Raw genomic sequence first — 57,671 nt, 5'->3', positions numbered from 1 at the left:
ATCCCGAGCGAGTGGCTCAAGCGCATCGAGCGCACGGGCTTCGGCGCCGGCCTGTTCTCCGAGTGGCGGGAGGACCCGTCGTTCGTCCTGAACAACCCGGCGTACGCCGGGGCGTCGATCTTGCTCGCCGGGCCCGACTTCGGCACCGGCTCGTCGCGGGAGCACGCGGTCTGGGCCCTGCAGGACTACGGGTTCCGCGCCGTGCTCTCGCCTCGCTTCGCCGACATCTTCCGGGGCAACGCGCTGGGCAACGGCCTGCTTCCGGTGGTGGTACCGGTCGACGTCGTCGAGGCGCTGACGGCCGCCGTGGAGGCCGATCCGACGACGGAGATCACCGTCGACCTGGTGGCCCGCGAGGTCCGCGGCGCCGGCCAGACGGTCGGCTTCGAGCTCGACGACTTCACCCGGTGGCGGCTCATGGAGGGCCTGGACGACGTCGGGTTGACGCTGCGTCACGAGGAGCGGATCACCGAGTTCGAGGCGGGCCGGCCGGCCTGGCTGCCGACCACGGCCTGAGCCCGAAGCCCTGCACGAGGCCGGTCCGGGTCGTCACAGCCGCCGGGCCGGCCGGGTCCGGGGCTTCAGCGGACGCTCCGACCCGGCCCGGCACAGGGCTTTTCGGGCCATTGGGCGGCCTGTCGGGGCCGCCGAGGGGATGTTGCTTTGATCACATCCACAGCCATCGGGCCACCGCATCGGAGGGCGGTCGCGCCACCTCGGGGGCATCCCCGTTCGAGTGCTCGTTGTGGTGCTGAGTGTGATCTCACATCCGCTTGGGGTAGTGCGCCGGTGCGTTGCGGTAAGCACACCCGTCTCGTTGCGTCTGGGGGCTATCAATTCGTGACGTTCGGCATGAATCGCCGCTGGCAAAAAGTGACTCAAGGTGACGAAACTGCAGGATGCGGCGGCCTCGTCGAACAGTGCACAAGCGGTAGTCACCCGGCGCGAACCCGCTGACGTGCGGGTTTGTGTGACGCGACACGCTCATGGGAATTGCCCTCGACAGTGGAGATGCCTACGGTGCAGCGCAGTGTGATGCCCGATCTGCTCCCCACCCCGTCAAGCGCGGGGGCGTCCGGAGGTTGTTGTGAACAAGTCCCAGTTGGTTGACCGCATCGCTCAGCAGATCGAGGGCGGGCGGTCGAACGCCACCAAGGCAGTCGACGCCGTGTTCGACGCGATCCAGGAGGCCGTGGCCGGCGGCGAGAAGGTCACGATCACCGGTTTCGGTGTGTTCGAGCGGGTGGAGCGCGCCGCCCGCACCGGCCGCAACCCCGCGACCGGTGAGCCCGTGCACGTCGCCGCGTCCGTGGTGCCGAAGTTTCGGCCCGGCTCCGAGTTCAAGGCCAGCGTTTCCGCCAGCAGCGACTGAAGCGCGCGGCGGCCGTGCCGCCGCCCACGGCCGCCTTCCGGCGCGGCCGTGACCGGCGGCCCGGCCGCGGCCGGCCCGGCGATGTGTCCGGCGGCACGGCCGCGGCCGGCTCGGCGATCCGTCCGGCTCGGTGGGGTGCGGTGCCGGAGCGGCGGTGATCCAGCCTCAGCGGCGCCCGCGCTCGACCGCACGAGCCATCAGGTCGTGCTGGTAGTCCGACAGCGCCACGTCGTCGGCACTGGTGGTGTGCCGCTCCCAGCGGCCGTCCGGGGCGAGGACCCAGGCGGAGACCTGGTCGGAGAAGGCATGGTCGAGCATCCCGCGCACGGCGGCCTGGCGTTCGGCGTGTGGAACCCGCACCAGCGCCTCGATCCGGCGGTCGAGGTTGCGGTGCATCATGTCGGCGCTGCCGATCCAGAACTCGCCCGCCGACACGAACTCCAGCACCCTGCTGTGCTCCAGGAACCGCCCGAGGATCGATCGGACGTGCACCGTCTCGGAGAGCCCGGGAACTCCCGGTCGCAGGGCACAGATGCCGCGGACAAGGCACTGGATCGGCACCCCGGCGATCGACGCCCGGTAGAGCGCGTCGATGAGCTGCTCGTCGACCAGGCTGTTGACCTTGATGCGGATGCCGCACTCCCGGCCCTCGCGGGCGGCGGCGATCTCGGCCTCCACACGCTCGATGATTCCGTCCCGCATGTGCTGCGGGGCGACCAGCAGTGAGCGGTACTCGGTCTGCCGGCTGTAGCCCGTCAGCACGTTGAACAGGTCGGTCAGGTCGGCTCCGACGTCCGGGTTCGCGGTGAGCAGGCCGATGTCCTCGTAGAGCCGCGCGGTCTTCGGGTTGTAGTTCCCGGTGCCGACGTGGCAGTAGCGGCGCAGCCCTCCGCGCTCCTGCCGCACGACGAGGCAGATCTTGCAGTGCGTCTTGAGCCCGATCAGGCCGTACACGACATGGCAGCCGGCTCGTTCCAGCTCCCGGGCCCAGCGGATGTTGGCACTCTCGTCGAACCGGGCCTTGATCTCCACCAGGACGACGACCTGCTTGCCCGCCTCCGCCGCGGCGACGAGCGCGTCGACGATCGGGGAGTCGCCGGAGGTCCGGTACAGGGTCTGCTTGATGGCGAGCACGTTCGGGTCCGCGGCGGCCTGCTCCAGGAAGCGCTGCACCGACGTGGTGAACGAGTCGTACGGATGATGAACCAGGACGTCGACCTCGCGGAGCACGCTGAAGAAGTCCGTCGGCTCGCCCTCGTCGTTGAGCAGCCGGGGGTGGGTCACGGGTACCCGCGGCGCGTCCTTCAGCTCGGGGCGGTCGAGGTCGTACAGAGCCCACAGGACGGACATGTCCAGCGGGCCGCGGACCCGGTGCACCTCGCGCTCGGTGATCTCCAGCTCGCGCATCAGCAGGTTCAGCAGGTCGTCGTCGATGTCGGCGTCCACCTCGAGCCGCACCGCGGGGCCGAACCGGCGGCGCGCGAGCTCGCGCTCCAGCGCCTGCAGCAGATCCTCCGCCTCGTCCTCCTCGACCTCGAGGTCCGCGTTGCGGGTGACCCTGAACAGGTGTGAGTCGACGACCTCCATGCCGGGAAAGAGCTGCCCGAGATGAGCCGCGATGACCTCTTCCAGCGGCACGAAGCACGCGGTGGAGTCGTCCCGCGCACCGGCCAGGCCTTCGGTGCTCTCGTCGACATCCACCCTGATCAGTCGGGGGACGTTCGGTGGAACCTTGACCCGGGCGAACCGTTCGGATTCGCCGCCCGGTTCACGCACGGCGACGGCGAGATTGAGCGACAGCCCGCTGATGTAGGGAAACGGGTGGGCGGGATCGACGGCGAGCGGAGTGAGAACCGGAAAGATCTGCTGGGCGAAGTAGTTCCGTAGCCGTTCCCGCTGCGGTGCTTCGAGCTGCTGCCAGAGTTTGATCGTGATTCCGGCGTGGGCGAGTGACGGCGCCACCTCGTCGGTGAAGCACCGGGAATGGCGGGCGGTGAGCTCGGCGGTCGTGCGGCTGATGAGATCGAGCTGCTCGCGTGCGGTCAGGCCGTCCGCCGAGCGGACCGCGAGGCGGGTGGCGTGGCGGCGCATCAGGCCGGCCACCCGCACCATGTAGAACTCGTCGAGGTTGCTGGCGAAGATCGCGAGGAACTTCGCCCGCTCCAGCAGGGGTGTCGAGACATCCTCAGCAAGCGCCAGGACGCGCGCGTTGAAGTCCAGCCAGGACTTCTCCCGGTTGATGAACCGACCCGGGGGAAGATCCGACGGGGCTGGCGCACGAGGCGCCTCCAGGGGTTCCAGCAGCGCGCTCCGAGCCTTTCGCTGCGGCTGTTCCGACCGGGTCGCGACCAGCTCGCTCATGTCTGCCCATGCTGCCAGTTCCGCGTGAACTCGGCAGCTGCGAAGGATGACGATGTGAGGTCATCGTGTGGACTGGTTGTGTCGCGCAGGAAGCGATGATGGTCCGTGTTGACATTGTTCGGTAAAGGCTGGGCGGGGGCGTCCCCGCCGTTAACGGGCGGGAAACAGAAACGAGCGACGATCGACGGCGTGGCGCCAACTTCCGGGCCGATCAGGGACGGGTGCGCCCCGCATGATCCCCATCACGGCATGTCGGAACCCGCGGGCGAGGTCGACCTGGTGGGCGCCGAGCGGGTCACCTATCGGGTGAGCCAGCGCTTCCGATACACCTACGACGGAGCCGCGACGGATCTCGACCACCGGCTTGTCGCCGTGCCGCCCGTCCGCCACGGCGGTCAGCTGCGGCGTTACATGGACCTGCGGGTCTCCGCGCCCCAGGCGCGCACGACCTGGCAGCGTGGGCCGGACGGGCTGCAGGTGGCCAACATCAGGATCGACGTCGTCCCGCCGACGCTGGACTTCGACATCACCGTGGTCGTGGAGCGGGTCGCCGACCTCGGCTGGCCGGAGCTTCCGGCGTCCGCGCTCAGCAGCCGCCGGCTGCTCGCCCCGACCCCGCTCACGACGCCGACCGCCGCGATGGTCGACGCGGCCCGCTCGTTGGCGAGCTCCGACCCGGTCGCCACGGCCCGTCGTGTCTGCGGCTGGGTGTATCAGCGCATCGAGTACGTATCGGGCAGTACCGATGTGGGGACGACCGCCGCCCAGGCCCTCGCCGGCGGGTCCGGGGTGTGTCAGGACCAGGCCCACATCATGATCGCCATGTGTCGGGCGGTCGGGATCCCGGCGCGCTACGTGTCCGGGCACCTGGTGGGCGAAGGGGCTTCGCACGCCTGGGTCGAGGTGGTCGTGCCGAGCGGTGCGTTGTCGTCCGGCGGTGCGCTGTCGTCGAGCGGTGCACTGTCGTCGAGCGGTGCACTGCCGTCGAGCGGTGCACTGCCGTCGAGCGGTGCGCTGCCGTCGGGCAGGGCGGTGCCGCGGGGTGGGGCGCTGTCGCCGGGTGGGGCGGGTGCGGTGGCGGTGCCGTTCGACCCCTGTCACGACCGGACCGCTGATCTGCGTTATGTGACGGTCGGGGTCGGGCGTGACTACCAGGACGTTGCGCCGACCTCCGGCCGTTACGTCGGCGTGGGGCGTGGGGCGCTGGTCGCCACCCAGCGGGTCGACGTGGTCAGCGTGGTCCCTCCCGCCGCGGCCCCCGCCGCCTCCGCGACCCCCGCTGTTGCCGCCACGGTCACCGAGTGACCTTCGGACGCTTCTTCTGGTTGTCCGAATCCGGCTGTTCGTGACGCCGAGATCTGGCGGGAATGGTCGTCGACGCGCCGCGCGCACCACAGGTGGACACTCTTTGTGTTTGCCCGATCACAAGATACGGTGACGCGAGGCGCTCTCCGACGAGCTGGTCACTCGGCGTCGAATGGTTGATCGGGCAGGAGATGCCCGGTTCGCGGGAGCGCCCGACGAGCGCGCCGCGGTCGCTCACCGCGGTCAGTGACCCTCGTGGGGCGTCGAACCGTCAGGTCACGGCCCAGCCGCGACGCGCCGTCTCCAAAAACAGCCGCCATGCCCCTGCTCGCAGCCGGCGCGGCCCGTCGAGGGCCAGCGTGCGGGGAATCCGGCCCACGGCCGGCGGGTGACCGGACCACCGGCCGCAGGGGAGGAGGGTGGGCGTGCCGCTGTTGCTCGACGGCACCGCGATCGTGTCAGCACTTGCCGCCGCGACCGGCTGCGTCTGGAAGGGCCGCCGGCTTGGACGGGCACACGGCAGATGGCTGATCTGGGCCGCGGTGGCCCTCGTCGCCTGGACCGCGGGCCAGTCGGTCTGGCTGCTGCAGGCCGGGCCGGCTCACGGGGGTAGCCGACATCGGCTGTCGCCAGCCGATGTCGGCTACCTGGCCATGCCGGTGCTCGCCCTGGCAGCCCTCTCCGCCGCGCCCACGGCCAGACCGCGCCGGCCGGTGAGCCAGCCGGACCTGCCGCCGCTTCCCCCCGGAGTGCCCACGGGCGGGGCCGGTGGTGCGGGCGGTGCGGGCGGGTTCGGCGGCACGGGTGGGTTCGGTGGTGCGGGCGGGCTCGGTAGCGGGATCGTGGGCGGCGGGTCCGCCGGCCTGGTCGACCGTTTTCTGCTCGCCTGCTCGGTGCTCCTCGTCGGCTGGGGGCTTGGCGTACGCCCGGCGCTCACCGCCGCGGACGACGGTTGGGGACGGTTCGTGGCGATCGTCCGCCCGGCCGAGGTCGTGGTGCTGGTGCTGGTGTCGCTGCACACCGCGGCGTTTCGTCGGCTCACCGATCGCGTCCGCGTCCTCGCGGTGGCAGCCGGGCTGGTTCTGCTGGCCGCCGCGACATCGCTGGCACATAGTGCCAGCGGCCAGGACGGTGCCACCGGCCCGGACGCACCGGAGCTCCTCATCGGGATCATCTCGATCGCCGGCTGTGCCGTGGTGCTCGCGGCCGCGTGGCACACAGCCGGCGTCATGCCGCGCGGGCAGGCCGGCCTCGCGCTCGCCGATGGTGGCGACGGAGCGGAGGGCCGGACACTCCTCGTGGTGCCGACGCTGCTGGCCGGGGCCGCGACCGCGGTCGTGCTCACCGGGGTGGCCAGCGGCCATCGGCCCGACGGCGTCGAGATCGGGCTGGCAGCGGCCCTGGCGACCGGGATGGTCGCGGATCGTCTGGAGGCTGCCCGAGCTGGGCGTCGGCTCGTGCTGCGGGTCCGTGCCGCTGAACGGGAGCTGCACCATCGTGCGTTCCACGACCCGCTGACCGAGCTTCCCAACCGAGTTCTGTTCCAGCACCGGCTGCGCGGGCTGCTGTCCGACCGCCGGCGGGCCGCGGGTCGGGGGTCGGGTGCCGGGTCGGGATCCGCGTCCGGGGCCGGGCCCGGTGCCGATATCGCCATCCTGTACTGCGATCTGGACGACTTCAGCGTTCTCAACGACAGCCTCGGGCCCGCGGCCGGTGACCATCTGCTGCGCACGGTCGCGCAGCGGCTGCTGCACTGCGTCCGCGCGACCGATCTCGTCGCCCGCATCGGGTCGGACGAGTTCGCGGTGCTCATGGCTGGTGGTGGCGAGTCACCCGAGGTCGTGGGTGCCCGGGTGCTGGCGGCGCTGCGCCGCCCGGTGTCGTTCGGTGGCCGGCAGCGGTCGATCCGCGCCAGTGCCGGACTCGCCGTCGCCCGCCGCACGCACGAGACGGGGGAGGCACTGCTGCGGCATGCGGAGACCGCCGTGCAGGTGGCGAAATGCTCGGGCCGGGACCGGCTGGTGACCTACCGCCCCGGGATGGCCTCACCCGAGGCCGGTGCACACCTCGCGGACGCGCTGGCGACCGCCCTGCGCCGCGGCGGGAGCTCCGCCGGCTTCGACGTCCACTACCAGCCGATCGTCCGGCTTCGCGACGGGCGGGCGGTGGCCCTGGAAGCGCTGGCACGGTGGACGGACCCGGGCCGCGGTCCGGTTTCCCCGGGCACGTTCGTCGCCGCCGCGGAGAGCGGTGGCATGGTCGGGCTCCTGGACGACCTGGTGCTCACCCGGGCCTGCACCGAGGTCGCCCTCGCCTACCCGACCGGTTCCCAACTGCGCCTGCACGTGAACGTCTCGGCCAGCCGGATCGGTGACACCCGGCTGCGTGACACGGTCGCCAGGGTCCTCGCCGCGAGCCGTCTCGACCCGCGGCGCCTCGTGGTCGAGGTCACCGAGACCAGCCGGATCACCGACCTCGCCGCGGCGGCGGACGTCCTGACGGAGGTCAAGGAGCTCGGGGTGACGATCGCGCTGGACGACGTCGGCGCGGGCAACACGAACCTGGCTGTGCTGCACCGGCTGCCGGTGGACGTCGTCAAGCTGGACCGCACGCTCATCGACCCGCCGATGGACGGCAGCCGGTACTCCAACCTGCGTCGATCGATGATCGACGTGGCGCATTCACTGGGCGCGGTCGTGATCGCCGAGGGCATCGAGCGGGAGGCCCAGCTCGTGGAGCTGGACCGGCTCGGCTGCGAGCTCGGTCAGGGCTTCCTCTTCGCCCGGCCGGGGCCGCTGTCAGGGCTGGCCACGATCGAGGAGCCCACGGTCACGATCCCGAGCGGGGGGCCCGCGGCCACCTTCCCGGCGGATCAGCGGTGGCGTCGACCATCCTGATGGCGGATGGTTCGTGTGGTTCGCCTGCGCCGGCCGCCGTCGCGCGGGCGGGGCGGGACCAGGCCGAACACCGTGGCGGCGGAGCCGGAGCCGGCCCGGTTGACGGTGCCCCCGGCCAGCACCCAGGCACCGGCTGGGGGAAGCGCCGCGAGATTGGTCAGGTTCTCCAGGGATATGCGGTGTTCGTGGAAGAGCTCCCTGGAGACCGCGAATGTCTCGTCCGAGCCCGGATCCGGGCCGAAGGTGTCCGAGCCCAGAGCGCCCCGTCGCCCGAGCCGTCCGGTGCCGATCAGCCAGCGGACGGCGTCCAGGCCGAAGCCCGGCTGGCGCAGGCGGCCGTGCCGGTCCAGGTTCGCGTAGGCGGGGGTGCCCCAGCGGTCGGCCCAGCCCGTCCAGGCGATGACGGCGGCCCCGGCGGGAATCCGGCCATGCTCGCGCTCGAAGGCCGCCAGGTCGCCCAGCGTCACCCGGTAGTCGGGGTCCGCGGCCGCGGCGGCCCGGACGTCGACCCGCACGGCGGGCAGGAAGAGGTCCGCGGGGCTGAGGTCGTCGGCGAGGGCGCCACCGGGCTCGAAGTGGCCGGGTGCCCCCCAGTGCGTTCCGGTGTGCTCACCGCAACTCACCTGCTGCAGGTAGTAGCCGTCCTCGTTGATCGTCGCCGCGGTGGTCAGCGTGAACTCCGGGTCCCCCGGGAAGATCGGCGTCGTCGCCGGATCATGGATGTGGGCGAGGCTCACCACCGTGAGCTCGTCGAGCCCGCCGCGGGAGACCGCCGCGGCGCGCGGGGTGCTCACGCCGCGCTGCGCGGCGACGGGTCGGCCTTCAGCACCCGCCTCGTCGCCGGGCCCAGCCCGAGTGCGCGGGCGTCAGCCAGATCGGAGACCGTGTCGACATCGCGGCGCAGCCCGGGAACCTGGTCGCGCAGGATCCCGGTGAGGTCGGTGGCTCCCGCGTCGCGGTGCGCCCGGAAGCTGCCTGACCCGAACCGCGGGCGCAGCTCGGTGCCGGGCGCCGCGCTGAGCAGCACGGTGCCGGTGCCGACGGCGTCCGCGAGCACGGCGTGGCCGGTCGACGGCGCGACCGTCAGCGCACGGCGCAGCTCCTGTGGCCGCAGCGCGGGCAGGTCCGCGGAGAGGGCCGCCGTCCCCCATCCCGGATGCAGCCGCCGGGCGAGTGCCGCGGCATGCGCGAACGCCGGGTTAAGCCCGCTGCGCGGCTCGTCCGCGGCTACCAGCAGACGTCCCACCCGCCTCACGGATCCGTCGGGCCTGCCGGGGCGGTGGAGGTCGACGTCGACGTCCACCGCCACTGCCACCGACGTGGACGTGGACGTGGACGTGGCGGCGGGGTACGCCTTCGCGAGGTCGGCCAGGGCTTCGCGGGCCGAAGGGTCGTCGGTGACGACGATGACCGAGCCCACCACCTCGGCGTCGACGTCGAGGATGGCCGCGGTGGTGTCCAGCGCCATCGCCAGGGCCAGCGCGCCGCGATCGGGATGGTCGAGCCGGGACTTCGCGGCCTGCAGCGGTTTCAGCGGTACCAGCACGACCCATGGCGGCATCGTCTCGGCGGACTGCACAGCGCAGACGATAGGCCATCGGGAGCGGCGAAGGCGCCGTGGCGGGCTGGGGCTGCCCCCGGGGCCGGCCGGCGCGGCTGACGCCGCGTGGCTGCCCGCGACGCGTCCGGCGGCTGGCTCGGGCCGGGCAAAGGCGCCCGGATCGGTCCGAACGCGGCCGGAACGTACGATCGGTGGCGTAGGCCTCGCGCGGGTCCGTGTCCCGCCACCGCGCGACGAACTCGACAGGCTTCCCGGCGCTGAGCAAGACTTCGCGTTCATGAGACGACCGTGGCGGGGCGGCCCCGGGATCACACTCGCCGCGGCAATGATCCTGCCGCTCTCGCGACTGCTGACCCGGCGGCGTTGGTCCGGTCAGGAGAACATCCCCGCTTCGGGTGGTGTCATCCTGGTCGCGAACCACCTCTCGACGGTGGACCCACCCCTGCTCGCGCACTATGTGTATGCCACCGGGCGTAACCCCCGGTTCATGGCGACTAGCGAGTTGTGGGAGGTTCCGATCCTGCGCCACGTGCTGGCGAGTGCCGGCCAGATTCCGGTGTACCGCCGGGATCCGAGCGCGCAGGATGCCTTGCGCGACGCGATCGCCGCGCTGCGGGCCGGGCGGGCCGTGGTCATCTATCCGGAAGGTGGGATCACCACCGATCCGGACTACTGGCCGAGCAGGTCCCGCACCGGTGTGGCGAGACTGGTCCTCGCCACGGGCGCGCCGGTCATCCCGGTGGCCCAGTGGGGTGCACAACAGATCTGGGGAAAGGACCGCCGGCTGCGGCCGCTCCGCCGCCCGGAGATCCGGATTCATGCTGGGAGAGCTGTGGATCTGGCTCGTTTCGCCGAACGGTCCCGCATGCTGCCTGGAAACGGGGCGACGGGCCGTGGCGATGCTGCCGGTGGTGAGGCCGCGGGCGTTGAGGCCGTGGACGTTGAGGTGGTGGACGTTGAGGCCACGGGTGGTGCGGCTGTGAGCGTTGAGGCCACGGCTGGTGCGGCTGTGGACGGCGGCGCCGACAGCGCGCGGCTGCTACGTGAGGTGACCGACGCGGTGATGGCGGATCTGCTCGTCGAGCTGGAGCGTCTGCGCGGCGAACCGTGCCCGCGGCGCCCCGGGCTCGATCAGGTCCTTCCCGTCCAGCCCGATGCCCCGGCCGCTGCGTACCCGAACCCGAGCCGGGAGCTGGCACAGCCCCGGGACCTGGCGCCCGGTGGCGGCGTCGGCGGGGATCCGGCCGCGCCGGGGGAGCGGCGGTGAGGCGCGCGGCGGTGCTCACCGCGGGTTCCTGGGGCACGGTCTTCGCGAAGGTGCTGGCCGACGCGGGTGCGCGCGTCACTCTGGTCGCCCGGGACCGGGAGGTCGCGGACTCCATCAACGGCCGTCATGTGAACCCCCGGTACCTCGACGGCGTCCGGCTTCCTGACCAGGTGCGCGCCACGGTGCGGCCGGAACAGGCGTTGCGTGACGCCGAACTGGTGGTTCTGGCGGTGCCGTCGCACGCGCTGCGGTCCTGCCTGCTCGACTGGGCGCCGATGGTGGGGCCGGGGGCCGTCTACGTCAGCCTGATGAAGGGCATGGAAGCCGTCACCAGCCACCGGATGAGCGAGGTGATCGCGCAGACGGCCGGCGTGGGCCCCGATCGCATCGCCGTCGTCAGCGGTCCGAACCTGGCGCGCGAGATCGCCGTCGAGCACCCCGCCGCCACCGTGGTGGCCAGTTCCTCGGCGGCCACCGCGCACCAGGTCCAGAGCGCCTGCTGGACGCCCTACCTTCGGCCCTACACCAACGGCGACGTCGTCGGCTGCGAGCTCGGCGGGGCGGTGAAGAACGTGATCGCCCTCGCGGCCGGGATGCTGGAGGGCATGGGCTTCGGCACCAACAGCCAGGCCTCGCTGATCGCCCGCGGGCTGGCCGAGACGATGCGGCTCGGCGCCGCGCTCGGCGCCGAGCCGATGACGTTCGCCGGGCTCGCCGGGCTCGGTGACCTGGTCGCCACCTGCGGATCCCCGCTCTCCCGGAACCGGACCTTCGGTGAGCGGCTCGGCCGTGGGATGACGTTGGAGCAGGTGCTGGCGCAGCAGCTCCAGGTCGCCGAGGGCGTGCGGTCCTGCCGGCCGCTGCTGGCGCTGGCCGAAGGCCTCGGAGTGTCGATGCCGATCACCCGCCAGGTCGAGCGGGTGCTCTATGAGGGCCTGCCACCGCTGGAGGCCGTCAAGGACCTGATGAGCCACGAGCCCGGCCCGGAGTACCGCCCCCGCTAGCAGCGAGGGCGGTGCTGCCGTTGCCGTTGCCACTGCGAGCCGTTGCCGCTGCTGCTGGCGACCAAGGTCTGAGGATCTTGGTCGCCGGAGTGCCCGTCGCGAGATCCCGAGCCTCGGGCAGCCGTTGCTACCGAGCAAGCGTTGAGGATTTTGGTCGTCAGGACAACCAAAATCCCATGATCTTCAGGCGGCGATCTCGGTCGTGCCCACTCCGACGCCTGGTCAGGAGGCCGTGGCCGGCGGCGTGGGCTGGACGGCGTCCGCGGGCCGGGTCTCGATCAGGGCGCCGATCGAACGCAGCTTCCCGACCGGGTCCTCGTAGCCGCGTTCCAGGAAGCGGGTTCCGCGGATCAGGCTCGACCCCTCGGCGACCAGGGCGGCCATCACGTAGGCGAAGCCGGCCCGCAGGTCGGGAATCTCCAGATCGGCGGCGCGCAGCGGGGTCGGCCCGCTGACGACGGCCGAGTGCTCGAAGTCCCGGGAGGCGAACCGGCAGGCCTTGCCACCGAGGCAGCTGGTGGACAGTGCGATGTCGGCACCCATCTCGTTGAGCTGGCGGGTGTAGCCGAACCGGTCCTCGTAGATCGTCTCGTGGATGACCGACGCACCCTTGGCCTGGGTGAGCAGCACCGTCAACGGCTGCTGCCAGTCGGTCATGTAGCCCGGGTGGACGTCGGTCTGCACATGGGTGGCGGTGAGCTCACGTGCCCGGTAGAAGGTCAGGCCGTGCTGGCTGACCTCGAACTCCCCGCCCAGGCGGCGCAGGTGGTTCAGGAACGTCGCCACGTGCTCCTGGCGTGCTCCCACGACGTCCACCCGGCCGTTCGTCGCGACCGCCGCGGCCGCGAAGGACGCGACCTCGATCCGGTCCGGGATCGGGGCGTGGTGCGCGCCGTGCAGCGACTCGACACCCTGCACCACGATCGTGCGGTCGACCTCGACATCGACCAGCGCGCCCATCTGCTGCAGGAAAAGGATCAGGTCGATGATCTCGGGTTCCACCGCGGCGTTGGAGATCACCGTGGTGCCCTTGGCCCGGACCGCGGCCAGCAAAAGGTTCTCCGTGGCCCCGACGCTCGGGAACGGCAGGGTTACCTGCGCCCCGTGCAGGCCGAGCGTCTTGACCTCGACGGACCGGAGCTGCTCGATGATCTCGGCACCCATGGCGCGCAGCCCGACCAGGTGGAAGTCGACCGGGCGCTTGCCGATGCGGCACCCGCCGGGGAGCGGGACGACGGCCTCGCCCACCCGGTGCAGCAACGGACCCATCATCAGGATGGGAATGCGGTTGACGCCGGAGTAGGCCTCCGAGAGGGAGGCGTCGACGATCGTCGGTGTCGCCACCCGCACCGTCTGCGCGTCCAGCCATTCGACCTGCGTCCCCAGCTCCGCCAGCATGCCGAGGACGACGTCCACCTCGACGATGCGTGGGACCCTGGTGAGGGTGCACGGCTCCGGAGTGAGCAGGGTGGCGACGAGGAGCTTGGTGACCGAGTTCTTGGCTCCGGAGACCTCGACGGAGCCGGTGAGCGGTGCGCCGCCGGCGATCGTGTACCAGTGCGGGTCCGGGAAGGGGTGCCTGCCGGCAGCCGCGCCGGGGCCGGAAACGGTGCTGTCGCCCGAACCCGCGGGAGTGGTCAGACCGGAACCGGTTTCCCTCACGAGGTGCCTCCACGGCGATGGGTCGGATGTGCAAGAATGCAAGGTTCGTCACATCTCATGGTGCGTCGCGCTCTGCTGTGCACCTGGTACTTGAAGTCGGGGAGATTCAATCAGACGACGCCATTGGTCTCACGGGCTCCGCCGGCTCGGTCTCGCGGGTGGGGCCGAGGGCCTGGGCCGGCCGCCGGGTCAGGTAGGCGTGGTCCACCGGGCCGATGCCCGCCCCGAGGGGGAAGCCCGCGGCGAGCGCCCCGGTCACGTAGGTCTTGGCGGCCCTGACCGCGGAGGGTACGTCATCACCGCAGGCCAGGCGGGCCGCGATCGCCGAGGCGAGAGTGCAGCCGGTGCCATGCGTGTGGATGCGGGGCAGACGAGGAGAGCGCAGCTCGTAGCTGGCTGAGCCGTCGGTGAGCAGATCGACCGCGTCGCCGGGCAGGTGGCCGCCCTTGACGAGCACCCAGGTCGGCCCGAGGGCCAGCAGGGCGTCGGCGGCGCGGCGCAGGCCCGTCTCGTCGACGACGTCGACGCCGGTCAGCAGTCGCACCTCGTCCAGGTTCGGGGTGACGATGGTGGCGCGGGGCAGCAGCTCGCGACGCAGGACGTCCACCGCGTCGGTGGCCAGCAGCGGGTTGCCGTGCTTGGAGACGCCGACCGGGTCGACGACGCTCGGCACGGACATCGTGGCCAGCTCCTGCGCCACGGTCTCGACGAGGGCGGCGGAGGAGAGCATCCCCGTCTTGACCGCGTCCAGGCCGATGTCCTCGGTGACGGCGCGGATCTGCGCCCGGACCGCTTCAGGAGGGAGGTCCCAGACGCCGTGCACGCCGACCGAGTTCTGTGCGGTGACCGACACAACGGCGCTCATGCCATGCACACCGAGTGCGAGCATCGTCTTCAGGTCCGCCTGGATGCCAGCGCCGCCGCCGGAATCGGAGCCGGCGATGGTCAGCACCCGCGGCGGGGCGGCATCCGGCGGTACTGCTGGGGTCATGCGTGGGGATCCTCACAGTGAGGGCCAAAGCGGGCGTAAGAGGCCTGGAACGGCCGAGTTCGCCGCCCGTGGAGTGCGGTTCCTCCGCGCCAGTCGGGCGATCAGAGCAAATTCCTCGCCTCAGACCCTCTCATCCGGCCCGTTTGCCTGTTACCTTCTGTCAGCCCGTGTCTGCTCGACGGGCTGTCGACGTCCGACGAGGGAGCGTCTGTGGTACACGCGTATATCCTTATCCAGACTGAGGTCGGCAAATCGGCGGCGGTGGCCAAGGAGATCGAGCAGATCCCGGGGGTCACCCAGGCCGAGGATGTCACCGGTCCGTACGACGTCATCGTCCGCGCGCAGGCGTCGAGCGTAGACGACCTCGGCAAGCTGGTGATGTCCCGGGTCCAGTCGGTGGACGGCATCACCCGAACGCTGACATGTCCGGTGGTCCACTTCTGAGGGCAGGCTCCCCAGGGCAGCGAGACTGCCCGTCACCAGGGTTCCCTGGGCCCGTGGGGCCGGAGGAGAGCGCGTGACAGGGAGGCCGCGGCTTCGTCTGTTCCGCCTCGCCGGTCCGCTCGTCGTCGCCGGGGCGGTGTCCGTTTCCTGCGGTGGTCCGGGGCCGGTTTCGATCACCGGGGCACCGACCCCGGCGGTCGGAGACCAGGCGGCCTGCGCCGCGCTGATCGCGGCGCTGCCCGATTCGCTCGGCGCAGGCCTGGATCGCCGGGAGGTGAAGCCTCCCGTCGACAGCGCGGCCGCCTACGGAGCGAAGCCGGATGCTGTTCTCACCTGTGGTGCAACAGGTGTCGCGGCCAGCTACCGGCCGACCACGGTGCTTTCCGCGATCGACGAGGTCGGCTGGTTCACCGAGGCCCTCGGTGACCGGATCAGGTACTCGACGCCGACCAGGACCCCCCAGGTGGTGCTGACACTGCCGGCGGGCCAACAGGCCTTCGAGGTCCTGGTCGCGCTGGCGCCGGCCGTGCGGGAGCACACCGAGCCCACCGCGGGCACGGAGGGTTAGCCGAAGAGCGGCGGTCACGATCGGCACGAGGTGCGCCGACCGGCACCGTCGTGCTGAGACCTCGGTGGTGGCCCACGACCGAGGTCTCAGCGCAGCCCGGAACCATCGCGCAGGGCCAGCTGGACGAGGCGGTCGGTGAGAGCTGCGAAGTCGAGACCGCTGGCCGCCCACACCTGCGGGAACATCGAGGTCGAGGTGAACCCGGGCATGGTGTTGACCTCGTTGAGAACGATGTCGCCCGCGGGCGTGACGAACATGTCGACACGGGCCAGGCCGGCGCAGTCGAGGGCCTCGTAGGCAGCCGTCGCCGTGGCACGCACCCGTTCGGTGAGCTCGTCGGGCAGCTGGGCCGGTACGTCGAGGCGAGCCCCGTCGGAGACGTACTTGGCCTCGAAGTCGTAGAACCCCGCAGACGACGTCACGGTGATCTCGGCGGGCACGCTGGCCTCGGGCCCGGAGCCGTCGAGTCGGTCGAGCACACCGCATTCGATCTCGCGGCCGACGATCGCCGCCTCCACGAGCACCTTGGGATCACTGGACCGGGCGGCCTTGAACGCGGTGTCGAGATCCGCCCAGGCGTCCACCCGGCTGATGCCGATGCTGGAGCCGCCGCGTGCGGGCTTGACGAAGACCGGCAGCCCGAGCCGCTCGCGTTCGGTCTCCGAGAGCGTCTGCCCGGGCCGCACGACCGTGTAGGGGCCGACGGGCAGCCCGCTGGCGGCGAGGATGCGCTTCATGTGCTGCTTGTCCATGGAGGTGGCGCTGGCGAACACGCCGGAACCGACATAGGGCAGGCCGCTCATTTCCAGCAGGCCCTGGATGGTGCCGTCCTCGCCGAACGGGCCGTGCAGGAGGGGGAAGACGACGTCGACGGTCCCCAGATCGCGCAGCGGCGAGGACGGGTCGGACACGAGCAGCCGGGGCCTGGTCGGATCCGGGGTGAGCGTGACCTCGATGCCGTCCGCCGCGTTCACGGTGGGCAGGTCCGCGCTGACGGCGGTGAGGACGGGACTGTCCTCGGGCAGCACCACCCAGCGGCCCTCGGGGTCGATGCCGACCGGAATCACGTCATAACGGGACCGGTCCAGAGCCCGCAGGACTCCGCCGGCCGACACACACGAGATGGCGTGCTCGGTGCTACGCCCGCCGAACAGCAGGACGAGTCGAACCCTGCGAGTGGAGGCTCCCATGCCGGGACAGTAACGGATGCCATCCGGCATCGCACGAAGGACCCCGGGGGTGGCCCGCGGCCCGCGTCATGCCGGGTGAGATCCGTGTCGGGCCGGCGAGTTGGCCTGTGCCAGCCCAGCCGCGATCCGTCACCGGAAGAAGCCGTGATCCACCAATGCGCTCGGCCGCGATCCGCGACCGGAACCGGACGGTCGCGCGCCGTGACGCGCGCCCGTCGGAGTCTCGGCTGTGGTCAGCCGCGGGTGACCTTGCCCGCCTTCAGGCACGAGGTGCAGACGTTGAGCCGCTTGGGGGTGCGGCCGACCATCGCACGAACAGTCTGGATGTTGGGGTTCCAGCGACGGCGGGTGCGCCGGTGGGAGTGGGAGACCGACATGCCGAAGCCCGGCCCCTTGCCGCAGACGTCACACACCGAAGACACGAGAACACTCCGTCAATCACGATGGCCGGGAGTCACCGACCGCTCTAGCCTGTAGTCGACTGTGAGGCTACCCTAGCCGCGCCGTTCCGGGTCGCCGTGGGCCGCGCAGGCCGGGCGCCTGGAGCAGGTCGGCGCCGGCCGCGGCGTTCCGTGGGGTGGGTCCGCGTCCAGGCGTCGGCGTCCCCGTGAGCTGTCGGCAGCCGAGAGTGTCGGTGGCGCGGTGCACTATCTGAGGTGTGCTCGATCTGGACACGCCGCTCAAGAGTGTGTTGGGCGCGAAACACGCGTCGCTGCTCGCGGACGAACTCGACCTGGCGACCGTCGGCGACCTGTTGAACCATCTGCCGCGGCGCTATCACGAGCGCGGGGAGCTCACCGACCTGGACGGTCTTGTGGTCGGTGAGATCGCCACGGTCCAGGCGCGGGTGACGAAGGTGGTGAAGCACAAGCCCCGGGCGGACTGGAACACCAGCAACCGCCGGCGCGAGAGCGGCCGCACGGAGATCACCGTTACCGACGGCCGAGGTGAGCTCTCCCTCGTCTTCTTCAACCAGCAGTGGCGTGCGAAGGCACTCACGCCCGGCACCACGGCGTTGTTCGCGGGCAAGGTCGCCGAGTTCCGCGGCCGCCGTCAGCTGATCCACCCGGAAGTGCACATGATCGACGGGCCGGACTCCGACGACGACGCGGGCGATGGCCAGCTCGGAGCGGCTGGTGGCCAGCTCGGCGAGCTCGGCGTGGGCGTTGGCGGCGATGATGTCGCGGGTGAGCTCGGCGAGCAGGCCTCGGCGGTGGCTGACTTCGCCGGCGCGCTGGTCCCGATCTATCCGGCCACGGCGAAGCTCACCAGCTGGAAGATCGCCCGTTGCCTGCGGCTTGTCCTCGACTCGCTCCGTGGGCTGACCGATCCGCTGCCGGAGTCCGTCCGTTCCCGGCACCGGCTGGTGGGCCTGGCGCGTGCCTACCAGCTCATCCATCGGCCCGGCACCCGCGGCGACGTCGCCGTCGCCCGCACCCGGCTCAAGTGGGACGAGGCCCTGGTCGTCCAGATAGCGCTGGCCCAGCGGCGGCGGCGGGTGGAGCTGGTCGCCACCCAGCCCCGGCCCGGCCGTGCCGGCGGGCTGCTCGACGCGTTCGACGCGAGCCTGCCCTTCGCTCTCACCGACGGCCAGCGGGAGGTCAGCGAGACCATCGCCGCGGAGCTGGCGAAGGCGGTCCCGATGCACCGCCTCCTGCAGGGGGAGGTCGGTTCCGGCAAGACGGTGGTGGCGGTCCGGGCGATGCTGCTCGCGGTCGACTCGGGCGGCCAGGCGGTTCTGCTGGCCCCCACCGAGACGCTCGCGGCCCAGCACCACCGGAGCCTGCTCAGGCTGCTCGGTGATCAGGCCCGGGCCGGCGAGCTCGGGGTGAGCGGCCCGGCGACGCGGGTTGCGCTGCTCACCGGGTCGATGCCCGCGCGGGCCCGGCGGGACACGCTCGCCGCGATCGCCGACGGGAGCGTCGGTCTCGTCGTCGGCACGCACGCGCTGCTGGGTGCGGGCGTCACCTTCCACGACCTCGCGCTGGTCGTGGTCGACGAGCAGCACCGGTTCGGCGTCGAGCAGCGTGACGAGCTTCGTTCCCGGGGCCGACGCCCACCGCACCTGCTGGTCATGACGGCGACCCCGATCCCGCGAACCGTCGCGATGACCGTCTTCGGTGACCTTGAGGTCTCCGTCCTGAACCAGCTTCCGTCCGGGCGTTCGCCGATCTCCACGTTCGTGGTGCCGGCGGTGAACACCGTGCTGATGGGCCGGATGTGGGGGCGGGTGCGGGAGGAGGTCGCCGCGGGGCACCAGGCGTACGTGGTGTGCCCTCGGGTCGGTGAGGGCCCGGCGGGCGCCGGGGATCCGGCGGGAACGGAGGAGCCGGCGCCTCCGGAACCGGGCGAGCCGGGTCAGGCGGGTGGCCAGGGGCCGCGTGACGGTGGTGAGCGGGTCGGCGCCACGGTCGCGCAGACGTTGCCCCGGCTGGTCGCGGGTGAGCTCGCCGGGGTGCGGGTCGAGGGCCTGCACGGGCGGATGCCCGCGGCGGCCCGGGACGATGTGATGACCCGCTTCGCCGCGGGTGAGGTCGATGTTCTCGTCGCGACGACGGTGATCGAGGTCGGTGTGGACGTGCCGAACGCGACCGTGATGATCATTCTTGATTCCGACTGGTTCGGCGTGTCCCAGCTGCACCAGCTCCGCGGCCGGGTGGGGCGGGGCAGTGCTCCGGGCATCTGCCTGCTCCAGACCTGCGTCGACGCCACGGCACCGGCCGCCGAGCGGCTGCGGGCGGTCGCCTCCACCTCGGACGGCGCCGAGCTGGCGCTGCTCGACCTGGCCCAGCGGCGGGAGGGCGACGTGCTGGGCGCGGCCCAGTCGGGTGGCCGGCGCTCCCTGCGTCTGCTCGAGCTTCTGCGGGACGAGGACCTCATCCGGTCGGCGCGCGAGGAGGCCGGTGCCATCGTCGCGGCGGATCCAGAGCTGCAGTCGCTGCCCGCGCTGCACCGCCTGCTTGCTGACGCCCTGGACGAGACCAGCGCCGCCTTCCTGGAAAAGGGCTGATCCTCGGTGAACCTTTTCCGCAGTTCGAAGACCTGAGGAATCGGGTCGTTCTGGCGACCACGATCCTCAGATCTTTCACGGCAGCGGCGGAAGCCCGGAGCCACAGCTCGAGAATCCGAGGTTCTGGTCGTTGTGGCGACCAAAGCCCTCAGGTCCTGCTCGGTAGCAGAGGCAGCCCGAAGCCCGGGATCTTGTTTCCGGGATCATCGAACATCGACGATGGAAAAGGTTCAATGACACGGATCGTGGGCGGCAGTGCTGGCGGGCGTCGCCTCGAGGTGCCACCGGGCACCGGCACCAGGCCGACCTCCGACCGGGCGAGGGAGGGCCTGTTCAACACCCTCGGCACGCTGGTCGATCTGGCCGGCGCCCGGGTGGCGGACCTGTACGCGGGTTCTGGCGCGGTCGGCCTGGAGGCGTTGTCCCGTGGCGCGGCACATGCCCTTCTGGTGGATCGTGACGCGGGTGCCGCCCGCATCCTGCGCCGCAATGTCGAGGCACTGGGCCTGCCCGGGGCCGAGGTGGTGCGCGCCGCGGTCGCCCGGGTGGTGGAGGTGCCGCCGACCGCTCCCTACAACGTGGTCTTTCTCGACCCGCCCTACGCCCTGGCCGATGCCGAGCTGGGCGTCGTGCTCGGCCGGCTGGCCAGCGGCGGCTGGGTGGCCGCGGGGGGCATCTGCGTAGTCGAACGCGCTGCTCGGAGCGGGCCTGTGGCCTGGCCCGACGGGCTTGTGGCGCTCCGTGAGCGCAGGTACGGAGAGGGGGTCCTCTGGTACGGTAATCGATCATGAGGAGGGCAGTCTGTCCCGGATCGTTCGACCCCATCACCAACGGTCACCTCGACATCATCGTGAGAGCCAGCCGGCTCTTCGACGAGGTCGTCGTCGCCGTTCTGATCAACAAGTCGAAGGCCAACCTGTTCACTGTCGATGAACGGATGGATCTCATCCGGGAGGCGGTCGCCGTACATCCGGCCGCACCAACCAACATCATCGTCGAGTCGTCACATGGCCTGCTCGTCGACTTCTGCCGGGTGCGCGGCATTCAGTCGATCGTCAAGGGTCTGCGTGCGGTGAGTGACTTCGACTACGAGCTTCAGATGGCGCAGATGAACCATTCCCTGGCGGGTGTGGAGACGCTGTTCATGAGCACCAATCCGCAGTACGCGTTCCTTTCGTCGAGTCTGGTCAAGGAAGTCGCACGGTACGGCGGCGACGTCTCCGGGCTGGTTCCCGACGTCGTGCTCAAGGGCCTGCGGGACCGTTCCGGCCTGTAGCCGTGTTCCGCTCGCGGGCTCGCGCCTACGCGGGCCCGCGAGCCCGTCACCGGATGGCGTCGAGTCGCTACCCGACGTCGAAGTAGGACTTCTGGGGCATCGTGGTCTGACCGTGTGCGTTAGCGGAGTGTCGCTACTGGGTGATTCGTCGGCTGGTCGTAACCTACCGCTCATGGATGATCTCGCTGAGCGCCTCGATCTGATCATCGTCTTGGTCGAGGGGGCGCGAGCGATGCCGCTGTCGGCGTCCTGCGTGCTCAACCGGGCCGAGCTGCTGGAGGCTCTGGAGGATCTCCGGGCGCGGCTGCCCGAGCGGCTGGCCGACGCCGACCGGGTCCTGCTGGAGAGCGAGGCGATCATCGACGACGCGCATCGGCGGGCCGCGGCGATTGTCGCCGACGGCCGCCGGGAGGGCGCGCGGCTGGCCTCGGGCAGTGCCGTGGTCGTGCGGGCTGAGTCCGACGCCGCAGCGATCATGACGGCCGCCCGTCAGGCCTCGGATGACATGCGCAGCCAGATCGACTCGTATGTCGACGGGAAGCTGGCCGGATTCGAGGAACTGCTCGACCGCACCCTGGCGTCGGTGGCCCGAGGGCGGGAGCGGCTCGCGTCGCGAGGTGCGGTCGCGACCGCGGCGGCCGTCGGTGCGCCCGGCCACCCGGCCCCGGCCGGTGCGGTCCCCGTCCACGCTGGTGCGGTTCACGCGGGTGCGGCAGGCGACGAGGCGGAACGGCCGATGGCTGGCGACGTCCTCGACGGCGAGGGCGGCGAGCCGTCAGGGATCTCCCGGATGTCCTATGGCGGCCCGGGCGCCGCCTTCGCCTCCGGAGCCGAGCGTTGGGCCGGTGTCCCGGCGGCCCGCGGTGGCATGACCGGTCATGTTCGTCTGACCTCGGCCTGACCATTCGGGCTGCCTGCCCCACGGTGCCGGAGCGCCGATCGGGGGGAGTGGGCGCGATCGGATACGCTGGTAGTCCGTGCCCGGTGACGTGGGTGCGTACTTCCGACCGGGCCTGGTTCGCTTCATCCCGGGCCGGGCAGGCCGGCGGTCAGCCGGTCCGCTCCCGCTGGCTTGCGTCAGCGGTCGGGAGGATCAGGGTGGGTGATCTCTGTGCTGGATCCGAGGCAGTTCGGTCGGTATCGGTACGATCGGCCTCCCGCCCCCAGGTCAGTCCCATAACGACCGTGACGTGAGAACATCTGCTGTGACCGCCATGACCACACAACGAGCCCGTCGGCGTGCCCCCCGGGGTCCCTATGTGCTCGACACCCGTGAGCTCGGCCGTAGGCCGGGTTCACTTCGTCGTGTCGAGACCACGATTGTCCAGCCGTCCGACTTCGGCACCGAGATTCTGCGCGTGCCCGAGGGTGCCGCTGTGCGGCTCGACCTGCGGCTCGAGTCGGTCATGGAGGGGGTCCTGGTGAGCGGCGTGGTGACCGCGCCGTTGGCCGGGGAGTGCGCCCGCTGCCTGGAGGAGGTCACGGACACGACGTCCGTCGACATCAGGGAGCTGTTCTACTACCCCGAGCGGGCCGTCGAGACCGAGGACGAGGGCGACACCTGCGTCCTCGTCGAGGATCATGTCGACATCGAGCCGGTCGTTCGTGACGCGGTGGTGCTCAGCCTTCCGCTGTCACCCCTGTGCCGGCCGGACTGCGCAGGCCTGTGCGTCGACTGCGGCGCTCGTCTTGACGAGGTCGGTCCGGACCATTCCCACACCCGGCAGGACCCGAGATGGGCGGCGCTGTCCGGTCTCGCCCAGGATCCCGCTATCACCGAGAACAAGGAGAAGGACTAGTGGCCGTCCCGAAGCGGCGCACCTCGCGCAGCAACACCCGGTCCCGTCGCGCGCAGTGGAAGGCCAAGGTGCCGACGCTCGCGAAGTGCTCGCGCGGGCACGTCATCCGTCCGCACACGATGTGCACGACCTGCGGCCGCTACAACGATCGCCAGGTTCTGGACGTCTGACCACGGTGTGGCACGCGTAGCTGTCGATCTGATCGGGGAGGGCCTTCCACCGGAGGACCTCCTCGATGAACTTGCGACGGCGCTCGATCTTGATCCGCGGCTGGCGTTGACCGTGGTGGCGCCCACGGCCAGTGTCGAGTCCGCGCTCGTGGCGAGTGGCGTCCTCTCCGGTGGGCGATGCCAGGTGGTCAACGCGGCCCGCGGGGTCGCGGCAGGTCCGGAGGCGTTGAGCGAGGTTCGGGCGCGGCGTGACTCCGGCGTGCGGGTCGCGGCGCGGCTGGTGCGGGACGGGCAGGCTGACGCGATGGTGTCGGTTGCTCCGTTGGAGGCCGTGCTGGCCGCGGCGAGGTTCACGCTCGGCCTGGTCCCGGGCGCGACCCGAACCGCCGCCGCGGTCGTCCTCGGTTCCGTGAGCTCTCCCGTGGTCCTGTGCGACGCGGGCGGCTCGGTGGACGTGACCGCCGACGAGCTCGCCCAGTTCGCCCTGTCGGGCACCCGGTACGCGACAGCCTGCCACGGAGTCGTCCGTCCGCGGGTCGGTCTGCTGTCGGCGCGTCCGGCGTTGCAGGACCAGCTCCGGCGCTCCGCGGGTGATCTGCTCTCCTCGCTCGGGCTGCACTTCGTCGGGCCGGTGACCGCCGACAGGCTGCGAACCGGGGCCGGTGTGGACGTCGTCGTGACCGACGGCTTCACCGGCGATGTCGTGCTTGCCGCGCTGGGACAGCGTGCCGCGTCGACATGGGTCGGGTCGGACCCGGCTTCACCACCGGCGGTCGGTTCGGAACTTCAGGGGGGAATGATCGTGCTGGGAGTGGACGGTACAGCCGTCCAGGTGGGCAGGCCGTGCGCGGCCGGCCCCGGGCGGGCAGGCGATCTGTCCGCGGCGGTGGGTGCGGCGGCCGGCGCGGTGCGTGCCGGGCTCGCCGGATCGGTTCGTGATGCCATGGCGACGTTGGTCGAGCGGCGCCGGGAGCTGGCGGGGCTGTCCCGATGAGCCGGGTGCAGTCGGTTCCGCCGCCGCGGGACGGGCTGGTCGAGGCGCTGCAGGTCGACGTCGATCCCGAGCTGCTGGATCGGGCGCTGACTCACCGGTCGTACGCCTATGAGAACGGTGGCCTGCCCACCAACGAGCGGCTGGAGTTCCTCGGCGACGCGGTGCTCGGCCTGATCGTGACGGCCGCGCTCTTCCGCCGCCACCCCGACCTCCCGGAGGGCCAGCTCGCCAAGCAGCGCGCCTCGGTGGTCAACATGCGGGCGCTCGCCGACGTGGCGCGGCGCATCGGACCGACCGGCATCGGGCCGTATCTGCTGCTTGGCCGGGGCGAGGAGGCCACCGGCGGGCGTGACAAGCCGAGCATCCTCGCGGACACGCTGGAAGCGGTGATCGGCGCCGTCTACCTCTCCAACAGCCTTGACGTGGCCTCCGGCTTCGTCCATCGACTCTTCGACCCGCTGCTGGACGAGGCTGCCGGCCGCGGCGCCGGGCTGGACTGGAAGACGTCGCTGCAGGAACAGACGGCGCTGCTGGGGCTCGGCCCGCCGGACTATGTGGTCACCGAGGCCGGCCCTGATCACGCCAAGCGGTTCACGGCCTTCGCGCGGGTCGCCGGCGAGGTGTTGGGCGAGGGCGAGGGCGGCAGCAAGAAGGAGGCCGAGCAGCGTGCCGCGGCGACGGCCTTCGCGATGCTGGAGAAGCGCGCCACCGCCGCGGATGACGGCGAGCCGCAGCCGGACAAGGCAGACGGGGCGGCCCCGGAAGGCGCCTCTGTGGGCGGTACCGCCGCGGAGAGTGCTACCAGCCGCGACCCTGCAGCCGGTGCGGGCGACGCAGGATGATCCGGTTTCGCAGAGTTCGCCGATGATCCGCTGTGCCTGAGCTCCCCGAGGTCGAGGTCGTCCGGCGCGGCCTGGAGCGGGGTGTGGTCGGCCGCGTGATCGACGGCGTGGAGGTCTATCACCCACGGGCGGTTCGCCGCCATGCCGCCGGCCCTGAAGACTTCGCCGCGGTCCTGCTCGGGCGGACCGTGACCACCGCGTGCCGGCGGGGAAAGTATTTGTGGCTCGGTCTTTCTCCGCAGGGCGCCGAAGCTGCCGGGCCCGAAGCTGCCGGGCCCGAGGCCGTCGAGGCAGCGGCTGCTGGGGCAGCGGCTGCTGGGGCAGCGGCTGCCGGGGCGGGCGAGTCACTGCTGGGGCATCTCGGCATGAGCGGGCAGCTTCTTGTGGTCCCGTCGGACAGCCCGGACCAGGTTCACCTCCGGGTCCGGTTTCGCTTCGGTGACGGCGGGCGCGAACTCCGCTTCGTCGACCAACGGACGTTCGGTGGCCTGGCGGTGGTCTCCGGTGCGGACCTGCCGACCTCGATCGCACACATCGCACCCGACCCGCTCACCGCCGACTTCGACGTCGAGCGCTTCGTCGACGCGCTTCGTCGACGCCGCACCGGTCTCAAGCGCGCGCTTCTCGACCAGACGCTGATCAGCGGCGTCGGCAACATCTACGCCGACGAGGCACTGTGGGCGGCCCGCCTGCACTACGCGCGCCCCACCGAGACGGTCTCCCGCGCCGAGGCGAACCGTCTGCTGGAGGCCGTCCGTACGGTGATGACGGCAGCCCTGGCCGCGGGGGGAACCTCCTTCGACCGGCTGTATGTCTCCACCGAGGGCGTGAGCGGTCTGTTCGAGCGCTCCCTGGAGGCCTACGGTCGCGAGGGCGAGCAGTGCTCCCGCTGCGCCGCGCCCATCCGCCGCGAGGCGTTCATGAACCGCTCCAGCTACACCTGCCCGGTGTGCCAGCCGCGTCCGCGCCGAGCTCGGTGGTAGGATTTCGAACACACATTCGATCAATGATGGTGTGTTCGTGGTGGGTGCGGGCCGACGTGAACATAACCCGACTCGCGATCGTCGGCCCGACGTGAACGTGGCCCGATATGAGCGGGCGCCGTTCGGGAGATATATTGATCAAGAAGGCGTGTTGATCAAATAGTTGCAGGTTCGATCCGAATCAGCCTCGTCCATGGCCGTGACCGGGAGCTGACGACGACAAGGTCGTGCCCGGTTCGGCGAGGTCCCACAGGCGTGTTCTCCTCCGGCTGTATCCAGGCCGGAGAAGGACCATGGACGGAGGCGCCATGAACCCCGATGCTCTGCTCGGCCGGGTGCGCAAGCTGCTGGCGATGGCGGAAGCCGAAGGCCTGCCTGACGCGGCTCGGGAGAACTACAACGCCAAGGCCGCGGAGCTCATCGCCCAGTACGGGATCGACCGTGCCCTCATCGAGGACGGTGCCCCGGCGGGCGCCGTCGCGGGCGATGTCGTGATGAGCGTGGACGCGCCCTACGCGCGGGACAAGATCTCGCTGTTGGCCAGTGTGGCGGACCCGCTGGGCTGCCGCCTTGTGCACAGGACAGTGCCTGCGCCGAGCGGCGTCGGCGGGACCGTGCACACCGCGCACCTGTTCGGGATGGCGGCGGATATCGAGCGCGTCCAGATGCTGTACACGTCGTTGCTCGTGCAGCAGGCGCACGGTCTCGCGGCGGCGCGGCCGCCGGTGTGGGAAGATCCGCGAGCTTTCCGGCGATCCTGGATGGCCGGCTTCTCGGTCGCGGTGCGTGATCGGCTCGCGCTCGTGGAGGAGGCGGCACGCAGGAGGGCTGAGAACGAGGGCAGAACAACCGCGGCCGACGGAGCGGGAGAACAGAGGTCGGTCGCGGTCGTGCTGGCCAGCCGGGAAGGGCTCGTCGAGGCGCATCTCGCCCGCGTCTATCCGCGGCTGCGCACGACGCGCGCGCGTCAGCTCTCAGGATCCGGTGGCAGGGACGGCTACCAGGCCGGCCAGCGGGCGGATCTGGGGGAAGGCCGGCGGGTGCCGACGCAGGAACGACCGGAGATCGGCTGAGCTGCTCGGGAGGAACGACCGGAGATCGGCTGAGCTGCTCGGGAGGTACTCGCGAGCGAACCAGCCGATCGCGGTGGATCCGATGTTCGGTGGATCTGGTGTGAAGTAGCTCTTGGTGCGAAGTAGCTCTGTCGGCGTGGCCGCGGCGGCCACGCCGATCCAGGCCCCACTACAACTTGCCGCCGGGGAGGTTGGGTACCGCGGTCTGGGTCGGACGCTCGCCGCGGGGCGGAGCGTAGCCCGGGCCGATGACGGTTTCGGACGGTACCGGGACCGGCGTGACACTCCGGATGCCCTCGGTGCTGGCATGCGGAACCGGGATCACTCCTCCGTCCTGGGAGAAGTTCTGCCCACAGCCGGAGAGCAGGAGTGCGGTACCCATCGAACAGACGGCGGCCACGCACGCGAGCGACCGGCGACGGCCTGATCGCCCAGGCGTGCGCACATGGTCACCAATGGTGGTGCCGTTCGACGGCGTCCCCTGCCCCGGCCCCACGCGAACGGTGGCCTCGGTGCCCCTGTTGAGCTGCGCGCTCTCGATGTACATGGTGTCCACAATGGCTAGTACCCTACCGCTCCGATGAACGAGATTCGCGCGACGAACGGCGCCTCCAGCAGGGACGTGGTCCGCCTCACCGCCCGGGTCGAAGGTCTGGTTCAGGGTGTGGGGTTCCGTGACTATGTCCGTACCAAAGGGCGACGTCTCGGACTTGCCGGGTCTGCGACGAATTTGCCCGACGGCGCGGTCGCGGTGATCGCCGAAGGCGACCGGGCCGCCTGTGAGGCGCTCCTCGACCTACTTGTGACCGGGCACACACCGGGTCGAACTGACCGTGTCGAGCACGTGTGGAGTGAGGCACGTGGTGGATTGGCGGGCTTCCTTCGACGTTGATGCGCGGCGCCGTCGATTGAACAAGCGAGCAATCCGCGGCGACGTCCGTGCGAACGGAGTCGAACTTCACAGAGAAGCCCGTGTTGACGGAAGTGTGTTTTTGCCCAACGAGACCATGTGATCACGGCGCGTCCGTCGATCATTGATGTGCCTGGTTGGTGCGCACCCGGCGACTTTCCCTGCGTCCATGGATGATCGTGGCTGGTGACGGGCCCGATCGTGGCGGCCCGCCGGCGCGGAACAAGCCGCGTGTCACCGGCGCCACATGCCGAACCGTGGACGAACCTGCTGCATCTGGTCCCGCCATGTGTCCCGTCGGGTGTTCGCGGGCGAGGATTTTCTGATGTTCGTGGGACCGCACGTGGGCCTTGTGGCATGCTCTTGACTTTCGGTGGCCTGACGTGGGATTCTTAGGTCATTCTCTGGGGCGCACTCTGATCGTTCTGATCTCGTCGCTCCCACACATCCCGCTAGGTCACTCATCGTGGAGGACCATCACCATGGCGAAGGCCCTATTCGGCCACGTCGGTTCTGGCAGCGACATGCGTCTCTCGTACGAGGTACGCCGTCTTCGCGCCCGGGTAGCGGAGCTCGAGGCTGAGCTCGCGCGCGTACGGGCAGTGAACGAGGCGCTCGTCGACGGGGTTGACGTACCCGCTGACGTCCGGGCACTCGAGGTCGAGCCCGCGCTCACCTGAGCCGAGCTCACAAGCAGTTCCACATCCGGGCACTTCGGGTGCCCCACATACAGGGTTGAGCGCGGTGAGGGTCCTTGACCTCCTTGCCGGGCGGGCTCCCTCATGCCCTGGTGCGCACCCTTTTGGGTGAGTGCTGTGCTTGAAGGGGCTGTGCCTGGCTCGGGGTGGGTGCTCGCGCGTCCTCGTGTTGCCCTGTATGTGGTGTTCTGAGGTGTGTTGGCAGGTGTTGGTCGAGGCGGGGTGCCGTTCGCCCTGTCTCGGCAGGCCCGTTGCCCGCCTGGCAGGCGCGCTGTCCTGGTGCCTGGCGCGTGATGTCGGACGCGTGGCGTGGTGCGGGCGTCGCATCCGGTGGGCAGGTCGCCGGATGACCGTCATGTGCGCCTGTGTGCGGGGCGCCGCGTCGAGGCTCCGGGTGCCGCTCGGTACGATAAGCAGGTCCAACCGGGAATGATCTTGTTGTTGGGCTGATCTTGTCGTGGACCGGTGGACCATCGGTCCGGTAACGGTTTTTTCGTTCCGTCCGCCGCCCGGAGCCCGGTGCATCTAAAAAGTCTCACCCTGCGGGGTTTCAAGTCGTTCGCGAGCTCGACCACCTTGCACCTCGAGCCCGGCATCACCTGTGTCGTCGGCCCCAACGGCTCGGGTAAGAGCAACGTGGTCGACGCGATCGCCTGGGTGCTGGGCGAGCAGGGCGCGAAGGCGCTGCGCGGCGGCACGATGTCCGACGTCATCTTCGCCGGCACGCCGGCGCGCCCGGCTCTGGGCCGGGCCGAGGTGCTACTGACGATCGACAACACCGACGGCGCGTTGCCGATCGAGTATTCCGAGGTCACCGTCGGGCGGCTGATGTTCCGCAGCGGCGAGAGCGAATACACCATCAACGGTACGGCCTGCCGCCTTCTGGACATCCAGGAGCTGATGAGTGACTCCGGCATCGGCCGGGAGCTTCATGTCGTCGTCGGGCAGGGCCAGCTGGACGCCGTCCTCCATGCCCGTCCCGAGGACCGCAGGTCGTTCATCGAGGAAGCGGCGGGCGTCCTCAAACACCGCAAACGCAAGGAAAAGGCGCTTCGCAAGCTCGAGGCGATGGCCGCCAACCTCACCCGTCTCACGGACCTGTCCGCCGAGCTGCGGCGGCAGCTCGGCCCGCTGGGCCGCCAGGCGGAGATCGCCCGCAAGGCCGGCGTGATCCAGGCGAGCCTGCGGGACGCGCGGCTGCGCCTGCTCGCCGACGACCTCGCCACGGCTCGGGCGTCCGTCGTCACCGACGCGGCGGACGAGGAGGCCCTGCGAGCCAGGGTGGCCCGCACCGAGCGCGTGCTCGCCGATGGGCAGCGCCGAGAGGCGGAGCTGGAGGCTCGTCTCGCCGCGGTGGTTCCCCAGGCGGCCCAGGCGGCCGAGACCTGGTACGGCCTCGCCTCCGTCCGGGAGCGGTTGCGGGGGAGCAGATCCCTCGCGGCCGAGCGGTCACGGCTGCTGGGCGCCGCGGAGGAAAGCCGCAGCGGCCGCGATCCGGACGAGTTGGAGCAGGAGGCGACGGCGGTCCGGGAGCAGGAGCTGGCGCTGACGGAGCGGCTGGAGCTGGACCGCGAGACGCTGGCGGAGGTTGTTGCCCGTCGCGGCTCTCTTGAGGAGCAGGTGGCGAACGAGGAGAAGGCACTTCTCGCGGCGGCGAAGGCCGCGTCGGATCACCGGGAAGGGCTCGCCCGACTCGCCGGCCGGGTGGACGCGGCCCGATCGCGCGCCGCGTCCGCCGAGGCCGACATCATCCGGATGACCGAGGCCCTGCAGGCGGCCCACGCGCGGGACGAGGAGACGGCCGGGTCCCGGGCGGCGCTCGACACCGAGCTGGCCCGGATCGAGACGGCACGCCAGGAGCTCGGGGAACGGCACAGCGAGGCGGTCGCCGTGCACGAGGCCGCCAGCGAGCGCCTGGAGGCGTTGCGGGACGCCGAACGGGCCGCGGAGCGCGATCGTGCCTCCTGGCAGGCACGTCGGGAGGCGCTGGAGCTTTCGCTCGCTCCGGCTGACGGCGCCACCGCGCTGCTGCGCGCCGCGGTCGAGTCCGCGTCCGGGTCGGCGGCATCGCCATCGCCATCGCCGTCGCTGCCGTCGCTGCCGGCGGGGGAGCCGGCGGCTTCCGCGGGCGCGTCGGCGGATGGCGACCGAGGCGGGCGTGGCGGGGGGAAGAAACGGCAGGGCCGCGCGGCGCGTCGCGGCGAAGCCGAGGCTGTCGTGGAGCTCCCTCCGCTCGACGCCTCCATCGAGATCATCGGACGTCTCGCCAGCTTTGTGACCGTCGCACCGGGTGCTCAGGCGGCGATCGCGGCCGCCCTGGGGCCGGTGGCGGACGCGTTGCTCGTGGGGAGGTCCGAGGACGCGCTCGCCGCGCTGCGCTGGTTGCGCGGCGCTGACGCCGGCCGTGCCGCTCTGGTTGCCGCGGATGCGGCGGGCGGCGTGGATTCGGCGGATTCGGCGGACCCGGGGCGGCGACCGGGCGTTGCCGAGCCGCTGCCGGCCGGCTCGCTGCCGGCGCTGGAGCTGGTCACGGTCACGGATCCGCGTTTCGACGCCGCGGTGCGGGAACTTCTCGCCGACGCGGTCGTCGCGGACGATCTGGACGTCGCCGCCCAGGTGCTCGCCGGTCGTCCGAATGTGACGGTCGTCACCAGAGATGGTGACGTCGTGGGGCGGCGGTCGGCGGTGGGCGGCAGCGCCACGCCGCCATCGGTCCTCGAGGTCCAGACCGCCGCGGACGAGGCGGACCGCGGGTCCCTCGAGGCGCTGGCCCGTCGGGAGGCCGCCCGCGAGGAGCTCGGCCCGGCCCGGGCGGAGGTGGAGCGGGCTCGGGGCGCGATCGACGCGGTGCTCGCCGAGCGGCACGGGGCCGATGCCCGTCATCGCGCGCTTTCGGAGCATCTCGCCCAGATCGAGCGGACCCGCGGCACGGCGGCCGGCGAGATCAGCCGGCTGGAACGTTCCAGGCTCGCGGCGGAGGCCGCCCGCGACCAGGCCTACGGCGCCCTGACGGAGCTGGAGGCGCAGCTTGCGGCTAGCTCCGCCGAACCGGACGTCGGCGAGCGCTCGCCGCAGCAGCGCGACCGCCTGGTCGCCGAGACCTCCGCCGTTCGTGCGGCCGAGGTCGAGGCCCGGCTGGCCGTGCGTACCAGTGAGGAGCGCGCGCGTGGTCTGCACGGCCGGGCGGACGCACTCATGCGGTCGGCGGCGAACGAGCGGGCGGCGCGGGCGGCTGCCGCTCGCCGCCGAGAGGTACGTGAACGCCACGCCGCCGCGGCGGCTGCCCTCGCCGCGGCCGCGGACACCGCGCTGGACGCACTGGAGCGATCGCTGGCCACCGCCGCCACGGAGCGGGAGACCGCCGAGGCCGCCCGGCGCGAGACCGAGGAGGCCCTGGGCACTGTCCGGGAGCAGGTGCGCGGCTGGGCCACCGAGCTGACGGGCCTGCGTGACGCCGCTCACCGCGAGGAGCTGGCGCGAGCCGAGAAGCGCCTGCGGGTGGAGACGCTGGAGGCCAAGGCCCTGGAGGAACACGGCGTCGAGGCCGACGACCTGGTCGCCGAGTTCGGCCCGGACGTGCCGGTACCTCCGGACGAGCCCGAAGGCGAGGCGACGCCGTTCGACCGCGCGCAGCAGGTCGAGCGGGCGGCGCGGGCGGAGAAGCAGCTCACCCGACTGGGGAAGATCAACCCGTTGGCGCTGGAGGAGTTCGCCGCGCTGCAGGAACGCGCGGCGTTCCTGTCCACCCAGCTGGAAGACCTGAAGAGCACACGACGTGACCTTCTGCTCGTGGTGGACGAGGTGGACGCCCGCGTCCGCGAGGTGTTCGCCACCGCGTTCGCCGACACCGCACGGGAGTTCGAGATCGTCTTCGCGACCCTGTTCCCGGGGGGTGATGGCCGGCTTGTCCTGACCGATCCGGACGACATGCTGACGACCGGTATCGAGGTCGAGGCCCGACCGCCCGGCAAGAAGGTCAAGCGGCTTTCCCTGCTCTCGGGCGGTGAGCGGTCACTGACCGCGCTCGCGTTGCTGCTGGCCATCTTCCGGGCGCGGCCGTCGCCGTTCTACGTTCTGGACGAGGTCGAGGCCGCGCTGGACGACCGCAATCTCGGCCGGCTGCTCAACGCCATCGAGGGCCTGCGGGAGAAGTCCCAGTTGATCATCATCACGCACCAGAAGCGGACGATGGAGATCGCGGACGCGCTCTACGGCGTGGCGATGCGCGGCGACGGCATCACGACCGTGATCAGTCAGCGGCTGCGCGCCCGCGCCTCAGCCTGACCTGCCGCTCCGGCCGGGCTCGGCACGTTCGGCGCCACCATCAACGCCACCGGCGCCGCCATCAACGCCACCGGCGCCTCCCGTCACCGGCGCCGCCGCCGGCGTCGGCGCCCGAAACCCCACGGTCTGGCCACCCCGTTCGCCATAGCACCGGGGGTGGACGGGCGATGGTCGCGCCGCGATCTGTAAGGATCGTGGCGTGGAGCTGGTCATCCTCATCGTCCTCATCGCCGTCGCCCTGGTGGGGGTCGTTGGTCTCGTCGCAGGTAGCGCGCTTCGGGGGCGCACCCGGCGGGGCCCGATCCGACCGGGCCCGGACTCGAGCGGCCTCGACGCGGGCGCCGCGTCGCCCGGTTCCGCCACCGAAGTCGCACCCGGCGCCTCGCCCGGCCTCGCTGCGGGCGCACCGCCTGCGGTGGCTCGTCCAGGCGGTCCCGAACCGGCGGCCGAGCCGGCTGAACTGGCCGGTCAGGCCGGAGCGCCGGGCGGGGCGACCGAGCCGGCGGAGGAGATTGCTCCGGCCGCCGGTGGGGCGGTGACGGCGGAGCCCGAGATTGTTTCTCCGCGTGCCCCGTTGGAGGTTCCGGCTCCCGCGATGGGTCGGATCGTCCGGCTGCGCGCCCGACTGGCCCGATCCCAGAACGCGCTCGGCCGCGGCCTGCTCGCGCTGCTCTCGGGCGACAACCTGGACGAGGAGGCCTGGGAGGACGTTGAGTCGACGCTGCTCGTCGCGGACGTCGGGGTGGCCGCCACGGCGGAGATGGTGGACGCGCTGCGGGAACGGACGAAGGTGCTCGGCGCTCGCACGGCGGCCGACGCGCGCGCGATGTTGCGCGACGAGCTGCTCGCCCAGGTGGGCACGAGCATGGACCGGTCGCTTCGCACCAGTGCGCCGGACCGGCCGGCCATCCTGCTCGTGGTGGGCGTCAACGGCACCGGCAAGACCACGACCTGCGGCAAGATCGCCCGTCTGCTCGTGGCGGAGGGCCGATCCGTCGTGCTGGGCGCGGCGGACACCTTCCGGGCGGCCGCGGCGGACCAGCTGGAGACCTGGGGTGGCCGGGTGGGCGCGACGACCGTGCGTGGCCCGGAGGGCGGTGACCCGGCGTCCGTCGCGTTCGACGCGGTGAAGCGCGGGATCGATGACGGCGCCGACACGGTGCTCGTCGACACCGCCGGTCGGCTGCACACGAAGGTCGGCCTGATGGACGAGCTCTCCAAGATCAAAAGAGTGGTGGTCAAGCAGAGCCCGGTCGACGAGGTCCTGCTGGTGCTGGACTCCACCACCGGTCAGAACGCCCTCACCCAGGCGCGGGTCTTCACCGAGGCCGTCGACATCACCGGTGTGGTTCTCACCAAGATGGACGGGACGGCCAAGGGGGGCATCGTCATCGCGGTGCAGCGGGAGCTGGGTGTGCCGGTCAAGCTGATCGGGCTCGGCGAGGGCCCGGACGATCTCGCGCCGTTCGAGGCCGAGGCGTTCGTCGACGCACTGCTGGGCGAGCCGGCCTGACCTGACGGCTCGTCGGCGGCCCCGTCGTCCTCGGGCGCCCTGCCGGCAGGACGTCCTGCCGGCAGGGCGTGTTGCCGGTGGACGCAGGGACCACATTCTTGGTTGTCGCCGGCCTTCCCAGCGGCCAGCCGCAGCTCTACGCTTTCCGCGTGTGCGGATCCGTCGGGATCCGCGGACTGCCGCGCCCAGTCTCGACCAGGAGCGCCTCGGTCGTCACCGAGCGTCCGCCAGGAGTTTCGGTCGGGCTTTGAGCCTCCGGCGAGGTGTCTCGCCCTCCTCAGCGCAGAGGGCGGAGCCGGCCGGCCTCGTGCCGGGTTCCGTGCGGGCACGCCTCGCCGGGCCGGGCCGGCCTGTGGGCTGGGCCGGCCTGGGCTCGGCTGGGCAGGGCCGGCGTCCACATCGGCGTCGACTGTCGTCCCGACCCCCGCTTCCGGATCAGCGAGTGATGCGTACGCTGGTGGCTGCGGTTCGTCTGCGATCTCGGAGTGTGTGCGCGTGTTCGACACCCTTTCCAGCCGCCTCGACAAGGTCTTCACGTCGCTGCGGGGCAGGGGGCGGCTGACCGACGCCGACATCGACGCCACCGCCCGAGAGATCCGGGTGGCGCTGCTGGAGGCCGATGTCGCCCTCCCCGTGGTCCGCGGTTTCGTCGCGGCCGTCAAGGAGCGGGCGCGCGGCGCCGAGGTGAGCGCGTCGCTCAACCCGGCGCAGCAGGTCATCAAGATTGTCAACGAGGAGCTCGTCGCCATCCTCGGTGGCGGCACCACCACGGTGCGCTTCGCGAAGACGCCGCCCACCGTGATCCTGCTCGCGGGTCTGCAGGGCACCGGTAAGACGACCCTCGCCGGCAAGCTCGGCCGGTGGCTGAAGGCCCAGGGGCACACCCCGCTGCTCGTGGCCGCCGACCTGCAGCGCCCGAACGCGGTGAACCAGCTCCAGGTCGTCGGAGGCCGGGCCGGGGTCGAGGTGTTCGCGCCCGAGCCGGGCAACGGCGTCGGTGACCCGGTCCGGGTCGCGCGGGATGCGCTCGCCCACGCCCGCCGCCATGTCTTCGACGTGGTGGTTGTCGACACCGCCGGCCGGCTCGGTGTCGACGAGGAGATGATGCGCCAGGCCGCCGACATCCGGGACGCGGTCTCGCCGGACGAGATCCTTTTCGTCCTCGACGCCATGATCGGTCAGGACGCGGTCTCCACCGCCCAGGCGTTCGCCGACGGCGTCGGTTTCTCCGGTGTCGTCCTGACCAAGCTTGACGGCGATGCCCGTGGTGGCGCCGCGCTGTCGGTGGCCCGGGTGACCGGCGCGCCGATCATGTTCGCCTCGACCGGCGAGTCCCTCGAGGACTTCGACGTCTTCCACCCCGAGCGGATGGCGTCGCGCATCCTCGGCATGGGTGACGTGCTCACGCTCATCGAGCAGGCCGAGAAGGCGTTCGAGGTCGAGCAGGCCGAGGCGATGGCCATGAAGATGGCCACCGCCGAGTTCACCCTCGAGGACTTCCTCGAGCAGATGCTGACCGTGCGCAAGATGGGCCCGATCGGCAACCTGCTCGGCATGCTTCCCGGCATGGGGCAGATCAAGGATCAGCTCGCCCAGGTGGACGATCGCGACCTCGACCGGGTGGTCGCCATCATCCGCTCCATGACCCCGGCCGAGCGGCGCGACCCGAAGATCCTGCAGGCGTCCCGGAAGGCCCGCGTCGCGCGTGGCTCCGGAGTCACCGTCACCGAGGTCAACCAGCTGTTGGACCGTTTCGGTGAGGCCCGCAAGATGATGAAGCAGATGGCCGGCGGGTCCGGGTTGATTCCCGGCCTGGGCCGGGGGAAGGCCGCGCAGGCCCGCAAGGCGCCGAAGAAGGGCAAAGGCGCGCGCCGCAGCGGAAACCCGGCGGCCCGGGCCGCGCAGTCGCAGGACCGCAAGACCGGGCAGGACGGGCCGCCCGCGCTCGGTCCGGGCATGGCCCCGGGGCCCGAGGGCATGCCGGACCTCTCGGCTCTGATTCAGCAGAGCGGCCTCGGCGGCAACGGTTCTGGCGGCAAGGGGACCCCGCCGCGGCGCCCCCGTTCAGGCCGCTGACACCGATCGGGGCGCGGTGGCCGGGGTCGATCGGGAACGCTCCCGACTCCCCGGGCGCGGTCCCGGCAGGTGATCTGGCAGACTGTAAGGTCATACCGGCGTTGCCTGCCGGCGTCGGCGTGGCCGCCATCGGGCGTGTTCCCCGGAGTTCTGGGGGAGTGCCAGGGTGGTCTGTCGTCGGCGGTGTTCTCCCGCCATCGGGGTGTCACGGGTGCCCGTGTAGCTCTGGTGGTCATCGATATGTCTGGAGCCGTTCGACCACCGTGGCAACAAAGATCAAACTTCAGCGCCTCGGCAAGATGCGCGAGCCGCACTACCGCATCGTCGTCGCCGACGCCCGTACCAAGCGGGACGGCCGGGTCATCGAGGCCATCGGGCAGTACCACCCCAAGTCGGACCCGAGCATCATCAAGGTCGACGCGGAGCGCGTCGGCCACTGGCTCTCGGTCGGCGCGCAGCCGACGGAGCCGGTGCTGGCGATCCTCAAGGTGACTGGCGACTGGCAGAAGTTCAAGGGCCTGCCGGCGCCTCCGCCGATGAGGTTCCCGGCGCCGAAGGCCGACAAGCGCGAGGTCTTCCAGGAGGCTGCCCGTGCGGCCGCCGACGCGGCGGACAAGCCGGCGACGACCCCGAAGAAGGCGAAGAAGTCGGCTGCCGCCGACGACGCCGAGACGGCGTCCGCAGAGCCGGTCGCGGGGCAGTAGGTGCTCGAGGCGGCTCTCGAACACCTCGTCCGCGGCATCGTCGACTATCCCGACGATGTGCGGGTCGATCTGTCGAGTAACCGGCGCGGCCGGACGCTGGAGGTGCGGGTGCATCCCGACGACCTCGGCAAGGTGATCGGTCGTCGTGGCCGGACAGCCCGGGCGCTGCGTACCGTGATGGGCGGTGTGGGCGGTCGCGGTCTGCGTATCGACGTTGTCGACGTGGACCGGTGATGTCCGTCTCTTCCGTTCACGGGCGCGCCGCAACCTCTCATGGGTGAGCCCGTCATTGTCGGGCGGGTCGGGCGTCCGCACGGTGTTCGCGGTGATGTGACCATCGACGTCCGAACGGACCTGCCCGAGCGGCGTTTCGCGCCCGGGTCCGTGCTGGGCCGTCAGGTCGCGGGTGACTCGGTGACGGCGGCGGGTGTCCCCGCCGCCACGGGTGACTCCGGCACGGGTAACGGCAGCACGGGTACGGGCGCGACCTCGCCGCTCGGTGCGACGGCGACGTCCACTCAGCCGATGCTGCGGGTCGTGACCTCCCGGTGGCATTCCGGCCGGTTGCTGGTCCGGTTCGACGGTGTGGGCGACCGCAACGCCGCGGAGGCGTTGCGGGGCACCCTGCTGACCATCGACTCCGACGAGTCCGGGTCACCGGCGGAACCCGACGACGACGATGACGGCGACCTGTGGTGGGACCGTGATCTCGTCGGCCTGCGGGCGCAGACGCCCGCGGGCGAGCCGCTCGGCGACGTGATCGACGTGATCCATTCACCGGCCGGGGAGATGCTGGCGATCAGCAGGGCCGGCGGGGGAGAACACCTCATCCCCTTCGTCCGGGAGATCGTCCCGACGGTTGACCTGGAGGCAGGCCACATCGTGGTCGACCCGCCACCTGGCCTGCTCGACCTCGACTGATCCGCCGCCGAGGTGGGGCGGATCACCGTCGCGCCAACGGCACCTGATCCGACGGCCGACGGCACCCTCTCCGACGAAGGCGGACGGATGCGCATCGACGTCCTGACGATCTTCCCGGACTACCTGCGTCCGCTGGAGCTCGCTCTGGTCGGGCGCGCGGCCGCCCGGGATCTGGTCGACATCCACACCCATGACCTGCGGCAATGGACTCATGACGTCCATCGGACGGTCGACGACGCCCCCTATGGCGGCGGGCCGGGCATGGTCATGCGCCCAGAGCCATGGGATGAGGCGCTGCGGGCCGTCAGTGGTGGTGATCCCACCCGCCGTCCTCGCGTGGTGGTTCCGACGCCTGCGGGCGTCCCGTTCACCCAGCGCTATGCGGCCGAGCTCGCGGAGCAGCACTGGCTGGTCTTCTGCTGCGGCCGGTACGAGGGCATCGACGGCCGGGTGGTCGAGGCCTGGGCCGACGACGAGATCTCCATCGGCGACTACGTTCTCGCCGGCGGGGAGGCCGCCACGCTCGTGATCGTCGAGGCGGTGACGAGGCTGCTTCCCGGTGTTGTCGGCAACGTCGAGTCCATCACCGACGACTCCTTCGCGCATGGCCTGCTTGAGGGTGCGGTGTACACCCGTCCGCCGATCTGGCGGGAGCGTGAGGTGCCCGCGATCCTCCGCTCCGGTGATCATGCGGCCATCGCCCGGTGGCGCCGGGACGAGGCTCTGCTGCGTACCCGGCGCAGACGTCCTGAGCTGCTCGATCGGATCGAACTGTCCGCGGCTGACCGGGCGGTCCTGGCGAACGCGCCGAATGCGCGGAGTGCCCCGCCGACTGGTGGCGACGGTCTCGAGGGCAGCGCGGTGTGACGGCGTGACGCGCCCAGGTGACGGATCCGGCCTGGCGGGGGCGGCGCGGGTGGCCTGGACAGGGCCTGCCGACCGGACACCTCGCTCGTGTGGCACAGTAGGATGCGGTGTCCGCTGGTTCCTGACCGACGGTGTCACGCAACACTGACCCGTCACCCGCCGGCCTGGTTGAACTGACCTGGTTGGTTCGTGACGTTGTCGGTTGGTGGCCTTGTCGGTCTGTCGATCCGGCGCACCCGGTCGGCCCGCCGATCCGGCGTGACCGCTGTTCTGCCGCTTCGCCGTCCTGGCGCATGCTTCGTCCGGCCCCGTGCCGGTGTGAGGCCGTGTGACCGGGAGGTCGAAAGGCCGCAGCGAAACGCTGGTCGTGGCCGGCGGACCGTTCCATGCATTTGCCTGTGACAACCCTGAGGAAAGCGACTGCCATGCACACCCTGGACAGCCTCGACGCCGAGTCGCGCAGGACGGACGTGCCGGAGTTCTGGCCGGGCGACACGCTGAAGGTCCACGTGCGCGTGGTCGAGGGTAACCGCCAGCGCATCCAGGTCTTCCAGGGCGTGGTGATCCGTCGCCAGGGCGGCGGTGTCCGGGAGACGTTCACCGTTCGCAAGGTGAGCTTCGGCGTTGGCGTCGAGCGGACCTTCCCGCTCCACAGCCCGATCGTCTCGCGCGTCGAGGTCGTGACGCGCGGTGATGTCCGCCGGGCGAAGCTTTACTACCTTCGCCAGCTTCGTGGCAAGGCCGCGAAGATCAAGGAGAAGCGCGAGCCGGTCGGCCGCTGAAGCTCCCGGTGAACCGTCGCCAGAGGCCTTCCGGTTGGTGGGTATCTGGCGACTGGCCGGTCACCAAACCACTCCACCGCGCGGGCGGTGCATCAGGATGGTCAGGTCGTGGGCTGATCCGGTCGATTGCGGTCCGGTCAGACCGCGGCCTTGGCGGGCCTCTGCCTGTCCGATGACGAATGACGGCCGACCTGGCGAGGTGGCGCAGTGAGTGGATCCGACCGCGGCACACCCGAACCGTTCGACGGTTCGGGTGAAGGCGATCCGGCGTCTGCCGGTCCTGGGCCGCACGGTGACGCCCCAGGTCCCGCGGTTTCCGGCATGGATCCGGGCGTGACGGGTTCAGCTCCGGATCCCGCCGCCGCTGAGCTTGGTTCCGGTGCCGATGACGGGTCCGCGCGACCCGTCGGCCCCGTCAACTCCGTCGACGTGGATCCCGCCGAGTCGGTCAAGGAGCCCGCCGAGCTGGTCAAGCCCTTTGAGCCGGTCGTGGCCGGCGTCAACGCGGGCATCGGCGGCGGGGTGGTGGGAGCCGTGTACGAGGCGGAGACGAGCGCTTCGTCCGGGCCCGAGGAGCGCGGTCGTGACGAGCACGGGAGCGGGGCCTCGCCGGCCACCGGGCGGCGGGTCGCTCGGCCGGACACCGGCCGGGACCGCGGGCGGGGCTCGTTCCTACGCGAGCTCCCGATCCTGGTACTCGTCGCCTTCCTGCTCGCGCTGCTGATCAAGACCGTCTTCGTGCAGGCGTTCTGGATCCCGTCCGAGTCGATGGAACGGACGCTGCTCATCGACGACCGCGTGCTGGTGAACAAGGTCATCTACCACTTCCAGGACGTGCACCGCGGCGAGATCGTGGTGTTCAACGGTGAGGGCACCGGCTTCGAGCGGGAGTCGGTCGTCAGCGAGCCCGGCAGCGGGTTGAGCCGGTTCGTCCGGAACGTTCAGGAGCTGCTTGGCCTCGGCGCCCCCAGCGAGAAGGACTTCATCAAACGTGTGATCGGAGTCGGTGGGGACGTCGTCGCCTGCTGCGATGAAGCCGGGCGCGTGACGGTGAACGGCAAGGCCCTGGACGAGCCCTACGTCTACGAGAACGATTTCCAGGAGTTCGGTCCGATCACGGTTCCGGACGGAGACCTGTGGCTGATGGGTGACCACAGGTCCCGGTCATCGGACTCGCGACAGAACGGTCCGGTGCCCCACGACAAGGTGATTGGCCGCGCGTTTGTGCGGGTCTGGCCACTCGGGCGCTTCGGCATCCTTTCGGTGCCGGACACCTTCTCCGGGGTGCCGTCGGCCAGCGCCGCGAATCGCGGCAACGCGGAGCACGAGCCGGTCGCTTCCGGGTCGGGCCTGCCGGGGTCGGCGGACGCGCTCCTGGCGCCGGTGGCGGCCTTGGCGCTCCTGGTCCCTGGCCGTCGGCGTCGCCGTGCCGGGCTGGGACGGCCCGGGCGGTCCGGACGGGCGGTCGGTCTGTGGCCGAGGTCCGCGCGTGCGCGCCGGGGGACTGTCCGGTCGCGCGTACGACGCGCCGACCGTCGGCCTGACGTGGGTGGTTCGCCCTGATCCCCATGGATGTGCGTGGCACGACGGTCCGTAGCGACGCCGGCCTTTTCGGCTATGAGCGGGCGCTGACCCGCTGCGGCCTCGGGCCGGTGGCGGGTGTGGACGAAGCAGGCCGGGGCGCCTGCGCGGGGCCGCTGGTGGTCGCCGCGGTGATCCTGCGCCCAGGCCGGACCCGCCGGCTCGCACGTCTCAACGACTCGAAGCTGCTCACCGAGCGCGTCCGCGAGGAGGTCTACGCGGACGTGCTGGCCAGCGCCGCGGCGGTGGCGACCGTCGTCGTTCCCGCCGCGGACATCGACCGGATCGGCGTGCACGTCGCCAACATCATGGGCATGCGTCGGGCTGTCGCACGCCTAGGTGTCTCGCCGGGCTACGTGCTGACGGACGGGTTCGCGGTGGAGGGATTCGGGGTGGAGTCGCTGGCAGTGATCAAGGGAGACCGGGCTGTCGGGTGCATCGCCGCGGCGTCTGTCGTGGCCAAGGTGACCAGGGACCGGATCATGCGTTGTTTGCACGAGCAGTACGCCGAGTACGATTTCGCGCAGCACAAGGGCTACGTCACCGCGGCGCACACCGCCGCGTTGGCGCGGTACGGGCCGTGCGCCGAGCACCGCCTGTCGTATGTCAACGTCGCCGCCCAGGCGGGGCTGGCGGGGAGAACAAGATTGCTGCGGCTGGAGGAAAGAGTTGCTATGACCAGCCTGCGTGGCGCCACGGAGAGCGCATGAGCGCGGAGGATCTCGAAAAGTACGAGACCGAGATGGAACTCCAGCTTTACCGCGAGTACCGCGACGTGGTGGGGCTGTTCTCGTATGTGATCGAGACCGAGCGGCGGTTCTATCTGGCGAACGACTATCAGATCGAGATCCGTAACAGCTCGGACGGCGAGGTCTTCTTCGAACTCACGCTGCGGGACGCCTGGGTATGGGACATGTTCCGGCCCGCTCGTTTCGTGAAGAACGTTCGAGTTGTCACGTTCAAGGACATCAATGTCGAGGAACTGACCAAGGCCGAGCTCTGAGCGCCAGGTCCTGAGCGCTGGAGTCCTCGGTCCGTCCGGCGTGTCCGGTATGTCCGGCGCGGCGGGGGGCACCTGAGACGTGGAGGGGTGCCGGTCCGCCGGTTACCCGGTGGCGCGCCGCACATCGTTGCCGCTCTGTGGATGAAAGCTGGTTATCCACAGGGAGCCGATTGAAGCGTCTCCGCGGGGCGGGAGCGCGGAACCTGATCTCACCGGAGGGCGTGCGACCCCCGGTGAGACGGAGCCTCGGATGCGGGTCAGTCAGCGGTTCGGCCGGTTCGGCGAGGATGTCGCGGCCGAGCATCTGTGCGCCGAGGGCGCGGAGATCCTCGCCCGCAACTGGCGGTGTCGTGAGGGCGAGATCGATATCGTCGCGCGCCACGGCGACATTCTCGTCTTCTGCGAGGTCAAGGCACGTAGCGGGTCAGGCTACGGAAGCGGCGCCGCCGCGGTCGTCGGTCGCAAGGCCGCCCGTATCCGGCGCCTTGCCGTCCGCTGGCTCGCCGAACATCCCCATCCCCCCGCCGTGGTGCGATTCGATGTTCTCGAGGTCTATCGGGAACAGCAGGGGCCGGTCCGGGTCGAGCACCGCCGGGGAGCCTTCTGATGGCCCTCGCCCGTTCCCTGGCCGTCGCGGTGGTCGGTATCGAAGGGCGCCTCGTGGAGGTCGAGGCCGATCTGGGGCGCGGCCTGCCGGGCTTCACACTGATCGGCCTTCCGGACGCGGCCCTGCACGAGGCGCGGGACCGGGTGCGAGCCGCGGTGGTGAACTCCCGCGAGCGCTGGCCGGATCACAAGATCACAGTTGGGCTGTTCCCGGCGACCCTTCCAAAGTCCGGCAGCGGATTCGATCTCGCGATGGCGGCTGCCATTCTGGGCGCGGCCGGGGCTGTGCCCTCGGGAGCGCTGGCGAGCCGCATCCTGATCGGGGAACTCGCGCTCGACGGCAGGCTCCGCCCGGTGCGAGGCGTACTCCCCGCCGTTCTGGCCGCCGTCGAGGCAGGCTTGGAGCGGATTGTTGTGCCCGTCGCGAACGCCGCGGAGGCCGCGCTGGTTCCCGATGCCGTCATCGAGCCCATGCACGACCTCGCAGGTGTGTTGGCGCTGCTGCGTGGCCGGCCGACGGCTGTGCTCCTCCCGGCAGGCTCCGCGCAGCCGGTCGATCCGGGGGAGCCGGCCGATCCAGGGCAGATGATGCCCGATCTGGCGGACGTCGCTGGGCAGGTCCGTGGGCGGCTGGCAGTGGAGGTGGCCGCCGCGGGTGGGCATCACCTGTTCATGCTGGGGCCGCCCGGCTCCGGCAAGTCGATGCTGGCGGAGCGGCTGCCAGGCCTGTTGCCCGCGCTGGACTTCAGGGCAGCGCTGGAGGTCACGGCCGTGCATTCGGTGGCCGGCGTCCTACCGGTCGGCCGGCCGCTCGTCACCCGGCCGCCGTTTCGGAACCCGCATCACTCAGCCACCCCCGCCGCGCTCATCGGCTCCGGCTCCCCGGCCATCCGCCCGGGTCTCGCCAGCCAGGCCCACCACGGGGTGCTCTTTCTCGATGAAAGCCCGGAATTCGGGCGTAGCAGTCTCGATGCTCTGCGCCAACCGTTGGAGAGCGGCCTGATCGAGGTCGCGAGAGCCCGGGCCACCACCCGCTTCCCGGCCCGCTTCCTGCTGGTCCTGGCCGCGAACCCGTGCCCCTGCTCGCGTGCCCGGGGCCCGCGGGACGCCCGTTGCGACTGCCCGAGCACGGTTCGACGGCGTTACCTGGCGCGGTTGTCAGGACCACTGCTGGACCGGATCGACATTCAGGTCCAGCTGAACTCGCCGAGCCGGGCGGAGCTGAAAGCGGACCGAGGGCACGCGACCTCCTCCAGGACGATCGCGGAGAGAGTGGCACGCGCACGTTCCGCGATGGAGAAGAGGTTCGCCGGCACGCCGTGGCGCCGTAACTCCGACGTGCCCGGGCCCGCCTGGCGACATCGGTGGCCGTTGCTCCCGGAGGCGACCCGCCTCGCGGACCGTGCGTTCGATCGCGGGCTGCTCACGGCACGTGGGCTGGACCGGGTGTTCCGCGTCGCCTGGACGATCGCGGACCTGGCGGAGGTTGAACGGCCCGGCGCCGCCGAGGTCGGCCTCGCCCTCGATCTGCGGCTGCCGGGGTGGTCGGCATGAGCAGGCCATCGGATCACCTGTCAGGACCGTCTCCGGTGGCGCCGGTGGTAGGCGGCGAAGTCGACGCACGTCGACTTGCGCGCGTCGGCCTCAGCCGGATCGCCGCTCCGGCCCGGGCGTCACTGCGCGAGCAGTTGCAGGCGGTCGGCGAGGTGGCCCTGTGGGAGCGGCTCAGGGCGCAGCATCCTGGTGTTGATCCGCGGCAGGACATCGAGGCCGCGGAGCGGGTCGGAGCTCGCCCACTGTGCCCGGGCGACCCGGACTGGCCGGCCGGGCTCGACGTCCTCGACCGGATCGGCGGCGACAGGAGTGGCGACGACGGGATGCCCCTCGTGCTCTGGGCTCGGGGAACGGCTGGCCTCGCCGACATCACTCGGCGGGCGGTGGCGGTCGTCGGCTGTCGCGCGGCCACGGACTACGGCCTTCACCAGGCCCAGGAACTCGGCTTCGGGCTGGCTGAACGCGGCTGGACCATCGTGTCCGGAGCTGCGTTCGGCGTCGACGCGGCCGCCCATCGCGGTGCGCTCGCCGCCGGGGGATCGACGATCGCGGTCCTGGCGGGCGGCGTCGACGTGCCCTACCCAGCGGCCCACGCCGACCTGCTTGACGAAATCGCGGCCTCCGGTCTGGTACTCAGCGAGACTCCCCCGGGGAGCCCGCCCTACCGGCGCCGCTTCCTGACCCGGAACAGGATCATCGCGGCGCTTGGTGCGGGCACGGTACTCGTGGAGGCTGGTGTGCGCAGCGGGGCGCTGAACACGGTCCGTCATGCCCGCCGCCTCGGTCGCACCGTGATGGCGGTCCCAGGGCCGGTCACCAGCGCGATGAGTGCTGGCTGCCACCGGTTGCTGCGCGATCAGCGGGAGGAGACGGCGCTGGTCACGTGCGCGGGCGAGGTCTGTGAGGAGATCGGCGAGATCGGTGAGCTGGCGCCCCGACCGAGCGGCCCGACGCGAGCCCGTGACGGCCTCGCGGACCTCGTCCTGCAGCTGCTGGACGTGATGCCAGCCCGTTCGGCCATCGGAGTGGCGGCACTTGCCCGCCGGGTCGACTGTCCTCCCGGAACGGTGCTGGCACTGCTCGGGCCGCTGGCCGTGGAGGGTCTGGTCGAGGCGACCCCGGCGGGCTACCGGCTGACGGCGCTGGGAAGATCATCCTCTCAGGCGGGTGGTAGCAGGGCTGCACCCAGATCGTGAACGGCTGCCTGGCGGCTGGGGCTCTCGGGGTCCTGCCCGGCAGCGGCTCGAAGCTGGCCGTCGAGTAGCCGGCAGGCTGCGGAGCCGCTCGATCAGTCAGCGGACGAGCTCGGCGGCCGTGTGGATGCCGTCGGCCAGATCGCCGAGCGCGAAAGATTCCTATCGGCATCGATATCATCACATCCAGCGACCTGGTGGCGCCCAAAAGTCAATTGAACTGACGGCCTTCGCGCTAGGGGTGAAAAGGTATGGAAACCAGCTCTCCGGTTGAACCACACGAGAAAGGCATGATCCCGGTCGGTGACGGCAACTTCGTCTACTGGGAGGTCTGCGGTAACCCGCAGGGGAAGCCTGCGCTCGTCGTTCACGGTGGGCCCGGATCGGGTTGCTCGGTAGGCGCCCGTCGGTTTCCTCACCTCGACCGATTCCGAGTGGTGCTCTTCGATCAGCGTGGCTGTGGACGTAGCATCCCGCACGCGAGTGATCCGGCCACCGATATGCGTTTTAACACCACGGCGCACCTGCTGGCTGACATGGAGGTGCTCCGTGAGCACCTCCATGTCGAGAAGTGGCTGCTCTTCGGAGGTTCGTGGGGGTCGACGCTGGCGCTCGCCTACGCCGAGCGGCATCCGGGCCGGGTCTCGGAGATCGTCATCCCCGGAGTCGCCATGACGCGGCGTGCGGAGATCGACTGGCTGTACCGCGGGGTGGCGAGGTTCTTCCCGCAGGAGTGGGAGCGGTTCCGTTCCGCCACGTCCGGGGCCGGCGGTGAGGGTGATCTGGTCAAGGCCTACGCGTGCCTGATGGAAGATCCCGACCCGCAGGTGCGGGCCCGGGCGGCCGAGGCGTGGTGTGCCTGGGAGGACGCGGTCATCTCCCTGGAGCCGAACGGACGGCGGAACGCCTACAGCAGTCGTCCGCTGGCAGCCCGCCTCGCGTTCGTCCGGATCTGCGCGCACTACTTCGCCCACGGTGCCTGGCTGGAGGAGGGCGTCCTGCTGCGTAATGCAGGGCGTCTGGCAGGAATACCCGGGGTGTTGATCCACGGTCGCCATGACCTGGGCAGCACCTTCCAGACCGCGTGGGAGCTCGCTGGCGCCTGGCCCGACGCGGAACTCGTCGCCGTCGCCGATGCCGGCCACACGGGCAGCGACACCATGCGCAGCCAGATTCACCGTGCCCTCACAAGATTCGCTCCGGGATGACCGGTACGACCTCCAGTCGGGCTGGGGCAGTTTGCATGTTCCTGACCGGAGCCGGCGCCATTCCGCCGAACATTTGCCGGGGCTATCCGAGCAGTGGGAGCAGCCGGGGGCGGATCCGGTGGAAGAAGGTGAGCGGGTTGAGGTACTCCGCCCCGCGTAGAAGCCCCCAGTGCAGGCAGGCCGCGGTCGGGCAGCCGGAATGCCCGGCTTCGAGGAGCCCGATCTGCTCTCCCCTGGCGACCTGGTCACCTTCGTGTACGAGCAGACGTACAGGTTCGTAGGTGGTGCGCAGCGAGCCGTGCACGACGGTGACGACCCACCGGTCGCCGACCCAGCCCGCGAAGCCGACGACCCCGGAGCGGGCGGCTGCGACCGGGCTACCCGGCGGGGAACTCAGGTCGACCCCACGGTGCCCTGGGCCGAAAGGGTGCTCAGGTGCCTGAAACGCCCGCGCCACCGTGACGGGGCCTGGCAGTGGCCAGGTCCACCCGTTGGCGTCGCCTGCCGACTCGGATCGCCCCGGCGCGGTTGCTGCCGGCTGGCTCGGGGCCGGGGCGCTGACAGATGCCCGGATCGGCACCCGCCCTGGGCAGACGAGAGCGATCATCAGCGCGAGCAGCGGGATGATCAGCACGGCCGGGTCGAGGCGCGGTGGGTGGGACACAGCGGTTCGCCTCCGGATCGGCAGACACGACGAACTGTCGTTGCGGCGGAGCCGCCCTGACAGATGAGCGGCGGTCGGGCCCTCGGGTCGGTTCCGACCGCCGCTCTGCTGGCCGGCGGGGGCGCCCGGTTTGGCCAGCAACACAAGGGTGCATGAAGCCGCCATCAAACGGAGGCTAATGAAGCCTGTTGTGGATAAACGAAAACGAAAGGGGTTGCGCCGAGTCTCTGTGTGACCTCTTCGGCTTCGCCCGGCAGGGGCCGCCGATCCGGAGCGCCGCGCCGAGCTCCGGGTTCGGCAGCGGGGCTGCCGGGGCTGGCGAGCCGTCCGACCAGCAGCGCCGCAGGCGTCCCTCCGGGCGGGCGACCCCCGGGCCTCGGTCAGGGAGCGGTCACGGAGGCCGGGTATCATTGGCGGGAGTCCATCTGCCGAGGTCGCCTCGGCGTTGTTGGTGTCCCGGCCGTCCGGCTGGGCCGCCTGTGGCGCCGTGGGCCATCGGTGGTGGTCGGCGGCCGGCAGCAGCCGGTCTCCGACCATTTCGGTGGGCTCAGTTCGCACGCCTGCTCCCGGTAACGACCGGGAGGGCCTCCTCGGTCCGCCGCCTCGCGGCGGCCACGGCCATTCGGGCGTCAGGGGTCTCCGGCTCTCGCCGGGGCCGTCACAACCGAGGCGTCCCGGTCAACGTGCCGGGCGAGAAGGGAGCGACGCCAGTCATGGCCGTCGTCACCATGAAGCAGCTCCTGGAGAGCGGCGTCCACTTCGGGCACCAGACGAAGCGCTGGAACCCGAAGATGAAGCGCTACATCTTCACCGAGCGCAACGGCATCTACATCATCGACCTCCAGCAGACCCTGTCCTACATCGACCGGGCCTACGACTTCGTCAAGGAGACGGTCGCCCACGGTGGGACCGTCCTGTTCATCGGGACGAAGAAGCAGGCGCAGGAGGCGATCGAGGAGCAGGCCCTGCGGGTCGGCATGCCCTTCGTCAAGGAGCGTTGGCTGGGCGGCATGCTGACGAACTTCTCCACGGTCTACAAGCGTCTCCAGCGGCTCAAGGAGCTCGAGGAGATCGAGCTGACCGGTGGCACCGAGGTCCGCACGAAGAAGGAACAGCTCGTGCTGACCCGGGAGAAGGCGAAGCTCGAGCGCACCCTCGGCGGTATCCGTGACATGAGCCGGGTGCCGAGTGCGGTCTGGGTCGTTGACACGAAGAAGGAGCACATCGCCGTCGGTGAGGCCCGCAAGCTGGGTATCCCGGTCGTGGCGATCCTGGACACCAACTGCGACCCGGACGAGGTCGACTACCCGATTCCGGGCAACGACGACGCGATCCGCAGCGCTGCCCTGCTCACCCGGGTCGTCGCGGACGCGGTGGCCGAGGGCCTGATGTCACGCGCCGGCGCGTCGAGCAACGCCGAGGCGAAGCCCGAGCAGTCCACGGGTGAGGAGCCGCTGGCCGAGTGGGAGCAGGCGCTGCTGCGCGGCGACGCCGCTCCCGCCGCGGGTGAGCCCGCTGCGGCCGAGCCGGCTGCGGCCGCTGCCGCGGCGAGTGAGCCCACGGCCGCCGAAGGCCAGCAGGAGGAGCAGCAGGAGCAGCCCCAGCCGGATGCGGTCGGCACCGCCGTCTGACAAAGCCAGACCCGACCTCGCGACGTCTCCCGGCGGTCTGCGCACCGCCGTGAGACGTTGCTCCAGCCCCGCCGCCCGGCAGCCGGGCGGCGGGGTAGGCGTCCGTCCGGGAGGCCGTCGACCGCCGCTGGCGGCGGCGGTCGGAGTGGGTGGCGCCCGTGCGGCGGCGTCGCGTAGTCCCGACGTCGAGACTTCCAGCAACGCTGACCATCGCCAGCAATCGGAACTGACGAGAAGAGCACCATGGCAGACATCACAGCCGCCGACATCCGCAAGCTCCGGGAACTCACCGGCGCCGGGATGAGCGACGTCAAGAAGGCGCTTGTCGATCACGACGGCGACTTCGAGAAGGCCAAGTCCTGGCTGCGGGAGAAGGGTCTTGCGGGCGTCGCCAAGCGCGCGGGCCGCAGCACGGTGAACGGGCTTGTCGAGTCCTACCTCCACCGCACCGACCCGCAGCTTCCGCCGACGCTGGGCGTCCTCGTGGAGCTTCGCTGCGAGACCGACTTCGTCGCCAAGACGGAGGACTTCAAGCAACTCGCGCGTGACCTCGCTCAGCACATCGCGGCGGCCGATCCGCTGTACGTGACCGCGGAGCAGATCCCGAACGAGGTGCTGGAATCCGAGCGGAAGATCTACGAGGCGGCGGCCCGCGAAGAGGGCAAGAACGAGAACGCCATCCCGAAGATCGTCGAGGGCAAGGTCAACGGATACATCAAGAGCGCGGTGCTGCTCGACCAGCCCTGGGTGAAGGATGGCAAGATCACCATCCGTGCCCTGCTGGAGCAGGCGGGCTCCTCACTCGGTGAGAAGATCGAGGTGGGCCGGTTCGCGCGGTTCAACGTGCGGCAGGCCTGAGTAGGCGCTCGCCACGCCGGTGGGGAGAGACGGCCGGGCATCTGGCAGGGGATGAACCCTCTGCGGATGTCCGGCCGACGTCGGTTTGCGGTCCTTCGCCCCTGCGGCCCCTCGCGTTCGCGGGCATCACACGGCACAAGGTGACGTCTGGCGGCGCGATCCGCACCGGCCCGATCCGGCCGGCCACAGTTCGCGCTCGTCGACGCGCCACGCGGCCCCACGGGCAGCCGTGCCTGAGTCGTGCGGCAGACTGCAGTCAGCATGAACGTCCCAGGCCGATGATCCCGGCTAACGGCGAAGGAGCCTCCCCGTGACCGATGACGCCTACAACGCCGTGGGTGCAGTCGACTCTGGAGACCGCACTGACACCCAGCCGCGATGGACCCGGGTGCTGCTGAAACTTTCCGGTGAGGCGTTCGCCGGCGGGGAGCCGCTGGGGATCGACCCCGTCACCCTTTCGACGATCGCACGCCAGATCGCCGGGGTGAGCCGGTCGGGTATCGAGGTCGCCATCGTCGTCGGCGCGGGAAACATGTTCCGCGGGCAGGCCCTGGCCGAGCGTGGGATGGACCGCGCCCGGGCCGACTACATGGGCATGCTCGGAACGGTGATCAACTGCCTCGCGCTGCAGGACGTCCTCGAGCGGGAAGGCATCGTGACGCGGGTGCAGACGGCCATCGCCATGGGCCAGGTCGCCGAGCCCTACCTTCCGCTGCGGGCGATCCGCCATCTGGAGAAGGGCCGGGTGGTGATCTTCGGTGCGGGTCTGGGGGCGCCTTTCTTCTCGACTGACACCACGGCCGCCCAGCGGGCGCTGGAGGTCAAGGCCCAGGCGGTACTCAAGGCGACGAAGGTCGACGGGGTCTACGACTCCGACCCTGCGACGAATCCCGCCGCCGTTCGGTTCGACACCCTCACTTACGGTGAGGTTCTCGCGCGCGGCCTGAAAGTGATGGACGCGACCGCGATCAGCCTGTGCATGGACAACGACCTGCCGATCGTCGTCTTCGATCTCCTCACCGAGGGGAACATCTCCCGGGCTGTCCGGGGTGAGAAGATCGGCACGTTGGTCGGTGTCGAAACGTACGGAACGGAAGGTACGCGGTGATCGACGACACGCTCCTCGAGGCCGAGGAGAAGATGGACAAGGCGGTCTCGGTCGCCAAGGAGGACTTCGGGAACATCCGGACCGGCCGCATCACGCCGGCGGTCTTCGGGAAGGTCCTCGTTGACTACTACGGTGCGCCGACCCCTGTCCAGCAGCTCGCCTCGTTCCACATCCCCGAGCCGCGCATGGTCATCATCACCCCCTACGACAAGTCGTCGCTGGGTGCGGTGGAGAAGGCCGTCCGGGACTCGGACCTCGGGGTGAACCCGAGCAACGACGGTGCGATCATCCGCTGCGTCTTTCCGGAGCTCTCCGAGCAGCGCCGCCGTGAGCTGGTGAAGGTGGCCCGTACCAAGGCCGAGGAAGCCCGGGTCAGCATCCGCAACATCCGGCGCCACGCCAAGGACGCCATCGACCGTATCGTCCGTGACGGTGACGCCGGCGAGGACGAGGGCCGGCGTGGCGAGAAGGATCTCGACGAGGCGACCCACCGGTACGTCGCCCAGGTCGATGAACTTCTCCGCGTCAAGGAGTCGGACCTGCTCTCGGTCTGACCCCCGAGCAGCGTTCAGCCATATGCGGCACCGTGCCCATCCGCCACCTCGGACCATCCAGGGGTGGCGTGCCGGGCGTGTCGGTAGGAACGGATGGGATGGGCGGAGCGGTGAGTATCCCGGCCCTGGGAATGCCGCCCGAGGACACGGCTGTGACTGACCGCGCCGACACGCCTGACGACCCGGGACGGGACGGTCTCCGAACGGAGCAGCACGGCTTCGTCCCGGCGGACGGGCCTGCTCCGGGCGGCCATGCCTCGAACGGCATCGGTCGTTCGAACGGCGCCGCCGGTTCGGAGCGGGTCACCCGACCGCCGGCCGGTGACGCTGATCTCGCGTCCGCCCCGGTCGTCGGGCCAGGTACCGGCGGTGGCGGTGATGCGGCGGGCCGCGGGCCGGCAGCCCAGCCGCCGTTGGAAGGCGACCAGCAGCCGGCCGCGGCCGGCCTGCCCGCGGCGAACACCGCGAAGAGCGGCCGGCGGGTGATCAGGGCCGGCCGTGACCTGCCCGCCGCGATCGCGGTGGGGATCGTCCTCGGCGCGGTGATCCTCGTCCCGCTGTTCACCTTCTACCCGATCTGGGTGGGCGTGGTCAGCGCCGCGGTGGCGATCGGGACCTACGAGGTCGTCCGTGCGCTGCATGTCGCGGGGATGACGGTCCCGCTGGTCCCACTGGCGGCGGGTGCCGTCGCGATGCCTGTCGCGGCGTACGGCGCCGGGACGAACGGACTCGTGCTGGCCCTGGCGGGCACCATCCTCGCCGCCGTCGCCGTCCGTGGCGTGCGTGATCCCACGACGGCGAACAGCGCGGCACGGTTGCGGGACTTCGCCGCCTGCGCCTTCACCGCCGCGTACGTCGGTTTTCCGGCCGGCTTCGCGACCCTGCTGACCTCCGCGCCGGACGGCCACTGGCGCACCATCGCGTTCCTCGGCACGGTGGTCGCCAGCGACATCGGCGGCTACACGGCGGGTGTGCTCTCGGGCGGACGCCACAAGCTGGCTCCGTCGGTTTCGCCCGGCAAGTCGTGGGAGGGCTTCGCCGGGTCGATCGTCGGCTGCGTCATCGTCGGCGCCGTCCTGATGACCTGGCCGCTGGACGGTGAGATCTGGCAGGGAGCGCTGCTCGGGGTGGCCACCGCCTGTTCCGCGACTGTGGGTGACCTGGGCGAATCGCTGCTCAAGCGGGACATCGGCATCAAGGACATGGGCAGTCTGCTGCCCGGCCACGGCGGGATCATGGACCGCCTCGACTCCCTGCTGTGCACGGCCCCGGTGGCCTGGCTGCTCATCACCGCGTTCCTCGGCTGACCGGTCCGACCTGGGCCGACCGGTCCGACCTGAGCCGACCTTGACTGACCGGGCGAGGCTCCGCGGGGCCGCGGGCGCGTTCTGACCGGCGCAGACCCGGGGCGGCGAACGGGCCTCGTGGATCACCGGGGCGCCGTCTCGCCGGACTGCCTGGCAGACTGGACAGGCGATGACTGCCACGACCGCCGATTCCGGAGACCTCCTGCCACTGGTGGCAGTGCGGTCTCGCCCGCCGCGTCACCTCGCGGACCTCTCCCGCGACGAACGGCGTGCCGTGGCCGAGTCGCTCGGCCTGCCGGCCTTCCGGGCCGACCAGCTCGCCCGGCACTACTTCGCCCGACATCTGCGGGCCGAGGACGCCGCCGCGATGACCGACCTGCCCGCGCAGGTCCGGGCGACGCTCGTCGACTCGCTGCTGCCGCGGCTGCTCACCGCCGCCACCACGGCGGACTGTGACGGTGGCCAGACCCGCAAGACCGTCTGGCGCACGGTTGACGGCGCCAAGATCGAGTCCGTGCTGATGCGGTACCCGCAGCGGACAACCGTCTGTGTCTCGAGCCAGGCGGGCTGCGGTATGGCCTGTCCCTTCTGCGCGACGGGCCAGGGTGGTCTCACCCGCAACCTCTCGACGGCCGAGATCGTCGAACAGGTGGTGGATGCGGCTCGCACGATGACTCGGGGCGACCTGCCCGGTGGGCCCGGCAGGTTGTCGAACGTGGTGTTCATGGGCATGGGTGAGCCGTTGGCGAACTACAACGCGCTGCTCGCCGCGCTGCGGCGGCTCGTCGAGCCCACGCCGGACGGTCTCGGTCTCTCGGCGCGGAGCCTGACGGTGAGCACGGTGGGCCTGGTGCCGGGGATCCGTCGGCTGGCCGGTGAGGGGCTTCCGGTGACGCTCGCGCTCTCGCTGCACGCGCCGGACGACGAGCTGCGCAACGAGCTCGTTCCGATCAACACGCGGTGGCCCGTGGCCGAGGTCCTCGAGGCTGCCTGGGACTACGCCCGCATCACCGGCCGGCGGGTGAGCATCGAATACGCGCTGATCGACGGCGTCAACGACTCTCCCGAGCGGGCGGACGCCCTCGGCGCCCTGCTCGCCGGCCAGCTGGCACATGTGAACCTGATCCCGCTCAACCCGACGGACGGCTCGTCCTGGCAGGCGAGCGCCCCCCGCGGCCAGCGGGTCTTCGTGGATCGACTGCGAGCCCGCGGCGTCACGGCGACAGTGCGCGACACCCGCGGCCGGGAGATCGCCGCCGCGTGCGGCCAGCTCGCGGCCGAACCGCCGGCCCGTCGGCGGACGGGGCGCTAGCCGTGGCGTTCGGGAGCCCTGCCGGGCGTCGGCGAGGCAACGGCCGGCCCGGCGCCGGTTCGGCGAGGTCGACCGGCGGATCAGCGAGACCTGGTGTCGGATCAGCGAGATCTGGTGTCGGTTCGGCGAGGTCGGCCGCGGGCTCGGCGAGGTCGGCCGCGGGCCGGGTGCGGGCTCGCTCCGGTGCGCTGCGCAACGGCTCCCGGCCGAACAGCACGCTCTGGCTGCCGATCACCGCCGCGGCGGGGGTGCTCCTCCTGCTGCTCTGGTACGCGATGTCACAGTCCCCGTCGGGCAAATCCGATGCCGCGGCGCCGGTCGCGACCGCGCTGGGCAGGGCCGGGGCTTCGGGTGCCGCCGCGCTGGCCGCGCTTCCCACCGTGCCGGCGCCGCCGGCCAGCGGCTGCCAGACGGGCAAGAGCCTGCCGTCCGGGGTCACCACCGAGACCGTCACCGTCGCGGGCACGGATCGGCAGTACCGGCTCGCCGTGCCCCAGGGCGCCAGGGCGGGCACGGCGCTTCCGCTCGTCGTCAACCTGCACGACCGCGACCAGTCCGTGGACCAGCTGGAGCAGTACACCGGGATGGCTGACGCGGGGACCAGATCGGGCTATGCGGTCGTCACCCCGGTCGGCGTGTCCGCCCGGTGGAACCTCACTCGCTCGGCCGAGGTCGGCCCCGACGACGTTCTGTTCATCGGCACGGTGCTCAACGACCTGACGGGCCGGATGTGCCTCGACTCGAAGCGGGTGTTCGCCAGCGGCTTCTCCGATGGCGCCGACATGGTGCTGGAGCTCGCCTGCGCGCTGCCCGACCGGTTCGCGGCCGTTGTCACGGTCGCGGCGAGCCGGATCCCGGACGACTGCGCGGATCCGCGCGCGAACCTGCTCGAGATGCACGGAACCGCGGACGCGATAGCTCCCTGGGACGGCGGCGGCCCGGCCCGTACCGCGCCCTTCGTGGGGCTGGTCGCGCAGCCCGTCGAGAGCCGTACCGACCGGTACGCCAGGGCGTTCGGCTGCGGAGGTGAGCATTCCGCCGGCGCGGAGATGTCCAGCGCCGCGCTCACTGCCTGGACGTCCTGCCCGACGGGCAAGGACGTCGGGGTGCTGGCCATCAAGGGTGGTGGTCACACCTGGCCGGGCGCGGCCGCGCGGCCCGAGCTCGGGGCCACCGTGTCGAGCCTGAGCGCGACCGTCGTCGCCCTGGAGTTCTTCGGCGGGCATCCGGCCGACGGCCGGACGGTCACCGGTGGGGGTGCGTCCGGCGGCGGTGGCACGGCCGGGGGCGGTGCGACCAGGCCGGCCGCTCCCACGACGAGCCCGGCACCGGCGTCCGCGACGAGGTCGGCAGGCCCGGAACCGTCCGTATCCGCGGTACCGGATAGCACCACCGAGCCCACGACCGGACCGACTCCGTCCCCCACTCCAGTGGTCCCCTCTGTGTCCGCTACCGCATCGGCGAGCCCGGCGGCCGCTGGCGGGTGAGGGTTGACGCCAGGTGAGAGGCCAGTGGCTACGGGGCAGGTCAGCGTGTTCGGCGCTGACCGCGGGTAGGCGCGGGTGCACCCAATGCACACCTTCGGGTTGCACGTGTCAGGAACCGAACAGGCCTCGGTCCAAGCGTCGAAGGGCCTGCGAGAATGGGCGGTGTGGCGGAGGCTTCGGTCCAGCGTGAAGTGGTTCTGCTCGGGTCCACCGGCTCGATCGGAACCCAGGCGATAGATGTCGTACGCCGCAACCCGGACAGGTTCCGGGTGGTGGCGCTGATGGGCGGCGGGTCACGGGTGGACCTGCTCGCGGAGCAGGCGCTCGATCTCGGCGTCGAGGCGGTCGGTGTGGCCGCCGCGTCCGCGGCGCAGGATCTGCAGCTCGCGTTCTTCGCGGAGGCGTCCCGACGCGGGTACCGCCGCGGGGAGTTCGCGGTTCCCAAGATTCTCGCGGGGCCCGACGCGGCCGTCGAGATCGCGTCCTGGCCGGCCGACATCGTTCTCAACGGGGTGTCGGGCTCGGTCGGGCTCGCCCCGACCCTGGCGGCGCTCAAGGCAGGCGCGACGGTGGGCCTGGCGAACAAGGAGTCCCTGGTCGCCGGAGGCCCGCTGGTGCTCGAGGCGCTGGGCGGCAATCCTGACCGGCTCGTACCGGTGGACTCCGAGCACTCCGCGCTGGCCCAGTGCCTGCGCGGGGGGCGGCGCGAGGAGGTCCACAAGCTGGTGCTGACCGCCAGCGGCGGTCCGTTCCGCGGGCGGAGCCGGGACGAGCTGGCCGGCGTCACTCGCGAGCAGGCGCTCGCGCATCCGACGTGGGCGATGGGGCCACTGGTCACCATCAACTCGGCGACGCTGATGAACAAGGGCCTCGAGCTGATCGAGGCGCACCTGTTCTTCGGGGTGCCCTACGACGACATCGAGGTCGTCGTTCATCCGCAGTCGCTGGTCCACTCGATGGTCGAGTTCACCGACGGTTCGACCATCGCGCAGGTGTCGCCGCCGGACATGCGCCTGCCCATCGCCCTGGCGCTGGGGTGGCCGGACCGGGTGCCCCTGGCACAGCCGCCGATGGACTGGACCCGGCCGCAGTCGCTGACCTTCGAGCCACTCGACACCGTCGCGTTCCCCGCGGTCGACCTCGCCCGGACGGCGGGCCGGCTCGGTGGCACAGCTCCGGCGGTGTTCAATGCGGCGAACGAGGAGGCCGTCGCGGCCTTTCTCGCGGGTGGGCTGCCGTTCGTCCGTATCGTCGACCTGGTGGCTGAGGTGGTGGAAGCGCACGAGGTGATCGCCCGTCCGACGTTGGACGAGGTGTTCGAGACCGAGCGCGAGGCCCGTGCCGCGGCGAACCGTCTGATCGAACAGGCCGGTGGGCGACCTGTGGCGGCCGGAGGACGTGCTTGATGGCAGCCCTGGGCATCGCAGCCTTCGTCCTCGCCCTGTTTGTCTCGGTCGTCCTGCACGAGGCCGGGCACTTCGTCACGGCCCGGTACTTCGGGATGAAGGCGTCCCGCTTCTTCGTCGGTTTCGGCCCCACCCTGTGGTCGAAGCAGCGCGGGGAGACCGAGTACGGGGTGAAGGCCATCCCGGCCGGCGGGTTCGTCAAGATCGAGGGAATGACCTCCCTCGAGGAGATCGACCCGGCTGACGAGCCGCGGGCTTTCTACAAGGCCCCGGCACGGGCGAGGCTGGTCGTGATGTCCGCGGGCTCGTTCGTCCACTTCGTCATCGCGATCGTGCTGATCTACGGCGTGCTGGTCACTCTCGGCACCAAGCAGACCAGCGAGACGCTGATCGGGGAGACGACGTGCCTGCCCGCGGCGGGCCAGACCGAGTGCACCGGGGCCGGCCCGGCGGCGGCCGCCGGGCTGCTCAAGGGCGACCGGGTGGTGAGCTTCGAGGGAACGTCCATCACCACGTGGGAGGACTTCACCCGGCTGGTGCGCGAGCACGGGCCCGGGCCCGCCGAGCTCGTCGTCTCCCGGGACGGCCGGCAGCTGACCCTGCGCCCCGACCTCGGCGAGGTCCTGCGTGACCGCAGGACTGGTGGCGAGGGGAAGGACCCGGTCGGAGCCCTGG

The 57,671-nt window shown here is 71.1% G+C and carries 53 protein-coding genes (2 of these 53 running past the window's edge); 44 read left to right on the top strand and 9 right to left on the bottom strand.

The features are described 5' to 3' along the window. Positions 1-516: the 3' portion of a 3-isopropylmalate dehydratase small subunit gene (gene leuD / locus AWX74_RS11025; protein ID WP_091274532.1), read on the top strand. Its footprint begins 72 nt before the window's first position; the window shows 516 of its 588 coding nt (coding positions 73-588); its start codon lies beyond the left edge, outside the window; it ends in the stop codon at positions 514-516. A gap of 571 nt (positions 517-1,087) precedes the next feature. Continuing rightward, a complete protein-coding gene (locus tag AWX74_RS11020; protein ID WP_006541029.1) occupies positions 1,088-1,372 on the top strand; it encodes an HU family DNA-binding protein in 285 nt (94 codons plus the stop codon). Positions 1,373-1,537: 165 nt separating this feature from the next. On the opposite strand, the gene AWX74_RS11015 is transcribed toward AWX74_RS11020, so the two are convergent. Next, positions 1,538-3,733 carry an RNA degradosome polyphosphate kinase gene (locus AWX74_RS11015; RefSeq protein WP_091274529.1) on the bottom strand — a complete coding sequence of 732 codons (2,196 nt, stop codon included), beginning with the start codon at positions 3,731-3,733 and terminating at the stop codon, positions 1,538-1,540. A gap of 249 nt (positions 3,734-3,982) precedes the next feature. Here AWX74_RS11015 and AWX74_RS11010 point away from each other — a divergent pair, with 249 nt between their 5' ends. Further along, a complete protein-coding gene (locus AWX74_RS11010; RefSeq protein WP_091274526.1) occupies positions 3,983-5,038 on the top strand; it encodes a transglutaminase family protein in 1,056 nt (351 codons plus the stop codon). Between the two features lie 425 nt (positions 5,039-5,463). After that, complete coding sequence (locus tag AWX74_RS11005) at positions 5,464-7,935, top strand: putative bifunctional diguanylate cyclase/phosphodiesterase (protein ID WP_091274523.1); 2,472 nt, start codon at positions 5,464-5,466, stop codon at positions 7,933-7,935. Here the strand turns inward: AWX74_RS11005 and AWX74_RS11000 are convergent. Beyond that, positions 7,911-8,729 carry a cyclase family protein gene (locus tag AWX74_RS11000; RefSeq protein WP_091274520.1) on the bottom strand — a complete coding sequence of 273 codons (819 nt, stop codon included), beginning with the start codon at positions 8,727-8,729 and terminating at the stop codon, positions 7,911-7,913. The two genes, AWX74_RS11005 and AWX74_RS11000, sit on opposite strands and share 25 nt — an antisense overlap. Then, positions 8,726-9,514 (bottom strand): 2-phospho-L-lactate guanylyltransferase, encoded by a 789-nt coding sequence (cofC, locus tag AWX74_RS10995; protein WP_091274738.1) that lies wholly within the window; start codon positions 9,512-9,514, stop codon positions 8,726-8,728. The genes AWX74_RS11000 and cofC overlap by 4 nt, the downstream gene beginning before the upstream one ends. Positions 9,515-9,773: 259 nt before the next feature. Here cofC and AWX74_RS10990 point away from each other — a divergent pair, with 259 nt between their 5' ends. Together AWX74_RS10990 and AWX74_RS10985 are read left to right on the top strand one after the other, a co-directional pair. After that, positions 9,774-10,763 (top strand): lysophospholipid acyltransferase family protein, encoded by a 990-nt coding sequence (locus AWX74_RS10990; RefSeq protein ID WP_226931263.1) that lies wholly within the window; start codon positions 9,774-9,776, stop codon positions 10,761-10,763. Then, complete coding sequence (locus tag AWX74_RS10985) at positions 10,760-11,767, top strand: NAD(P)H-dependent glycerol-3-phosphate dehydrogenase (RefSeq protein WP_193209823.1); 1,008 nt, start codon at positions 10,760-10,762, stop codon at positions 11,765-11,767. Before AWX74_RS10990 ends, AWX74_RS10985 begins: the two co-directional genes overlap by 4 nt. A 222-nt stretch (positions 11,768-11,989) precedes the next feature. Here AWX74_RS10985 and murA read toward each other — a convergent pair whose 3' ends face one another. Next, on the bottom strand, positions 11,990-13,429 hold the full coding sequence (murA, locus tag AWX74_RS10980; RefSeq protein ID WP_091274517.1) for a UDP-N-acetylglucosamine 1-carboxyvinyltransferase: 1,440 nt from the start codon (positions 13,427-13,429) through the stop codon (positions 11,990-11,992). Between the two features lie 106 nt (positions 13,430-13,535). After that, positions 13,536-14,420, bottom strand: a complete 885-nt coding sequence (gene thiD, locus AWX74_RS10975; protein WP_091274514.1) for a bifunctional hydroxymethylpyrimidine kinase/phosphomethylpyrimidine kinase — start codon at positions 14,418-14,420, stop codon at positions 13,536-13,538. A gap of 210 nt (positions 14,421-14,630) precedes the next feature. On the opposite strand from thiD, the gene AWX74_RS10970 reads away from it, so the two are divergent. Together AWX74_RS10970 and AWX74_RS10965 are read left to right on the top strand one after the other, a co-directional pair. Further along, entirely contained in the window at positions 14,631-14,864 is a 234-nt protein-coding gene (locus AWX74_RS10970; RefSeq protein WP_006545173.1) for an Lrp/AsnC family transcriptional regulator, read from the top strand. 73 nt (positions 14,865-14,937) lie between these two features. Next, positions 14,938-15,432: a DUF3515 family protein gene (locus AWX74_RS10965; RefSeq protein WP_091274512.1), complete on the top strand. Its 495-nt coding sequence runs from the start codon at positions 14,938-14,940 to the stop codon at positions 15,430-15,432. An 86-nt stretch (positions 15,433-15,518) separates the two neighbouring features. Here the strand turns inward: AWX74_RS10965 and AWX74_RS10960 are convergent, their stop codons facing one another. Beyond that, positions 15,519-16,622: a D-alanine--D-alanine ligase family protein gene (locus AWX74_RS10960; protein ID WP_091274508.1), complete on the bottom strand. Its 1,104-nt coding sequence runs from the start codon at positions 16,620-16,622 to the stop codon at positions 15,519-15,521. 233 nt (positions 16,623-16,855) lie between these two features. Then, positions 16,856-17,044 carry a 50S ribosomal protein L28 gene (gene rpmB, locus AWX74_RS10955; RefSeq protein ID WP_006545176.1) on the bottom strand — a complete coding sequence of 63 codons (189 nt, stop codon included), beginning with the start codon at positions 17,042-17,044 and terminating at the stop codon, positions 16,856-16,858. A 236-nt stretch (positions 17,045-17,280) separates the two neighbouring features. Here rpmB and AWX74_RS10950 point away from each other — a divergent pair, with 236 nt between their 5' ends. The 10 genes from AWX74_RS10950 to AWX74_RS10905 all read left to right on the top strand — a co-directional run bounded on the left by AWX74_RS10950 (position 17,281) and on the right by AWX74_RS10905 (position 26,769). After that, a complete protein-coding gene (locus AWX74_RS10950) occupies positions 17,281-19,632 on the top strand; it encodes an ATP-dependent DNA helicase RecG (RefSeq protein ID WP_091274505.1) in 2,352 nt (783 codons plus the stop codon). Between the two features lie 233 nt (positions 19,633-19,865). Beyond that, a complete protein-coding gene (gene rsmD, locus AWX74_RS10945; protein WP_091274503.1) occupies positions 19,866-20,423 on the top strand; it encodes a 16S rRNA (guanine(966)-N(2))-methyltransferase RsmD in 558 nt (185 codons plus the stop codon). Next, positions 20,420-20,908: a pantetheine-phosphate adenylyltransferase gene (coaD, locus tag AWX74_RS10940; protein ID WP_091274500.1), complete on the top strand. Its 489-nt coding sequence runs from the start codon at positions 20,420-20,422 to the stop codon at positions 20,906-20,908. The genes rsmD and coaD overlap by 4 nt, the downstream gene beginning before the upstream one ends. Positions 20,909-21,080: 172 nt before the next feature. Beyond that, a complete protein-coding gene (locus AWX74_RS10935; protein ID WP_091274496.1) occupies positions 21,081-21,809 on the top strand; it encodes an ATP synthase subunit B family protein in 729 nt (242 codons plus the stop codon). Between the two features lie 313 nt (positions 21,810-22,122). Beyond that, entirely contained in the window at positions 22,123-22,707 is a 585-nt protein-coding gene (locus AWX74_RS10930; RefSeq protein WP_006545181.1) for a YceD family protein, read from the top strand. Beyond that, positions 22,707-22,877, top strand: a complete 171-nt coding sequence (gene rpmF / locus AWX74_RS10925; RefSeq protein ID WP_054565009.1) for a 50S ribosomal protein L32 — start codon at positions 22,707-22,709, stop codon at positions 22,875-22,877. Before AWX74_RS10930 ends, rpmF begins: the two co-directional genes overlap by 1 nt. Positions 22,878-22,884: 7 nt before the next feature. Beyond that, positions 22,885-23,871, top strand: a complete 987-nt coding sequence (locus AWX74_RS10920) for a phosphate acyltransferase (RefSeq protein WP_091274492.1) — start codon at positions 22,885-22,887, stop codon at positions 23,869-23,871. Beyond that, a complete protein-coding gene (rnc, locus tag AWX74_RS10915; protein WP_091274488.1) occupies positions 23,868-24,713 on the top strand; it encodes a ribonuclease III in 846 nt (281 codons plus the stop codon). Before AWX74_RS10920 ends, rnc begins: the two co-directional genes overlap by 4 nt. 32 nt (positions 24,714-24,745) lie before the next feature. Further along, complete coding sequence (gene mutM, locus AWX74_RS10910; RefSeq protein ID WP_091274486.1) at positions 24,746-25,696, top strand: bifunctional DNA-formamidopyrimidine glycosylase/DNA-(apurinic or apyrimidinic site) lyase; 951 nt, start codon at positions 24,746-24,748, stop codon at positions 25,694-25,696. Positions 25,697-26,004: 308 nt separating this feature from the next. Continuing rightward, positions 26,005-26,769 (top strand): DUF2786 domain-containing protein, encoded by a 765-nt coding sequence (locus AWX74_RS10905; RefSeq protein ID WP_006545269.1) that lies wholly within the window; start codon positions 26,005-26,007, stop codon positions 26,767-26,769. Positions 26,770-26,938: 169 nt separating this feature from the next. Here AWX74_RS10905 and AWX74_RS10900 read toward each other — a convergent pair whose 3' ends face one another. Beyond that, the gene (locus AWX74_RS10900) at positions 26,939-27,316 is read right to left on the bottom strand and encodes a hypothetical protein (RefSeq protein WP_054565005.1); all 378 of its coding nucleotides are present in this window, start codon (positions 27,314-27,316) and stop codon (positions 26,939-26,941) included. A 33-nt stretch (positions 27,317-27,349) separates the two neighbouring features. Here AWX74_RS10900 and AWX74_RS10895 point away from each other — a divergent pair, with 33 nt between their 5' ends. From AWX74_RS10895 to pip, 17 genes are all read left to right on the top strand, one after another. After that, positions 27,350-27,661, top strand: a complete 312-nt coding sequence (locus AWX74_RS10895) for an acylphosphatase (RefSeq protein WP_006545266.1) — start codon at positions 27,350-27,352, stop codon at positions 27,659-27,661. Positions 27,662-28,161: 500 nt separating this feature from the next. Continuing rightward, the gene (locus AWX74_RS10890; RefSeq protein ID WP_006545265.1) at positions 28,162-28,359 is read left to right on the top strand and encodes a hypothetical protein; all 198 of its coding nucleotides are present in this window, start codon (positions 28,162-28,164) and stop codon (positions 28,357-28,359) included. A 537-nt stretch (positions 28,360-28,896) separates the two neighbouring features. After that, the gene (locus AWX74_RS10885) at positions 28,897-32,661 is read left to right on the top strand and encodes an AAA family ATPase (protein WP_091274727.1); all 3,765 of its coding nucleotides are present in this window, start codon (positions 28,897-28,899) and stop codon (positions 32,659-32,661) included. 199 nt (positions 32,662-32,860) lie between these two features. Continuing rightward, positions 32,861-34,174, top strand: coding sequence for a signal recognition particle-docking protein FtsY (gene ftsY / locus AWX74_RS10880; RefSeq protein WP_091274483.1), 1,314 nt, complete (start codon positions 32,861-32,863; stop codon positions 34,172-34,174). Between the two features lie 495 nt (positions 34,175-34,669). Continuing rightward, complete coding sequence (gene ffh, locus AWX74_RS10875; RefSeq protein ID WP_091274724.1) at positions 34,670-36,250, top strand: signal recognition particle protein; 1,581 nt, start codon at positions 34,670-34,672, stop codon at positions 36,248-36,250. A 263-nt stretch (positions 36,251-36,513) separates the two neighbouring features. Beyond that, positions 36,514-36,954: a 30S ribosomal protein S16 gene (rpsP, locus tag AWX74_RS10870; protein WP_054565001.1), complete on the top strand. Its 441-nt coding sequence runs from the start codon at positions 36,514-36,516 to the stop codon at positions 36,952-36,954. Continuing rightward, complete coding sequence (locus AWX74_RS10865; protein WP_006544182.1) at positions 36,955-37,188, top strand: RNA-binding protein; 234 nt, start codon at positions 36,955-36,957, stop codon at positions 37,186-37,188. A gap of 39 nt (positions 37,189-37,227) precedes the next feature. Next, positions 37,228-37,875 (top strand): ribosome maturation factor RimM, encoded by a 648-nt coding sequence (gene rimM, locus AWX74_RS10860; protein WP_091274480.1) that lies wholly within the window; start codon positions 37,228-37,230, stop codon positions 37,873-37,875. Positions 37,876-37,962: 87 nt separating this feature from the next. Next, positions 37,963-38,742: a tRNA (guanosine(37)-N1)-methyltransferase TrmD gene (gene trmD, locus AWX74_RS10855; RefSeq protein ID WP_091274721.1), complete on the top strand. Its 780-nt coding sequence runs from the start codon at positions 37,963-37,965 to the stop codon at positions 38,740-38,742. Positions 38,743-39,167: 425 nt separating this feature from the next. Beyond that, positions 39,168-39,524 (top strand): 50S ribosomal protein L19, encoded by a 357-nt coding sequence (rplS, locus tag AWX74_RS10850; protein WP_020458783.1) that lies wholly within the window; start codon positions 39,168-39,170, stop codon positions 39,522-39,524. A 207-nt stretch (positions 39,525-39,731) separates the two neighbouring features. Beyond that, positions 39,732-41,087: a signal peptidase I gene (gene lepB, locus AWX74_RS10845; RefSeq protein WP_091274478.1), complete on the top strand. Its 1,356-nt coding sequence runs from the start codon at positions 39,732-39,734 to the stop codon at positions 41,085-41,087. Between the two features lie 5 nt (positions 41,088-41,092). Then, positions 41,093-41,815: a ribonuclease HII gene (locus tag AWX74_RS10840; RefSeq protein WP_091274475.1), complete on the top strand. Its 723-nt coding sequence runs from the start codon at positions 41,093-41,095 to the stop codon at positions 41,813-41,815. Continuing rightward, entirely contained in the window at positions 41,812-42,108 is a 297-nt protein-coding gene (locus AWX74_RS10835; RefSeq protein WP_006544176.1) for a DUF2469 domain-containing protein, read from the top strand. Before AWX74_RS10840 ends, AWX74_RS10835 begins: the two co-directional genes overlap by 4 nt. Positions 42,109-42,358: 250 nt before the next feature. Continuing rightward, entirely contained in the window at positions 42,359-42,715 is a 357-nt protein-coding gene (locus AWX74_RS10830) for a YraN family protein (protein ID WP_054564997.1), read from the top strand. Beyond that, entirely contained in the window at positions 42,715-44,268 is a 1,554-nt protein-coding gene (locus AWX74_RS10825) for a YifB family Mg chelatase-like AAA ATPase (protein WP_091274472.1), read from the top strand. Before AWX74_RS10830 ends, AWX74_RS10825 begins: the two co-directional genes overlap by 1 nt. Then, complete coding sequence (gene dprA / locus AWX74_RS10820; RefSeq protein WP_165615557.1) at positions 44,265-45,464, top strand: DNA-processing protein DprA; 1,200 nt, start codon at positions 44,265-44,267, stop codon at positions 45,462-45,464. Before AWX74_RS10825 ends, dprA begins: the two co-directional genes overlap by 4 nt. 248 nt (positions 45,465-45,712) lie before the next feature. Continuing rightward, positions 45,713-46,669, top strand: a complete 957-nt coding sequence (gene pip, locus AWX74_RS10815; RefSeq protein WP_091274467.1) for a prolyl aminopeptidase — start codon at positions 45,713-45,715, stop codon at positions 46,667-46,669. A gap of 82 nt (positions 46,670-46,751) precedes the next feature. Here the strand turns inward: pip and AWX74_RS10810 are convergent, their stop codons facing one another. Beyond that, positions 46,752-47,333, bottom strand: a complete 582-nt coding sequence (locus AWX74_RS10810) for a M23 family metallopeptidase (protein ID WP_091274463.1) — start codon at positions 47,331-47,333, stop codon at positions 46,752-46,754. Between the two features lie 713 nt (positions 47,334-48,046). Between AWX74_RS10810 and rpsB the strand changes: the two genes are divergently transcribed. The 9 genes from rpsB to AWX74_RS10765 form a co-directional block, all read left to right on the top strand. Further along, positions 48,047-48,964, top strand: coding sequence for a 30S ribosomal protein S2 (rpsB, locus tag AWX74_RS10805; RefSeq protein WP_091274460.1), 918 nt, complete (start codon positions 48,047-48,049; stop codon positions 48,962-48,964). A gap of 243 nt (positions 48,965-49,207) precedes the next feature. After that, complete coding sequence (locus AWX74_RS10800; protein WP_006544169.1) at positions 49,208-49,822, top strand: translation elongation factor Ts; 615 nt, start codon at positions 49,208-49,210, stop codon at positions 49,820-49,822. Positions 49,823-50,132: 310 nt separating this feature from the next. Further along, positions 50,133-50,930, top strand: a complete 798-nt coding sequence (gene pyrH, locus AWX74_RS10795; protein WP_006544168.1) for a UMP kinase — start codon at positions 50,133-50,135, stop codon at positions 50,928-50,930. Then, positions 50,927-51,484 carry a ribosome recycling factor gene (gene frr, locus AWX74_RS10790; RefSeq protein WP_054564991.1) on the top strand — a complete coding sequence of 186 codons (558 nt, stop codon included), beginning with the start codon at positions 50,927-50,929 and terminating at the stop codon, positions 51,482-51,484. Before pyrH ends, frr begins: the two co-directional genes overlap by 4 nt. A gap of 98 nt (positions 51,485-51,582) precedes the next feature. Then, entirely contained in the window at positions 51,583-52,791 is a 1,209-nt protein-coding gene (locus AWX74_RS10785) for a phosphatidate cytidylyltransferase (RefSeq protein WP_091274457.1), read from the top strand. 169 nt (positions 52,792-52,960) lie between these two features. After that, the gene (rlmN, locus tag AWX74_RS10780; RefSeq protein ID WP_091274453.1) at positions 52,961-54,103 is read left to right on the top strand and encodes a dual-specificity RNA methyltransferase RlmN; all 1,143 of its coding nucleotides are present in this window, start codon (positions 52,961-52,963) and stop codon (positions 54,101-54,103) included. A gap of 167 nt (positions 54,104-54,270) precedes the next feature. Further along, positions 54,271-55,590: a CE1 family esterase gene (locus AWX74_RS10775; RefSeq protein ID WP_242666175.1), complete on the top strand. Its 1,320-nt coding sequence runs from the start codon at positions 54,271-54,273 to the stop codon at positions 55,588-55,590. 155 nt (positions 55,591-55,745) lie between these two features. Then, the gene (dxr, locus tag AWX74_RS10770) at positions 55,746-56,996 is read left to right on the top strand and encodes a 1-deoxy-D-xylulose-5-phosphate reductoisomerase (protein ID WP_054564988.1); all 1,251 of its coding nucleotides are present in this window, start codon (positions 55,746-55,748) and stop codon (positions 56,994-56,996) included. Then, positions 56,996-57,671: the 5' portion of a M50 family metallopeptidase gene (locus tag AWX74_RS10765; RefSeq protein WP_054564987.1), read on the top strand. The gene runs 512 nt beyond the window's last position; the window shows 676 of its 1,188 coding nt (coding positions 1-676); it begins with the start codon at positions 56,996-56,998; its stop codon lies off the right edge, out of view. The genes dxr and AWX74_RS10765 overlap by 1 nt, the downstream gene beginning before the upstream one ends.

Origin of the sequence: Parafrankia irregularis, from assembly GCF_001536285.1 — a bacterium.
Lineage (GTDB): Bacteria > Actinomycetota > Actinomycetes > Frankiales > Frankiaceae > Parafrankia > Parafrankia irregularis.
This window is presented reverse-complemented; position numbering and strand designations above follow the sequence as displayed.

Coding starts and splice junctions, on each gene's coding strand:
- coaD (WP_091274500.1), top strand. CDS start 20,420: ATGAGGAGGGCAGTCTGTCCCGGATCGTTCGACCCCATCACCAACGGT.
- AWX74_RS10840 (WP_091274475.1), top strand. CDS start 41,093: ATGGATGTGCGTGGCACGACGGTCCGTAGCGACGCCGGCCTTTTCGGC.
- AWX74_RS11010 (WP_091274526.1), top strand. CDS start 3,983: ATGTCGGAACCCGCGGGCGAGGTCGACCTGGTGGGCGCCGAGCGGGTC.
- AWX74_RS10900 (WP_054565005.1), bottom strand. CDS start 27,316: ATGTACATCGAGAGCGCGCAGCTCAACAGGGGCACCGAGGCCACCGTT.
- AWX74_RS10825 (WP_091274472.1), top strand. CDS start 42,715: ATGGCCCTCGCCCGTTCCCTGGCCGTCGCGGTGGTCGGTATCGAAGGG.
- AWX74_RS10890 (WP_006545265.1), top strand. CDS start 28,162: ATGGCGAAGGCCCTATTCGGCCACGTCGGTTCTGGCAGCGACATGCGT.
- AWX74_RS10905 (WP_006545269.1), top strand. CDS start 26,005: ATGAACCCCGATGCTCTGCTCGGCCGGGTGCGCAAGCTGCTGGCGATG.
- AWX74_RS10800 (WP_006544169.1), top strand. CDS start 49,208: ATGGCAGACATCACAGCCGCCGACATCCGCAAGCTCCGGGAACTCACC.
- rnc (WP_091274488.1), top strand. CDS start 23,868: ATGAGCCGGGTGCAGTCGGTTCCGCCGCCGCGGGACGGGCTGGTCGAG.
- AWX74_RS10835 (WP_006544176.1), top strand. CDS start 41,812: ATGAGCGCGGAGGATCTCGAAAAGTACGAGACCGAGATGGAACTCCAG.
- dprA (WP_165615557.1), top strand. CDS start 44,265: ATGAGCAGGCCATCGGATCACCTGTCAGGACCGTCTCCGGTGGCGCCG.
- AWX74_RS11015 (WP_091274529.1), bottom strand. CDS start 3,733: ATGAGCGAGCTGGTCGCGACCCGGTCGGAACAGCCGCAGCGAAAGGCT.
- trmD (WP_091274721.1), top strand. CDS start 37,963: ATGCGCATCGACGTCCTGACGATCTTCCCGGACTACCTGCGTCCGCTG.
- rlmN (WP_091274453.1), top strand. CDS start 52,961: ATGACTGCCACGACCGCCGATTCCGGAGACCTCCTGCCACTGGTGGCA.
- thiD (WP_091274514.1), bottom strand. CDS start 14,420: ATGACCCCAGCAGTACCGCCGGATGCCGCCCCGCCGCGGGTGCTGACC.
- pip (WP_091274467.1), top strand. CDS start 45,713: ATGGAAACCAGCTCTCCGGTTGAACCACACGAGAAAGGCATGATCCCG.
- AWX74_RS10895 (WP_006545266.1), top strand. CDS start 27,350: ATGAACGAGATTCGCGCGACGAACGGCGCCTCCAGCAGGGACGTGGTC.
- AWX74_RS10990 (WP_226931263.1), top strand. CDS start 9,774: ATGAGACGACCGTGGCGGGGCGGCCCCGGGATCACACTCGCCGCGGCA.
- AWX74_RS10785 (WP_091274457.1), top strand. CDS start 51,583: ATGGGCGGAGCGGTGAGTATCCCGGCCCTGGGAATGCCGCCCGAGGAC.
- dxr (WP_054564988.1), top strand. CDS start 55,746: ATGGGCGGTGTGGCGGAGGCTTCGGTCCAGCGTGAAGTGGTTCTGCTC.
- rsmD (WP_091274503.1), top strand. CDS start 19,866: ATGACACGGATCGTGGGCGGCAGTGCTGGCGGGCGTCGCCTCGAGGTG.
- rplS (WP_020458783.1), top strand. CDS start 39,168: ATGCACACCCTGGACAGCCTCGACGCCGAGTCGCGCAGGACGGACGTG.
- AWX74_RS10935 (WP_091274496.1), top strand. CDS start 21,081: ATGGATGATCTCGCTGAGCGCCTCGATCTGATCATCGTCTTGGTCGAG.
- rpsB (WP_091274460.1), top strand. CDS start 48,047: ATGGCCGTCGTCACCATGAAGCAGCTCCTGGAGAGCGGCGTCCACTTC.
- AWX74_RS10960 (WP_091274508.1), bottom strand. CDS start 16,622: ATGGGAGCCTCCACTCGCAGGGTTCGACTCGTCCTGCTGTTCGGCGGG.
- AWX74_RS10830 (WP_054564997.1), top strand. CDS start 42,359: ATGCGGGTCAGTCAGCGGTTCGGCCGGTTCGGCGAGGATGTCGCGGCC.
- AWX74_RS10930 (WP_006545181.1), top strand. CDS start 22,123: ATGACCACACAACGAGCCCGTCGGCGTGCCCCCCGGGGTCCCTATGTG.
- rimM (WP_091274480.1), top strand. CDS start 37,228: ATGGGTGAGCCCGTCATTGTCGGGCGGGTCGGGCGTCCGCACGGTGTT.